Origin of the sequence: Actinoplanes nipponensis, assembly GCF_016862275.1 — a bacterium.
GTDB lineage: Bacteria > Actinomycetota > Actinomycetes > Mycobacteriales > Micromonosporaceae > Actinoplanes > Actinoplanes nipponensis.
This window is the reverse complement of the sequence record NZ_BOMQ01000074.1, coordinates 1-55,952: the sequence shown is the minus strand read 5'-3', so window position 1 is coordinate 55,952 and position 55,952 is coordinate 1. Positions and strand designations below refer to the sequence as shown.

The 55,952-nt window shown below is 72.2% G+C and carries 53 protein-coding genes; 33 read left to right on the top strand and 20 right to left on the bottom strand.

Going from position 1 to position 55,952, the window contains the following annotated elements; all coding sequences use genetic code 11:
• The first annotated feature begins 61 nt into the window (after positions 1-61).
• The 6 genes from Ani05nite_RS31185 (at position 62) to Ani05nite_RS31160 (ending at position 7,625) form a co-directional block, all read left to right on the top strand.
• On the top strand, positions 62-2,281 hold the full coding sequence (locus Ani05nite_RS31185) for a Daple (RefSeq protein WP_203774354.1): 2,220 nt from the start codon (positions 62-64) through the stop codon (positions 2,279-2,281).
• Positions 2,281-3,273 carry an alpha/beta fold hydrolase gene (locus Ani05nite_RS31180; RefSeq protein WP_203774352.1) on the top strand — a complete coding sequence of 331 codons (993 nt, stop codon included), beginning with the start codon at positions 2,281-2,283 and terminating at the stop codon, positions 3,271-3,273. The genes Ani05nite_RS31185 and Ani05nite_RS31180 overlap by 1 nt, the downstream gene beginning before the upstream one ends.
• 62 nt (positions 3,274-3,335) lie before the next feature.
• Positions 3,336-4,205, top strand: a complete 870-nt coding sequence (locus tag Ani05nite_RS31175; RefSeq protein ID WP_203774350.1) for a DUF3152 domain-containing protein — start codon at positions 3,336-3,338, stop codon at positions 4,203-4,205.
• A 423-nt stretch (positions 4,206-4,628) separates the two neighbouring features.
• Positions 4,629-5,240: a DUF3152 domain-containing protein gene (locus Ani05nite_RS31170; protein ID WP_239130819.1), complete on the top strand. Its 612-nt coding sequence runs from the start codon at positions 4,629-4,631 to the stop codon at positions 5,238-5,240.
• Positions 5,241-5,353: 113 nt separating this feature from the next.
• On the top strand, positions 5,354-6,535 hold the full coding sequence (gene moeZ, locus Ani05nite_RS31165) for an adenylyltransferase/sulfurtransferase MoeZ (protein ID WP_203774348.1): 1,182 nt from the start codon (positions 5,354-5,356) through the stop codon (positions 6,533-6,535).
• Positions 6,536-6,797: 262 nt separating this feature from the next.
• Positions 6,798-7,625, top strand: coding sequence for a prenyltransferase/squalene oxidase repeat-containing protein (locus Ani05nite_RS31160; RefSeq protein ID WP_203774347.1), 828 nt, complete (start codon positions 6,798-6,800; stop codon positions 7,623-7,625).
• 12 nt (positions 7,626-7,637) lie between these two features.
• Here the strand turns inward: Ani05nite_RS31160 and Ani05nite_RS31155 are convergent, their stop codons facing one another.
• Both Ani05nite_RS31155 and proB read right to left on the bottom strand, forming a co-directional pair.
• Positions 7,638-8,876, bottom strand: coding sequence for a glutamate-5-semialdehyde dehydrogenase (locus Ani05nite_RS31155; protein WP_203774346.1), 1,239 nt, complete (start codon positions 8,874-8,876; stop codon positions 7,638-7,640).
• A 91-nt stretch (positions 8,877-8,967) separates the two neighbouring features.
• Positions 8,968-10,080: a glutamate 5-kinase gene (gene proB, locus Ani05nite_RS31150; RefSeq protein ID WP_203774345.1), complete on the bottom strand. Its 1,113-nt coding sequence runs from the start codon at positions 10,078-10,080 to the stop codon at positions 8,968-8,970.
• A gap of 60 nt (positions 10,081-10,140) precedes the next feature.
• Here proB and Ani05nite_RS31145 point away from each other — a divergent pair, with 60 nt between their 5' ends.
• Together Ani05nite_RS31145 and Ani05nite_RS31140 are read left to right on the top strand one after the other, a co-directional pair.
• Entirely contained in the window at positions 10,141-10,443 is a 303-nt protein-coding gene (locus tag Ani05nite_RS31145; protein WP_203774344.1) for an MGMT family protein, read from the top strand.
• Positions 10,443-11,264 (top strand): class I SAM-dependent methyltransferase, encoded by an 822-nt coding sequence (locus Ani05nite_RS31140; RefSeq protein ID WP_203774343.1) that lies wholly within the window; start codon positions 10,443-10,445, stop codon positions 11,262-11,264. The genes Ani05nite_RS31145 and Ani05nite_RS31140 overlap by 1 nt, the downstream gene beginning before the upstream one ends.
• On the opposite strand, the gene Ani05nite_RS31135 is transcribed toward Ani05nite_RS31140, so the two are convergent.
• Positions 11,248-11,925 carry a TetR/AcrR family transcriptional regulator gene (locus tag Ani05nite_RS31135; RefSeq protein ID WP_203774342.1) on the bottom strand — a complete coding sequence of 226 codons (678 nt, stop codon included), beginning with the start codon at positions 11,923-11,925 and terminating at the stop codon, positions 11,248-11,250. The two genes, Ani05nite_RS31140 and Ani05nite_RS31135, sit on opposite strands and share 17 nt — an antisense overlap.
• A 101-nt stretch (positions 11,926-12,026) precedes the next feature.
• Between Ani05nite_RS31135 and Ani05nite_RS31130 the strand changes: the two genes are divergently transcribed.
• The gene (locus Ani05nite_RS31130; RefSeq protein WP_203774341.1) at positions 12,027-12,956 is read left to right on the top strand and encodes an NAD-dependent epimerase/dehydratase family protein; all 930 of its coding nucleotides are present in this window, start codon (positions 12,027-12,029) and stop codon (positions 12,954-12,956) included.
• Between the two features lie 5 nt (positions 12,957-12,961).
• Here the strand turns inward: Ani05nite_RS31130 and Ani05nite_RS31125 are convergent, their stop codons facing one another.
• Positions 12,962-14,380 (bottom strand): gamma-glutamyltransferase, encoded by a 1,419-nt coding sequence (locus Ani05nite_RS31125; RefSeq protein WP_203774339.1) that lies wholly within the window; start codon positions 14,378-14,380, stop codon positions 12,962-12,964.
• A 49-nt stretch (positions 14,381-14,429) separates the two neighbouring features.
• Here Ani05nite_RS31125 and Ani05nite_RS31120 point away from each other — a divergent pair, with 49 nt between their 5' ends.
• Entirely contained in the window at positions 14,430-15,737 is a 1,308-nt protein-coding gene (locus Ani05nite_RS31120) for an MFS transporter (RefSeq protein ID WP_203774337.1), read from the top strand.
• A 3-nt stretch (positions 15,738-15,740) separates the two neighbouring features.
• Here Ani05nite_RS31120 and Ani05nite_RS31115 read toward each other — a convergent pair whose 3' ends face one another.
• On the bottom strand, positions 15,741-17,150 hold the full coding sequence (locus Ani05nite_RS31115; RefSeq protein ID WP_203774335.1) for a S8 family serine peptidase: 1,410 nt from the start codon (positions 17,148-17,150) through the stop codon (positions 15,741-15,743).
• Between the two features lie 249 nt (positions 17,151-17,399).
• Between Ani05nite_RS31115 and Ani05nite_RS31110 the strand changes: the two genes are divergently transcribed.
• The 4 genes from Ani05nite_RS31110 (at position 17,400) to Ani05nite_RS31095 (ending at position 21,373) form a co-directional block, all read left to right on the top strand.
• Entirely contained in the window at positions 17,400-17,810 is a 411-nt protein-coding gene (locus Ani05nite_RS31110; RefSeq protein ID WP_203774333.1) for a hypothetical protein, read from the top strand.
• 193 nt (positions 17,811-18,003) lie between these two features.
• Positions 18,004-19,473 carry a pyridoxal phosphate-dependent decarboxylase family protein gene (locus Ani05nite_RS31105; protein WP_203774331.1) on the top strand — a complete coding sequence of 490 codons (1,470 nt, stop codon included), beginning with the start codon at positions 18,004-18,006 and terminating at the stop codon, positions 19,471-19,473.
• A gap of 5 nt (positions 19,474-19,478) precedes the next feature.
• Positions 19,479-20,042: an NADH-quinone oxidoreductase subunit B gene (locus tag Ani05nite_RS31100; RefSeq protein ID WP_203774329.1), complete on the top strand. Its 564-nt coding sequence runs from the start codon at positions 19,479-19,481 to the stop codon at positions 20,040-20,042.
• A 29-nt stretch (positions 20,043-20,071) separates the two neighbouring features.
• Positions 20,072-21,373, top strand: coding sequence for a DUF2252 domain-containing protein (locus Ani05nite_RS31095; RefSeq protein WP_203774327.1), 1,302 nt, complete (start codon positions 20,072-20,074; stop codon positions 21,371-21,373).
• Position 21,374: 1 nt separating this feature from the next.
• On the opposite strand, the gene Ani05nite_RS31090 is transcribed toward Ani05nite_RS31095, so the two are convergent.
• Together Ani05nite_RS31090 and Ani05nite_RS31085 are read right to left on the bottom strand one after the other, a co-directional pair.
• The gene (locus Ani05nite_RS31090; protein WP_203774325.1) at positions 21,375-22,364 is read right to left on the bottom strand and encodes a hypothetical protein; all 990 of its coding nucleotides are present in this window, start codon (positions 22,362-22,364) and stop codon (positions 21,375-21,377) included.
• On the bottom strand, positions 22,357-22,902 hold the full coding sequence (locus Ani05nite_RS31085; RefSeq protein ID WP_203774474.1) for an RNA polymerase sigma factor: 546 nt from the start codon (positions 22,900-22,902) through the stop codon (positions 22,357-22,359). Before Ani05nite_RS31085 ends, Ani05nite_RS31090 begins: the two co-directional genes overlap by 8 nt.
• 173 nt (positions 22,903-23,075) lie before the next feature.
• Between Ani05nite_RS31085 and Ani05nite_RS31080 the strand changes: the two genes are divergently transcribed.
• From Ani05nite_RS31080 to Ani05nite_RS31005, 15 genes are all read left to right on the top strand, one after another.
• Positions 23,076-24,098: an NADH-quinone oxidoreductase subunit C gene (locus Ani05nite_RS31080; RefSeq protein ID WP_239130817.1), complete on the top strand. Its 1,023-nt coding sequence runs from the start codon at positions 23,076-23,078 to the stop codon at positions 24,096-24,098.
• Positions 24,098-25,057: a complex I subunit 1/NuoH family protein gene (locus tag Ani05nite_RS31070; RefSeq protein ID WP_203774321.1), complete on the top strand. Its 960-nt coding sequence runs from the start codon at positions 24,098-24,100 to the stop codon at positions 25,055-25,057. The genes Ani05nite_RS31080 and Ani05nite_RS31070 overlap by 1 nt, the downstream gene beginning before the upstream one ends.
• An 80-nt stretch (positions 25,058-25,137) precedes the next feature.
• Entirely contained in the window at positions 25,138-25,722 is a 585-nt protein-coding gene (locus Ani05nite_RS31065; protein ID WP_203774319.1) for a NuoI/complex I 23 kDa subunit family protein, read from the top strand.
• Positions 25,719-26,234 (top strand): NADH-quinone oxidoreductase subunit J family protein, encoded by a 516-nt coding sequence (locus Ani05nite_RS31060; RefSeq protein ID WP_203774317.1) that lies wholly within the window; start codon positions 25,719-25,721, stop codon positions 26,232-26,234. Before Ani05nite_RS31065 ends, Ani05nite_RS31060 begins: the two co-directional genes overlap by 4 nt.
• Positions 26,234-26,605: an NADH-quinone oxidoreductase subunit NuoK gene (gene nuoK, locus Ani05nite_RS31055; RefSeq protein WP_203774315.1), complete on the top strand. Its 372-nt coding sequence runs from the start codon at positions 26,234-26,236 to the stop codon at positions 26,603-26,605. Before Ani05nite_RS31060 ends, nuoK begins: the two co-directional genes overlap by 1 nt.
• Positions 26,602-28,518, top strand: a complete 1,917-nt coding sequence (locus Ani05nite_RS31050) for an NADH-quinone oxidoreductase subunit 5 family protein (protein ID WP_203774313.1) — start codon at positions 26,602-26,604, stop codon at positions 28,516-28,518. Before nuoK ends, Ani05nite_RS31050 begins: the two co-directional genes overlap by 4 nt.
• On the top strand, positions 28,515-29,993 hold the full coding sequence (locus Ani05nite_RS31045; protein WP_203774311.1) for a complex I subunit 4 family protein: 1,479 nt from the start codon (positions 28,515-28,517) through the stop codon (positions 29,991-29,993). Before Ani05nite_RS31050 ends, Ani05nite_RS31045 begins: the two co-directional genes overlap by 4 nt.
• Positions 29,990-31,618 (top strand): NADH-quinone oxidoreductase subunit N, encoded by a 1,629-nt coding sequence (locus tag Ani05nite_RS31040; RefSeq protein WP_203774309.1) that lies wholly within the window; start codon positions 29,990-29,992, stop codon positions 31,616-31,618. Before Ani05nite_RS31045 ends, Ani05nite_RS31040 begins: the two co-directional genes overlap by 4 nt.
• 1,440 nt (positions 31,619-33,058) lie before the next feature.
• Positions 33,059-33,946: a zinc metalloprotease HtpX gene (gene htpX / locus Ani05nite_RS31035; protein WP_203774307.1), complete on the top strand. Its 888-nt coding sequence runs from the start codon at positions 33,059-33,061 to the stop codon at positions 33,944-33,946.
• A 131-nt stretch (positions 33,947-34,077) separates the two neighbouring features.
• The gene (locus Ani05nite_RS31030) at positions 34,078-35,343 is read left to right on the top strand and encodes an MFS transporter (protein ID WP_203774305.1); all 1,266 of its coding nucleotides are present in this window, start codon (positions 34,078-34,080) and stop codon (positions 35,341-35,343) included.
• A 55-nt stretch (positions 35,344-35,398) separates the two neighbouring features.
• Positions 35,399-35,863, top strand: coding sequence for a DUF1707 SHOCT-like domain-containing protein (locus Ani05nite_RS31025; protein ID WP_203774303.1), 465 nt, complete (start codon positions 35,399-35,401; stop codon positions 35,861-35,863).
• 72 nt (positions 35,864-35,935) lie between these two features.
• Positions 35,936-36,529 (top strand): TetR family transcriptional regulator, encoded by a 594-nt coding sequence (locus Ani05nite_RS41490; protein WP_239130815.1) that lies wholly within the window; start codon positions 35,936-35,938, stop codon positions 36,527-36,529.
• On the top strand, positions 36,526-37,542 hold the full coding sequence (locus Ani05nite_RS31015; protein ID WP_203774301.1) for an LLM class flavin-dependent oxidoreductase: 1,017 nt from the start codon (positions 36,526-36,528) through the stop codon (positions 37,540-37,542). The genes Ani05nite_RS41490 and Ani05nite_RS31015 overlap by 4 nt, the downstream gene beginning before the upstream one ends.
• 36 nt (positions 37,543-37,578) lie before the next feature.
• Positions 37,579-38,403 carry a GNAT family N-acetyltransferase gene (locus Ani05nite_RS31010; protein WP_203774299.1) on the top strand — a complete coding sequence of 275 codons (825 nt, stop codon included), beginning with the start codon at positions 37,579-37,581 and terminating at the stop codon, positions 38,401-38,403.
• Entirely contained in the window at positions 38,400-39,062 is a 663-nt protein-coding gene (locus tag Ani05nite_RS31005) for an MOSC domain-containing protein (RefSeq protein WP_203774297.1), read from the top strand. Before Ani05nite_RS31010 ends, Ani05nite_RS31005 begins: the two co-directional genes overlap by 4 nt.
• A gap of 26 nt (positions 39,063-39,088) precedes the next feature.
• Here the strand turns inward: Ani05nite_RS31005 and Ani05nite_RS31000 are convergent, their stop codons facing one another.
• Positions 39,089-39,682 (bottom strand): STAS domain-containing protein, encoded by a 594-nt coding sequence (locus Ani05nite_RS31000; protein WP_203774295.1) that lies wholly within the window; start codon positions 39,680-39,682, stop codon positions 39,089-39,091.
• The gene (locus Ani05nite_RS30995) at positions 39,679-40,473 is read right to left on the bottom strand and encodes an ATP-binding protein (RefSeq protein ID WP_203774293.1); all 795 of its coding nucleotides are present in this window, start codon (positions 40,471-40,473) and stop codon (positions 39,679-39,681) included. Before Ani05nite_RS30995 ends, Ani05nite_RS31000 begins: the two co-directional genes overlap by 4 nt.
• Before the next feature lie 255 nt (positions 40,474-40,728).
• On the opposite strand from Ani05nite_RS30995, the gene Ani05nite_RS30990 reads away from it, so the two are divergent.
• Positions 40,729-41,457, top strand: coding sequence for an ATP-binding protein (locus Ani05nite_RS30990; protein WP_203774291.1), 729 nt, complete (start codon positions 40,729-40,731; stop codon positions 41,455-41,457).
• Positions 41,458-41,485: 28 nt separating this feature from the next.
• Here Ani05nite_RS30990 and Ani05nite_RS30985 read toward each other — a convergent pair whose 3' ends face one another.
• Positions 41,486-42,148, bottom strand: a complete 663-nt coding sequence (locus Ani05nite_RS30985) for a hypothetical protein (protein ID WP_239130813.1) — start codon at positions 42,146-42,148, stop codon at positions 41,486-41,488.
• Positions 42,149-42,229: 81 nt separating this feature from the next.
• Between Ani05nite_RS30985 and Ani05nite_RS30980 the strand changes: the two genes are divergently transcribed.
• A complete protein-coding gene (locus tag Ani05nite_RS30980; RefSeq protein ID WP_203774289.1) occupies positions 42,230-43,435 on the top strand; it encodes a helix-turn-helix domain-containing protein in 1,206 nt (401 codons plus the stop codon).
• Positions 43,436-43,603: 168 nt separating this feature from the next.
• Here the strand turns inward: Ani05nite_RS30980 and Ani05nite_RS30975 are convergent, their stop codons facing one another.
• A complete protein-coding gene (locus Ani05nite_RS30975) occupies positions 43,604-45,085 on the bottom strand; it encodes a GGDEF domain-containing protein (protein ID WP_203774288.1) in 1,482 nt (493 codons plus the stop codon).
• A 765-nt stretch (positions 45,086-45,850) separates the two neighbouring features.
• Between Ani05nite_RS30975 and Ani05nite_RS30970 the strand changes: the two genes are divergently transcribed.
• Entirely contained in the window at positions 45,851-47,341 is a 1,491-nt protein-coding gene (locus Ani05nite_RS30970; protein ID WP_203774287.1) for a deaminase, read from the top strand.
• A gap of 456 nt (positions 47,342-47,797) precedes the next feature.
• On the opposite strand, the gene Ani05nite_RS30965 is transcribed toward Ani05nite_RS30970, so the two are convergent.
• The 9 genes from Ani05nite_RS30965 to Ani05nite_RS30925 all read right to left on the bottom strand — a co-directional run bounded on the left by Ani05nite_RS30965 (position 47,798) and on the right by Ani05nite_RS30925 (position 55,491).
• Positions 47,798-49,231, bottom strand: coding sequence for a tyrosine-type recombinase/integrase (locus Ani05nite_RS30965; RefSeq protein WP_239130811.1), 1,434 nt, complete (start codon positions 49,229-49,231; stop codon positions 47,798-47,800).
• Positions 49,228-49,410 (bottom strand): helix-turn-helix transcriptional regulator, encoded by a 183-nt coding sequence (locus Ani05nite_RS30960; RefSeq protein WP_203774286.1) that lies wholly within the window; start codon positions 49,408-49,410, stop codon positions 49,228-49,230. The genes Ani05nite_RS30965 and Ani05nite_RS30960 overlap by 4 nt, the downstream gene beginning before the upstream one ends.
• Positions 49,407-51,203 carry a replication initiator gene (locus Ani05nite_RS30955; protein WP_239130808.1) on the bottom strand — a complete coding sequence of 599 codons (1,797 nt, stop codon included), beginning with the start codon at positions 51,201-51,203 and terminating at the stop codon, positions 49,407-49,409. The genes Ani05nite_RS30960 and Ani05nite_RS30955 overlap by 4 nt, the downstream gene beginning before the upstream one ends.
• Positions 51,200-51,754, bottom strand: coding sequence for a DUF2637 domain-containing protein (locus Ani05nite_RS30950; protein WP_203774285.1), 555 nt, complete (start codon positions 51,752-51,754; stop codon positions 51,200-51,202). The genes Ani05nite_RS30955 and Ani05nite_RS30950 overlap by 4 nt, the downstream gene beginning before the upstream one ends.
• Positions 51,751-53,088 (bottom strand): FtsK/SpoIIIE domain-containing protein, encoded by a 1,338-nt coding sequence (locus Ani05nite_RS30945; protein ID WP_239130806.1) that lies wholly within the window; start codon positions 53,086-53,088, stop codon positions 51,751-51,753. The genes Ani05nite_RS30950 and Ani05nite_RS30945 overlap by 4 nt, the downstream gene beginning before the upstream one ends.
• Before the next feature lie 505 nt (positions 53,089-53,593).
• The gene (locus Ani05nite_RS30940; protein WP_203774283.1) at positions 53,594-54,028 is read right to left on the bottom strand and encodes a hypothetical protein; all 435 of its coding nucleotides are present in this window, start codon (positions 54,026-54,028) and stop codon (positions 53,594-53,596) included.
• A gap of 101 nt (positions 54,029-54,129) precedes the next feature.
• Positions 54,130-54,870, bottom strand: coding sequence for a GntR family transcriptional regulator (locus Ani05nite_RS30935; RefSeq protein ID WP_203774281.1), 741 nt, complete (start codon positions 54,868-54,870; stop codon positions 54,130-54,132).
• Positions 54,867-55,181: a hypothetical protein gene (locus Ani05nite_RS30930; protein ID WP_203774279.1), complete on the bottom strand. Its 315-nt coding sequence runs from the start codon at positions 55,179-55,181 to the stop codon at positions 54,867-54,869. Before Ani05nite_RS30930 ends, Ani05nite_RS30935 begins: the two co-directional genes overlap by 4 nt.
• Before the next feature lie 37 nt (positions 55,182-55,218).
• Complete coding sequence (locus Ani05nite_RS30925; RefSeq protein ID WP_203774277.1) at positions 55,219-55,491, bottom strand: hypothetical protein; 273 nt, start codon at positions 55,489-55,491, stop codon at positions 55,219-55,221.
• 255 nt (positions 55,492-55,746) lie between these two features.
• On the opposite strand from Ani05nite_RS30925, the gene Ani05nite_RS30920 reads away from it, so the two are divergent.
• The coding region (locus tag Ani05nite_RS30920; RefSeq protein WP_203774275.1) for a winged helix-turn-helix domain-containing protein at positions 55,747-55,952 on the top strand (206 nt) is incomplete at its 3' end.

Here is a 55,952-nt window from a genome sequence, read left to right as displayed (position 1 = left end):
TGCAACTTATCGCCACTGCAACCACACGGTAGCCTCAGCGGGGGCAAGCGAGGAGCGCACGGTGGACGAATCAGGGCATTCCGGGGACGCCGGTGCAGCGGACGGCGGCACCGGCGCCGAGTCGCGCGACCGCACCCGGCTGAACGGCTGGGCAGCTCGCGAGAGCCCCTGGTCCAATGCGGGCTCCGCGCTGGACCCCGAGGCCGAGGTGCCCGCCTGGCGCCGGCCCGCCACCGAGGTCCGCCCGTTCACCCAGGAGCGCCCCCCGCCGGAGGACCCCCCTTCGGGGGAGATCCGGCCGTTCACCATGCCGCCGCCCCCGCCGTCCTTCTCCCCGGCCCCCGCGCCCGACGCTGCGGGGTCCCGCCTCGAGAACGCCGCGGCGCCGCGCTGGTCCGACAGCCGCGCCCGCTATCAGGACCTGCTCGCCCACCTCGCGCCCGGCGGCAACGAGCCCCGGCCGGACGACCCGCCGCGCGCCGGCGGCCCACCGCGGGGCGGCGCCGAGCGCCCGGACCCGCTCGGGCCCGAGCTGCTGGGCCCGGACGCGCAGGAGACCACCGAGCTGCGCGCGATCACCGGGCTGCCGGCGAGCGCGCCGCCGTACCCGTACGAGGGTGACCTGGACGACGCCGGCCCGGAGCCGCCGCGTCCGCAGGCGGGCCGGCAGCGTGCGGCCGTGCCGGCCGAGCGGCCCTTCCCGGCGGTACGCCCGGCCACTCCCGGCGGCCGCCGGGCCGACTGGATCACCACCGACTCCGCCCGGCACGCGCTGGACCCGCCGACGCCGATGGCCGGCCTGCCCCGGGTCGTCCCGCCGGCGGCTACCGACGAGTCACGTTCCGGCGATCAAGGCCCGGCGCGGCCGTCGTACGATCCCACCAGCTTCCCGCGCCGGCTGCCGTACGAGCCGGCCGCGACCCCGTCCGGATACGCCCCGCCCTCCGCGTTCTCCGGCCGTCCCGCCGGCGACCCCGGCCCGGGCACCGGGGAGCAGTCCTTCCCCGCGTTGCCGCAGCGCGTCCCGGCCCAGCCGGACGTGCCCACCGTCCCGGAGCCGCCGTCCGTGGAGCCACCCGCCGAGACCCCCGCGCTGGCCCGCATCGCGACCCACCTGCGCCGCGGTGACGTGCCGTCGGCGCAGGAACGTCAGGAGGGCTTCGACGTGAACGCCATCCTCGCCGCGGTCCGCGAGGTGGAGGGGGTGCGCGACGCCTCGCTGCGTTCCACGCCGGCCGGCGCGCACAGTCTCCGCCTGGACCTGTCCGAGGGCGCCGACCCGGCCGAGGTGAGCCGGCAGGTCGCCCGGCTGCTGCAGGACAGGATGGGTCTGGACGCCGCGATGAAGGGCGCGTCCCCGCTGGCCGGCCCGCAGCCGCCGGCCCCCGCGCCGCGCTCGGCCCTGCCCACGTCGGCCCCGCCGTCGCCCGCGCCGGTCCCGCGCTCGGCCCCGCCGTCGCCCGCGCCGCGCTCGGCCCCGCTTTCGTCTGCGCCGCGCTCGGCCCCGCTTTCGTCTGCGCCGCGCTCGGCTCCGCCTTCCTCCGCGCCGCGCTCGGCCTCGCCTTCCTCCGCGCCGCGCTCGGCCCCGCCTTCCTCCGCGCCGCGCTCGGGCCCGCCCTCGCCCACGCCACGCTCGGTCCCGCCGTCCGCGCCGGCCCCGGTGTCGTCGCTGCCGGCGGCGCCCGCCTCGGCGCCCCCGGCGGCGCAGGCCTCGGCTCCCGCGTCCGCGCCGTTCGTGCCCAGCCAGCCCAACCCGTCCGGCCGCCCGGTGACCACCTCGAGCAGCTACTCGTCCGGCCGGCTAGCCGGCCCGGGCGAGACGCCGGTCGGCATCGAGCCCGCCCCGCCGCGGCCGCTCGACATCGGCGAGCGCCCCGGCCCGCGGGTCATGATCGAGAACGTCCGGGTCAACACGTTCGGCACCGAGGCCACCGTCGAGGTGCGGCTCACCGTCAACGGCCAGGTCGCGGCCGGCGAGGCCACCGGGCCGGCGGTCGACGGCTACCTGCTGCGGCTGTGCGCGACGGCCACCGCCGGCGCCGTGGACGAGCTGCTCACCACCTCCGATCACGCGGACGGGCCGGCGCGGTGCTTCGTCGAGCACGCCGCGGCCGTGCAGTTCGGCTCGATGCAGGTCGCCGTGGTGGTCATGCTGCTGTCGGTCGGCGGCTGGGTGGAACAGCTCTCCGGCTCCGCCGTGATCACCGGTGACGACCGGCACGCCATGGTGCGCGCCACACTCAATGCGGTCAACCGTCGCCTCGAGGCACTGTTGTCCTGATGAAGGGTGCGATTCTCGCCGGCGACGACGTCCTGCCGCCGGACGGCGCCGTGCCACCGCCGTGGCCCGCCCGCCGGGTCATGATCGACGGCGCGATGCTGCACGTCCGCGACACCCCCGGCGCCACGCCGGCGGCCGAGCCGGCCGTCTACGTGCACGGCCTCGGCGGCTCCTCGCAGAACTGGACCGACTTCGCCGGGCTGCTGGCCGACCGGCTGGACGGCCAGGCCATGGACCTGCCCGGCTTCGGCTACAGCGACCCCAGCCCGCGCTACTCCATCGCGGCGTTCGCCGACAAGCTGACCGGCTACCTGGAGGCGGCCGGGCGCGGCCCGGTCCACCTGATCGGCAACTCCCTGGGCGGCTCCATCTGCGTCCGGGTCGCGGCGCTGCGTCCCGACCTGATCAGGACCCTGACGCTGATCTCGCCGGCCATGCCGTTCCTCGACCCCCGGCGCACCGCGCAGGGGCCGGTGCTGCCGCTGCTCGCGCTGCCCCGCGCCGACCGGCTGCTGGCCTGGGGGATGGCCCGCCTCACCCCGGAACAGATGGCGCAACAGGTTCTGCTGGCCTGCTTCGGCGACACCACCAAGGTGAGCCCGCAGCGCCGGGCCGAGGCTATCGAGGAGATCAAGCTCCGGTACACGGTCGAGCACTACGCGAAGGCGTACCTCGGCACCTTGCGCGGGCTGGTGTCGAGCTTCCTCCGGGCGTACCTGCCGGGGGTGAATTCGCAGTGGCGGCTGGCCGCTCGGATCACCGCGCCCACCCTGGTGATCGGCGGCCTGAAGGACGAACTGGTCGATCCGCGGGTGCCGGCGCAGGTGGCCCGGGCGATCCCGGACAGCCGGCTGCTGATCCTGCCGGGCGTCGGCCACGTCGCCCAGATGGAGGTTCCGCGCCTGGTCGCGCGGGCGGTCGTGGGCATGCTGGCCGAGGTCGGCGCGCCGGCCGGCCGGGGCGCCGAACGCCCGCTGTCGCCACCGGGGTGAGCGAGCTCGCAGGGTTGACCGGAGGGCGGACAGCGTGCGTGCCGTATGGCACGCTGATGGCGATGATCGAGTCGCGTACCCCCGTCACGGTCGCCGACTTGACCGCCGAACGGAACGGCGGCCGGCGCCGCCGGCGTCGCTGGTGGCTCGTGGCTCTGGTGGTTGCGGCGCTGCTGACGGCGGCCGGGTTGCTGCTGCCGGCCCGGCGGGTGCCGGTCTCCGCGCCGGTCGCCGGCGCGCCCTCGGCTCCTCCTGGCTCCACGCCGCCGTCGGCCGCGCCCGCGCCGATGATCTCGGCGACCTCGGTGGCCGTGCCCCAGGATCTGCTGGCCCTGTCGGGCAGCGTGCCGACCCGCGGCACGGGCCGATTCACGTACGCGCCGGGCCGCGGCCGGGTGCTCGGCGCGAAGGGCGGGCTGCGGCGCTTCCGGGTCGCCGTCGAGCGCGGCGGCAACGAGGACGTGGCGGCCTTCGCGGCACAGGTCGAGGCGACCCTGGGGGACAGGCGGAGCTGGATCGGCGACGGGCGGCTGCGGCTGCAACGGGTGTCCGGCGGCGAGCGGGCCGACTTCACGGTGTACCTGGCCACCCGCGACACCGCGGGACGGATGTGCCGGGTCGGCGGGGTCAACATCACGGTGAACGGGCGGCCGTACACGTCCTGCCGGGCGACCGGCAAGGTGATCATCAACCTGGACCGCTGGCGGTTGTCGGCCAAGCCGTACCGCGACGCGAAGGTGCCGATCACGGTCTACCGGCAGTACGTGATCAACCACGAGACCGGGCACGAGCTGGGCTACCACCACGAGGGCTGCCCCCGGCGCGGCGGTCCGGCGCCGGTGATGGTGCAACAGAGCCTGACGATGCGGGGGTGCGTGCCGTACGCGTGGCCCCGCCGCAACGGCCGGCGCTTCGCGGGTCCGTCCCTCTGAGGAGTCGCGCCCAAACGCCGGTGACCGGCGGCCGACTCTGGCACTCTTGCTGATGTCATGCCAAAAGCGACAAGAAGCTCATCCCGGGCCCGGATGTACGCCCGGCGCCGTCGGGCCGTCGTCCTGCTGTTGCTGCTTCTCGCGCTCCTGGCCGTCGGGCTGGGCCGGCTCCTGCGGGACGACGCCGATGCGGCCGGTGCCGGTGCTGGTGCCGGTATGGGGTCCGGGGCGCGGGCCGGCGATGGCGCGGAGCCCGGCCCGGCCGGGCCGGTGTCCGCAGCGCCGCCGTCCACCGTTTCAGCCGGCCCCGCAGGCGCCACGCCAGGAGGCGCTCCGCCCTCCGAAACGGTGCCGGGGAGCTCGGGCGGGCCCGGTGGTGCCGGCAGCTCGCCGGCTGCCCCGGCGGCCGACCCCGCGCGTGCCGTGCCGCCCGACGCCGCCGACCGCGCGCTGCGCGAGGCCGCGGCTCCGGCGGTGCCCGGAAGATTCACCCTCGCGGGCGGCTACGGCCCCGTGCTCGGCTCCACGGGCACGCTGCGGCGGTTCAAGGTCGCCGTCGAGGAGCGGCTCGCGCCGGGCGACGGCGGCGACTTCGCCCGGGCGGTCGACCGGATCCTGGGCGACCCGCGCAGCTGGACCGCCGGCCGGCAGGCCCGGCTGCAGCGGGTGCCGGCCGGGACGGCCGCGGAGTTCACCGTCTACCTCGCCTCCGCCGCCACCTCGGAGCGGATGTGCGCCGGTGGCGGGCTGCGGACCGACGGCTTCACCTCGTGCCGGCTGCCCGGCCAGGTGATCATCAACGAGGACCGCTGGGGGTCGGCGGTGCCCGGCTACGGCGCGCCGCTGACGGTCTACCGGGCGTACGCCGTCAACCACGAGGTCGGCCATCAGCTCGGCTACGGCCACGAGTCGTGTCCGGGCGCGGGCCGGCCGGCCCCGGTGATGATGCAGCAGACCTACGGGCTGAACGGGTGCGTCGCCAACGCCTGGCCGTACCCGCGCGGCGAGCGGTACGCCGGCGATCCGGTGGCCTGAGCCCGCATTCCCGTGTCCCGCATGTCGGGCCGGTGTTCCACGTCATGTCCAGAACGGCGGCCGACGAGCAACAATGGGGGCCGCACCTTACCGCCGATCCCGGGGAGTTCACCGTGTCACTGCCCCCGCTCGTCGAGCCGGCCGCCGAGCTGAGCATCGACGAGATCCGCCGTTACTCCCGTCACCTGATCATCCCCGACGTCGGGATGGACGGACAGAAGCGGCTGAAGAACGCCAAGGTCCTGGCCGTCGGCGCGGGTGGTCTCGGCTCTCCCGCCCTGCTCTATCTGGCCGCGGCCGGCGTCGGCACCCTCGGCATCATCGACTTCGACACCGTCGACGAGTCCAACCTGCAGCGCCAGGTCATCCACGGCGTGTCCGACGTGGGCCGGCCCAAGGCCGAGTCCGCCGCCGACAGCATTCGCGAGATCAACCCGCTGGTGAACGTGATCATTCACAACACCGCGCTGGACCGCGACAACGTCAAGGAGATCTTCAGCCAGTACGACCTGATCGTCGACGGCACCGACAACTTCGCGACCCGTTACATGGTCAACGACGCGGCGGTCCTGCTCGGCAAGCCGTACGTCTGGGGCTCGATCTACCGCTTCGACGGCCAGGCGTCGGTGTTCTGGGAGGAGCACGGTCCGTGCTACCGCTGCCTCTACCCGGAGCCGCCCCCGCCCGGCATGGTCCCGTCCTGCGCCGAGGGCGGCGTCCTGGGCGTGCTCTGCGCGTCCATCGGCTCGATCCAGGTCAACGAGGCGATCAAGCTGATCACCGGCATCGGTGAGCCGCTGGTCGGCCGGCTGATGGTCTACGACGCCCTGGAGATGGAATACCGCAAGATCAAGGTCCGCAAGGACCCGAACTGCGCGCTCTGCGGCGAGAACCCGACGGTGACCGACCTGCTGGAGGACTACGAGGACTTCTGCGGCGCGGTCTCCGAGGAGGCGCAGGAGGCCACCCTGAACGCGACGATCACGGCCCGCGAGCTCAAGGAGTGGCAGGACTCCGGCAAGGACATGTTCCTGGTCGACGTCCGCGAGCCCGCCGAGTACGAGATCGTCAGCATCCCGGGGGCGACCCTGATCCCCAAGGGCGACATCCTGTCCGGTGAGGCGCTGGCGCGCTTCCCGCAGGACAGGCAGATCGTGCTGCACTGCAAGTCGGGCGTGCGGTCGGCCGAGGCGCTCGCCGCGCTCAAGGCGGCCGGCTTCAAGGACGCCGTGCACGTCCAGGGCGGCATCGTCTCCTGGGTCAACACGGTCGACCCGTCGCTGCCCTCCTACTGAGGTCCCCGTCGCGGCCACCGGCCGCCGACCCGTTCGGGTCGGCGGCCGGTGGTCTTTCTGTGCGGGATGGTGAGAACCGCCCAAACGCTGCGTGACGCAACGAGGTGGCGCATCGTGCCGACCGCCGCGCTGACCTGGGGGAGGCGGGGGCCTGCTGGTTACGGTGCGTTGGTCTACCGTTACGAAGAGGGCGGACCGGACCTATTAGACAGTTACCGAGACACCCCAGCGGAAAGCGGGCCTGCGCTGTAGCGTCACGACCGTGGTCGACATCGATGCCGCGATCGGATACGTCGTAGCGCACGGCGACCCGGTGGAGCGCGCGCGGCTCTCCTACCTGCGAGCGGGCACCCCGCCGCCGCCCGCCGCGCTCGAACGGATCGCGGCGGAGCAGACCCCGGCCGGCGGTTGGCCCGCGGCCGGCGACGGTTCCGTGCCGTCGGTCGACGCGACCTGCTTCCGGCTGGCCGAGCTGGACGACCTCGGCGGTCTGCACGGCCCCCAGGCGGACCGTGCGCTGGCCTGGCTGGCCTCGGTGCAGCGCCCGGACGGCACCTGGCAGGAGGACCAGTCGCTGGCCGCCGAGGCGCCGCCGTGGGCGCTGCCGGGCGACCCGGAGGCGACCCTCTACCTGACCGCGGTCGCCGGCTTCTGGCTCACCGTCGCGGAGGTCGAGGCCCACCCGCACCACGAGGAGCCCGCCCGGTACGCGACCACGCTGCAGGCGGCGGCCCGGTTCGTGGTGGCCCAGCTGCGCCCGGACGGCACCTGGCCCTCGTTCCTGGCGACCGGCTGGCACGCCGCCGGTCTGCTGCACGAGCAGCAGTTCTTCTACGAGTCGGCGCGGGTGCAGCTGGTGCTCGGCGACCGGCTGCCTGACATGTCCCCGTCGGACGCGGCGAACATGGCGGCAGCCCTGCGCCGGGTCAACCTCGGTGACGACTGGCTGCTGCAGAGCGCCCGCAAGCGCCTGAGCGAGACGCAGCGCACGGACGGCGGCTGGGACAGCGACGAGGGGCCGCTGTTCGACGTGAACACGACCCTGATCGCGATCCGCGCCTGCCGCACGTCCTTCGGCGCCCGCCGCTGACCCGCGGCGCCGTCAGCGGGTGTGGCCGTTGCCCGTGACGATGTACTTCGTCGAGGTCAGCTCGGGCAGGCCCATCGGACCGCGGGCGTGCAGCTTCTGCGTGCTGATGCCGATCTCCGCCCCGAAGCCGAACTCCCCGCCGTCGGTGAACCGCGTCGAGGCGTTGATCATGATGGCCGCCGCGTCCACCCGGGCCGCGAAGCGGCGGGCCGACACCAGGCTCTCGGTCACGATCGCCTCGGTGTGGCCGGTGCCGTAGCGGCGGATGTGGTCGAGCGCGTCGTCCATGGAGTCGACCACCGCCACCGCGATGTCGGCCGACAGGTATTCCCGGCCCCAGTCCTCCTCGGTGGCCGGCACCACGCCGTCGAAGCCGGCCACCCGGGGGTCGCCGTGCACGGTCACGCCCGCCGCCACCAGCTCCTCGACCACCAGCGGCAGGAACGACTCGGCCAGCGAGGAGTGCACCAGCAGCGACTCCGCCGTGTTGCAGGTGGACAGCCGCTGGGTCTTCGAGTTGAGCACCACGCCGAGGGCCTTCTCCAGGTCGGCGCCCTCGTCGACGTACACGTGGCAGTTGCCCACGCCGGTCTCGATCACCGGGACCGTCGACTCCTCGACCACCGTCTTGATCAGCGACGCGCCGCCGCGCGGGATCAGCACGTCGACCAGGCCGCGGGCGCGCATCAGCTCCTTGACCGAGTCGCGGGTGGTGGCGTCGAGCAGCTGGATCGCGTTGGCCGGGAGGTGCGCGTCGGCGACGGCCTTGCGCAGCACCGAGACGATCGCCGCGTTCGAGCTCTGCGCCGAGCCGGAGCCGCGCAGCAGCACCGCGTTGCCGGACTTCAGGCAGATGCCGGCCGCGTCCGCCGTCACGTTGGGCCGGCCCTCGTAGATGATGCCCACCACGCCGAACGGCACCCGGATCTGGCGCAGCTCCAGGCCGTTGGCCAGGGTCGAACCGCGGACCACGTCGCCGACCGGGTCGGGCAGGGCGGCCAGCTGGCGCAGGCCGTCGGCCATCGCGGCGACCCGCTCGGCGGTCAGCGTCAGCCGGTCGATCATGGCCTCCGGCGAGCCGGCGGTGCGCGCGTTCTGCACGTCCACGGCGTTCGCGGCGACGATGTCGTCGGCCCGCTCGATCAGCCGGTCGGCCATCAGCAGCAGCGCGGCGTCCTTCTCGGCGCGGGTGGCGGCGGCCAGTTCGATACTCGCGACCCGGGCCTCGGCGGCCTGCTGAAGCACAGTCATGACGACTCCTCGTTCCCCTGCGCCGTGACGGACGGCGACGGCTCAATCCTTGCACCGTGGAGGCGGCGAGGGCAGCCCCGTCGCCGGGGTGTCACAGCAGCACCAGGTCGTCGCGGTGCACGACCTCGCGTTCGTAGCCGGGTCCCAGCGCCGCCGCCAGTTCCGGGGTCGAGCGGCCGAGCAGCGCCGGCAGCTCGACCGCGTCGTAGTTGACCAGGCCGCGGGCGACCGACAGGCCCGAGCCCGCGTCCACCAGGTCCACCGGGTCGCCCGAGACGAACGAGCCGTCCACCGAGGTGATCCCGGCCGGCAGCAGCGACTTGCGCCGGGCCACGACCGCCGCGACCGCGCCGGCGTCCAGATGCAGGCGGCCGCGCGGTGACGTGGCGTGGGCCAGCCAGAACAGCCGGGCCGCCGGGCGGTGGTCGACCGCGTGGAACAGGGTGCCCACGTCGTCGCCGGCGAGGGCCCGGGCGGCCAGCGGCGCCGCGGTCAGCACCACCGGGATGCCGAAGCCGGTGGCGATCCGGGCCGCCTCGACCTTGGTGACCATGCCGCCGGTGCCGACGCCGGACTTGCCGGCGGCGCCGACCGAGACGTCGGCCAGGTCGTTCTCGTCGCGGACCACGGTGATGCGGCGGGCGGACGGGGTCGCGGGGTCGCCGGTGTAGAGCGCGTCCACGTCGGACAGCAGCACCAGCAGGTCGGCCTGGACCAGCGCGGCCACCAGGGCGGCGAGCCGGTCGTTGTCGCCGAACCGGATCTCCTCGGTGGCGACCGTGTCGTTCTCGTTGACGATCGGCAGGGCCCCGAGGTCGAGCAGCTTGCGCAGCGTCCGGTACGCGTTGCGGTAGTGCGCGCGCCGGGTGACGTCGTCGACGGTGAGCAGGATCTGTCCCACGGTGAGCCCGTGCCGGGCGAAGCCGGCCGCGTACCGCCCGATCAGCAGGCCCTGTCCCACCGAGGCGGCGGCCTGCTGGGTGGCCAGGTCGCGCGGGCGCCGGGGCAGCTTCAGCGGGGCGAGGCCGGCGGCGATGGCGCCGCTGGAGACCAGCACCACCTCCCGGCCCCCCGTGGCCAGCCGGCCGAGCGCGTCGACGAGCGCGTCCACCCGCTGCTCGTCGATCCCGCCGGCCGCGGTGGTCAGCGAGGACGAGCCCACCTTCACCACGATCCGTCGCGCACCCGTCACCTGTTCCCGCACCCGCCCATTCTGCGCGCCGGGGCCTGCGGCGTCCGGGTGAGATCCCATATCGTGGCGTCGGTGACACCGCAGGAGTACGTCGAGGAGGTCCTCCGGCTCGTCGAGAGCATCCCGGAGGGCCACGTCATGTCCTACGGGGCGGTGGCCGACGCGCTCGCGGAGCAGTCGGGTCGCAACTCGGCGCGGCAGGTCGGCACGATCATGGCCCGGCACGGCGGCGGCGTGCCGTGGCACCGGGTCGTCACCAGCTCCGGGCGGATGCCGCCGGGGCACGAGCAGGAGGCCCGGCAGCGGCTGCTCAGCGAGGGCGTGCCGTTGCGGGGGGAGCACGTGGACATGGCCCGAGCGAGGTGGACGCCCTGATGGAGACCGGACAGCCCAGCCGGACGGCGTTCAGCGCGGCCCGCTACCGGGCCGCCCACCAGCTCATCGAGGGCGGCTCGATCTTCAGCGACCCGCTGGCCGTACCGATCCTCGGTGTGCCGCCGGACGCCGAGCAGGCGCCGCACCGCCGAGGCCTGCGCCTGTTCATCGCCGCCCGGACCAGGTTCGCCGAGGACGCCCTGGCCGCGGCGGTCCGGAACGGCACCCGTCAGCTGGTCGTGCTGGGCGCGGGGCTGGACACGTTCGCCTACCGCAATCCGTGGCCGGAGCTGCGCGTCTTCGAGGTGGACCATCCGGACACCCAGGCGTTCAAGCGGGCGCGGCTGGCCGCGGCGGGCATCGCGGTGCCGGGGTCGCTGACGTACGTGCCGGTGGACTTCGAACGGGAGTCGCTGGCCGACCGGCTGGTCGCGGAGGAGTCGGCGTTCTTCCTGTGGCTGGGCGTCGTGCCGTACCTGAGCCGGGCCGGCTACGACGAGACGCTGTCGCTGATCGCGGCCACGCCGCGGTCGGAGGTCGTCTTCGACTACGCGATGCCGCCGTCGTCGATGGCGCCCGAGCGGCGGGCGGCGCTCGAGGCCCGCGCGGCGCGGGTGGCGAGCATCGGGGAGCCGTGGCGGACGTACTTCCTGCCCGGCGAGCTGGCCGCCGAGCTGCGCGCCCGCGGCTTCGACGAGCTGACGGACCTGGGCCCGGCGGAGCTGGCGGCCCGCTGGTTCGGCCGGCCCGACGTGCCGAGGGACACCCCCGGCGGCCATGTGATCCACGCCCGCCGCAGCGGCGTCAGGCCGGGCGGCTGATCATCGCGGCCGCGCCGCGCATCTGCAGCTCGAAGAACTCGCGGCGGGCCTCGATCGTGTTGTTGAGCTGGCCGAACAGTTCCGCGCTGACCGCGCCGCAGAGGTGGATCCAGGCGGCGATGGCCCGGGCGACCAGTTGCGGCGGCGTGCCCGGGGCGGCCCGCTCCGCGACGTACCGGAGGTCGTCGCCGAGCCGGCCGCCGATCGGCTCGCCGGCCGGCACCTCGCCGGCCGCCGACGCCTCGCCCACGATCCGGCCGATCACCAGGATCACCCGGATGGCCGGGCCGACCGTGTCGGTCGGGGCCTGGTAGCCGGGGACCGGGCTGCCGTAGATCAGCGCCCACTCGTGCGGGTTGGCCAGCGCCCAGTCACGGACGGCGTGGCACACGCCGAGGAACCGGTCCGGGAAGCCGGTGCCGCTCACCGCCGCCTCGACGGTGCCGCCCAGCGCGTCGTAGGCGTCGATGATCATGGCCGTGAGCAGCTCGTCCCGGCTGGCGAAGTAGCGGTAGACGGCCGACGAGGCCATGCCCAGATCGCGGGCGACCGCGCGCAGCGACAGGTTGGCCCCGTCGGTGGCGAGGTGGCGCCGGGCGACGGTCTTGATCTCGTCGGTCATCTCGGCGCGTACCCGGGCCCGGATCGATGCGGCTGTCATGCGAGGAGTCTGCCACAAAAGAGAGCACTGCTCTTGCGGCGGCCGGGGAAAAGTGAGATTGTCGTTCTCAAGAGAGAGCAGTGCTCACAAAGGAGAACGTCATGTCGAAGCACGTGGTGGTCGGTTCGGGTCCCGTCGGCTCCGCGGTGGCCCGCCTGCTCGCCGAGCGGGGCGAGTCCGTCCGCGTCGTGACCCGCAGCGGCTCCGGCCCCGCCCACCCGCTGATCGAGCGGATCGCCGCCGACGCCGCCGACGCGGACCGGCTCACCGAGCTCACCCGCGACGCCGCCGTGCTCTACAACTGCGCGAACCCGCCGTACACCCAGTGGGAGACGCTGTGGCCGCCGCTGGCCGGGGCCATGCTGACCGCCGCGCAGCGCACCGGCGCCGTCCTGGCCATCACCGGCAACCTCTACGTCTACGGCCCGGTGCCGGGCGGCCGGATGACCGAGGACAGCCCGCTCGCCGCGACCGGCCGCAAGGGCCGGGTCCGGATCAAGATGTGGCAGGACGCCCTGGCCGGCGGCGTGCGCACGGTCGAGGTCCGCGGCTCGGACTACGTCGGCGCGGGCGCGGCCTCGATCTTCTCCGCGGTGCTGCTGCCGGCCGTCCACAAGGGCCGGACGGCCTGGGCGCCCGCCGACATCGACGCCCCACACACCTTCACCTACACCGGCGACGTGGCCCGGACCCTGGTCGAGCTGGCCGGCGACGACCGCGCCTGGGGACGGGCCTGGCACGTGCCGTCGGCCCCGGCGATCAGCATCCGCGACCTGGCCGCCCGCTACTTCGCGGTGAGCGGCGCGAAGCCGGTGCGGGTCCGGCCGCTGCCGCGGTTCGTGATGCGCACGGCCGGCCTCGCGGTGCCGATGGCCCGGGAGCTGGCCGAGATGGACTACCAGTTCTACGCGCCGTTCATCCTGGACAGCTCGCTGACCGAGCGCACCTTCGGGCTCACCGCCACCGACCTGGACGTGGCGCTGCGCGAGATCGCCACCGACGCGAAGGCCACCATGACCCGCGCGATGTGAGCGCCCTACAGCAGCAGTCCGACGCCGTCGCGGCGAGGGTCGCCGGCCGCCCCGCCGACACCCACCGCCGTGACGCCGCCGAAGTAGTGGTTCAGCTCCGGCCACCCGTTGATCCGCCAGCCGGCGTCGGCCAGCGCGGCCAGCTCGTCGCGCGGGTAGCCCGGCTCGGCGTGGACGGTGTCGTCCACCACGTGAAAGCGGGGCCGGGCGATCGCGGTGGGCATGTCGACGCCGTCGACCAGCACCCCGATCAGCGTGTCGACCAGCGCGGTCCGGATCCGGGAGGCCCCCGCCGACCCGGCGGCGACGGCGAGCGCCCCCTCGTCGTCGATGACCACCAGCGGGCACATGTTGGACGACATCCGCACCCCGGGGGCGAGGCCGTCGGTGATCAGCTCACCCTCGCCGAGCATGGAGTTCAGGTTGACGCCCAGGCCGGGCAGCCACACCGCGGCGCCGAGACCCATCGTCGTGGTGATCACGCAGGCGTTGCCGTCGGTGTCGACCACCGAGACGTTGGTGGTGTCGCCGATCTTCTGCCGGCCGCGGTCGCGGAGCGCGGCGGCCACGGCGACGGCCCGCGCCGGGCGCGGCAGCACGGGCAGGTCGCCGGGCAGGGCGGCGATCGTGTCCACCGTCCGGCTCAGGTCGTGCCGGGCCCGGACCTGGTGGCCGGCGAGCGTGGCCCGGTCGACCGGGGTCTCCAGCACGCGGTAGTCGGCCAGGTCGCGCGGGCCGAGCGCGCCACCGGCCGCGCGGACCGCCTCGACCAGCAGCGGGGCGTAGGAGCCGGTGTGGAACAGCGCCGGCCCCTCGGCGGCGAGCGCCGCCATGGCCGTCGCCAGACCGGGATGGAAGAGCAGGTCACCGCCCTGCAGCAGCTTTCCGCGGTGGGAGTAGACGGCGGCGCCCTCGCCATGGGCGAGGGCCGGGGCGCAGGCGTCGAGGGTCCGGGCGTGCGCGGGCGGCAGCGCTACGCCGGTACGGGCCAGCTCCAGCGCCGGCGCGACCAGGTCGGCCCAGGGCAGCCGGCCCCAGCGCCGGTGCACCTCGCCGCACCCGACCGGTACGCCGGGCACCGCCACGCTCGCCCCGCCGATCGAGTACACCTGGGGCACCCCGCCGAAGAACACGTCCACGGCGAGCATCGGCCCGGCCACCCGGTCGCCGTCCGTGCCGGGCACCGCGACGAAGAAGTCCAGGCAGGTCACCGCGCCGGTGGCGGCGTCGAAGTAGGTGGCGAACCCGCCGCCGCCCAGCCCGGTGTAGACGGTCTCGGCGACGCAGGTGGCGAGCACGGCGGCGACCGCGGCGTCGGCCGCCGTACCCCCGGCCCGCAGCACCCGCAGCCCGGCCGCGGCCGTCGCCGGATGGCTCGCGGCGACCCCGGCGGCGACCCCGGACGACCGTGCGGAACTCTCCATTCGGCGAAGCGTAGGCGTAGCGGCCCACCCATGGTTACCATCCGCGTCCATGACGGTCGCCGGTCCCTCGCACGACGTACAGCTGTCCCGCCGTGTCGTCACCGGATACTCCCTGGGCTCGCTGGTGACCGGACCTTTCGGGACAGTACCGGGTCTGCTCCTTTTGCCGTATCTGACGGACACGCTGGGGGTCGCCGCCGGCGTGGCGGGGCTGCTCGTGCTGCTGCCGAAAGCGTGGGACGTGCTGGTCAACCCGGTCGCGGGCCGGATCTCCGACCGCAGCGGCGACCGGCGCGGCTTCCTGCTCGGCGCGGGCCTGGCGCTGGGCGTGCTCTTCGCGGCCATCTTCGCCGGGCCGTTCGCCGCCGGCGCCGCGGCGGGCGCCTACGTCGCGGTGGCGTTCCTGGCCGCGGCCACCGCCTTCGCGTTCTTCCAGGTGCCCTACGTGGCCATGCCGGCCGAGCTGACCCGCGGCCGCGCCGAGCGCACCCGCCTGATGACCTGGCGGGTCGCCGTCCTGGCCCTGGCCATCCTGGTCTCCGGCGCGCTCGCCCCGCTGGTCGTCGACCTGGGCGGCGGCGGCCGGACCGGCCACCGGTGGTCCGGCGCCTTCGTCGGCGCGCTCATCGTCGTGGGCACGCTCGGCGTCTTCTTCGGTACGCGCACAGCGCCGTCCCGCACCGCGCCCGGCCAGGAGCCCAGCCTGCGCGCCCAGCTCCGGATCGCGGCGGCCAACGCGTCGTTCCGCCGCCTGCTGCTGTGCTACGTGGTCCAGGCGGCCGGCATCGGCACCATGCTCGCCGGCGTGCAGTACTTCGCCGACCACGTCATCGGCGCCGACTCCGGCGCGACGTTCCTGTTCGCCGCGTTCGTCGCCCCCGCGCTGCTGGTGATGCCGCTGTGGAGCCGGGTCGGCGCCCGCCACGGCAAGCGCCGGGGCCTGATCGCCGCGTCCCTGCTGTTCGCCGCCGGCGCCCTGGCCCTGCTGGCGGCGCCGGCGCTGCCCGGGCCGCCGATCTACCTGATCGTCGCCCTGGTCGGCTGCGGCTACGCCGGCCAGCAGGTCTTCGCCCTGGCCATGCTGCCCGACCTGATCGAGGGCGACACCGAGCGCACCGGACGCCGCCAGGCCGGGGTGTTCACCGGCCTGTGGACCGCCGGGGAGACCCTCGGCCTGGCCCTGGGCCCGGGCATCTACGCGCTGGTCCTGCAGCTCTTCGGCTACGTCTCGTCGTCCACCGGCGAGGCGGCGGCCCAGGACGCGACGGCCCGCCTCGGTGTCCTGCTCGGCTTCTCGCTCGTCCCGGCGGTGCTGGTCGGGCCGGCGGTCGGCCTGCTGCGCCGCTATCGCGACTAGACCTCAGTAGCCGCGGTCGTGGGCCAGCCCGATCGCCCGCAGCGCGTTGATCCGGCCGAACCCGTACCGGTCGTCCTGGCCGGCTTCCCCCAGCTCGTCCACCGCGCCGACCAGCAGGTCCGCGATGACGAAGCCGCGCTCCCGGGCCGCCACGGCGGTCCGGATCCGGGTCGCGCCGAGCAGCAGCGCCGCGGCGCCGGCCACGTGCGGCGCCGCCATGGACGTGCCGTTGAGCGCCGCCCACCCGCCGCCCGGCACGGCCGAGACGACGGCCACGCCCGGCGCGGTGACCTCCGGTTTCAGGTACGGCATGGGCAGCGCGGAACGGTCGATGAACTCCGACTCCGTCAGCACCTGGGTGCGCCCGCCGCTGAAGCCGGCCGGCCGGTCCAGGTGGTCGACCGCGCCGACCGACAGGGCGTAGAGATCGTTGCCGGGCAGGCCGGTGGTCTGCGCGCCCTGGTTGCCGATCGCGGCGATGACCGGAATGCCGTGCCGGAGCGCGGTGAGGATCGCCCGGGTGTAGACCGGCGGCGCCTGGGCCTCCACCACCAGGCCGCTCACGGACATGCTGATCACGTCGACGCCCTGGCCGATCAGCCAGGTCAGGCCGGCCAGCACCTGGGCGTCGGTGCCGCCGCGCTCGTCGAGCACCTTGCCGACGACGAGCCGGGCCTCCGGGGCCACGCCGATCCACTGGCCGCTGCTGTTTCCGCCGGCCAGGGTCCCGCAGCAGTGGGTGCCGTGGCCGACCGGGTCGTTCGCGGTGGCCGCCATGCGCTGACCGGCCGGCCCGAACTCGGCGAAGGCGGCTATCCGGCCGGCGAGATCGGGATGGCCGGCATCCACGCCGGTGTCGAGCACGCCGACGGTGACCCCGGCGCCGCGGGCCCCGTACGCGCCCCAGGCCGCCAGCGCGCCGATCCGCTCCACGCCCCACGAGCTGGCCCTGTTCTCCAGCACCTGCTCGGGGAGGTGGCCGGCCGTCACCATCGGCGGGGCGGGCAGCCGCCGATTCGGGTAGACGCCGGCGATGCCGTCGACCTCGTCGGCCAGGCCGCGCAGCTCCGCCACCGGGAGATCGAGCGCCACCGCGTCCGCCGCCCAGAGCCGCCCGCCCGCGTCCTCGTCGGCGCCCAGGGCCCGCTGGACGGCCGCATTCCCCAGCAGCGGGCCCAGCCACTTGCGGCCGTCGGCGCCGGCGGCGGGTTCGCGCGCGGCCGGAACGCCGGCGGTGAGGCTGCCGACGGCCGCGTCCGGACCGGGCCGGGCGGCAGCTTCCGGGGCTCCGGACCGGCGCGGGGGCAGGCAGTCGCGCGCGGTGGCGCCCAGCGCGCGCCGGGAGAGCACCGTTGCGGCCGCGCGGGCCAGCTCGGCCCGCTCGTCGCCGGGCGCCGCCATCTGCACGAGCACCGGGCGGGTCCGGCCGGAACCGTCCGCGATAATGCGATCTATCTGCCGGCGAATGGTTGCGGAATCCATCGATGCACCCCGTTCTTCGCATGATCGGATAATCGGGGAACTGCGCGAGATGTTATCACCGGGACGGCCCGCGTCACGACGGCGAAAGAACCGGAATCGTCGGCTCGTCGGCCGATCGCCATTGTCGGCGGTGCGCGATAAACCGGTATCGGAGCCGATGAAGCCGAACCGGGGAGTCCGATGACCACCGAACAGCCCGAACTGCGCCCGCTCAACCCGCTCAACCTCACCGTCGTCTCGCTGGAGCGATTCTTCTACGCCATGCGGACGATCGCCGAGAACGATCTCTGGGACGACGCCCACCGCCACCTGAAGTCGCGCGGTTGCGACACCATCGCGATCAGCGTCGAGCCGATCCTGGCGCTGCAGGGCATGCTGCGGAAGCGCCGCACGTCGTCCGGGGTCTCGCCGGCCGCCACGGCCGGCGCGACGGCCGGCATCACCGCCGGCGCGCCGCCGGAACGCACCCCGCAGGAGGAACGCGTCGACCGGTTCATCGCCAGCGCCTGCGCGCCGCCGCCGCACTACCCGCCGCGACCGCCGGACGACTGGCCGAAAGGACCTTGGGACCCGCCGATGTTGGAGGAATAGGCGCGATCGGGCGGCTTGGCCGGAAAGGGCCCGACGGCCGGAGGAAAAGTCCGCCGAAATGGCGTTCCGTCTTTGTCCGCGGCCCGCGGCGAGCCGGCACAAATCGCGCACCGGCGACCGCCCGGGGAAGGGAAATGCGCCGGGCCGCGGGCCGCGCTCGCCGAGGGGTCGGCCCGGGACTAGCTTGGTGGTCATGATCGAGGCGTTGCCGGGCACCGGCGTTCCGGGCGAGCAGGTGCTCGCCGAGTTGCGCGAGCTGCGGGCGGCCGACCTGCCCACGCACGGCGGGCGGCTGTTCGCCTACGTCTACGATCCCGCCGTGGCCGGGCTCGACGAGCTGGCCCACGCCGCGTACGCCGTCTCCGCGCACGTCAACGGCCTGGACCCGACCGCCTTCCCGTCCCTGCTGGCTATGGAGAACGCGCTGGTCGCGGCGGCCGGGCGGCTGCTCGGCGGCGGTCCCGGCACGGCCGCGCCCGAGGTGGCCGGCAGCGTCACCAGCGGCGGCACCGAGTCGCTGATCCTGGCCGTGAAGGCGGCCCGCGACGCCCACCCGGGGATCGACCGGCCGCGGCTGGTCGTCCCGTCCACCGCGCACGCCGCGTTCGCCAAGGCGGCGCACTACCTGCGGGTCGCCCTCGACGTGGTGCCGGTCGGCGCCGACCTGCGGGCCGATCCGCTCGCGACGGCGGCGGCCATCGGGCCGGAGACCGTGCTCGTCGCGGCCTCGGCGCCGAGCTACGCGCACGGCGTGGTCGACCCGATCCCGCAGCTGGCGGCGCTCGCCGCCGAGCGGGGCGTGCGGTTCCACGTCGACGCCTGCTTCGGCGGCTGGGTGCTGCCGTACCTGCGGCGGCTCGGCGCCGACCTGCCGGACTTCGACTTCACCGTCCCCGGCGTCACCAGCATCTCGGTCGACCTGCACAAGTACGCGTACGCGCCCAAGGGCGTCTCCGTGCTGTTGCACCGGGACGCGGCGCTGCGGATGCCGCAGTTCTTCGCGTACGCGGACTGGCCCGGCTACACGATGGTGAACCCGGTGATCTCGTCCACCCGCTCCGGCGGGCCCATCGCGGCCGCCCTGGCCACCCTGCGCCACCTGGGCGACGACGGCTACCTGCGGCTGGCCGGGCACACCCGGGACGCGGTCGCCGTGCTCGCCGGCGCGGTCGAGGCCACCGCCGGCGTACGCCTGTTCGCCCCACCCGAGACCACCGTGGTGTGCCTGGCCACCGAACCGGACGTCGACCTGTTCGTGCTCGCCGACGAGCTGGCGGCGCGCGGCTGGCACACCCAGCCCCAGCTCGCGTACGGGGGCCTGCCCGCGACCATCCACCTCACGGTGACCGCCGCGGTCGGCGCGACCGCCGCCGACTTCGGCCCGGACCTCGCCGCCGCGATCGCCGCGACTCGCGCCCGCGGCCCGGTGGCGCTGCCGCCCGCCCTGCTCGAGGCGGCCGGCGCGCTGACCCCGCAGATGGTGACGCCCGACCTGGTCGAAGGGCTGGCCGCCGGGCTCGGGCTCGGGCTCGGCGAGGACGTCGGCGGCCGGATGGCCGCGGTCAACTCGCTGCTGGACGTGGCGCCGCCCGCGCTGCGCGAGGCCCTGCTGGCCGGCTTCCTGAGCCTGCTCCAGCGGCCCTCGTGGCACGGGGTAGGTTGACGAGCGTGTCCGGTCTGCCAGGAGTGCTCGGAGATCCCATCAAGTTCGTGCTGAACTGGGGTCGCCGCTACTCGCTGTGGGTCTTCAACTTCGGCCTGGCCTGCTGCGCGATCGAGTTCATCGCGACCAGCATGGGCCGGCACGACTTCATGCGGCTCGGCGTGATCCCGTTCGCCCACGGCCCGCGCCAGGCCGACCTGATGGTGGTCTCCGGCACGGTCACCGACAAGATGGCCCCCGCGATCCGCCGGCTCTACGACCAGATGCCCGAGCCCAAGTACGTCATCTCGTTCGGCTCCTGCTCCAACTGCGGCGGGCCGTACTGGGACTCGTACTCGGTGACCAAGGGCGTCGACCAGCTCATTCCGGTCGACGTCTACGTGCCCGGCTGCCCGCCCCGGCCGGAGGCGCTGCTGCACGGCATCCTCCAGCTGCAGGAGAAGATCGCGGCCGAGCAGTCCGGCCCGGGCGGGGTGCACCGGCCCGACCCGCTCGTCCCCGGCCCGCCCGCGACGCGGCCCCGCGACGCAGCCTCGCTGACGGCCCCGGCGGTCAAACGGCCCGTCTGACAGTGTGCGGTACGGCTACTCTGCCCCTCATGAGCGACCAGTACCGCGCGGACTTCATCATCGACGTACTGACCAGGGAGTTCGGCGCCCTCATGGCGCTGGACCCGGCGGCCTTCCGGCGCAAGTTCCGGAAGATGGCCGCGTCGCCGTTCGCGTTCTACCGCGGTAGCGCGTCGCTGTTCTACGCCGACCTGACCGGGGCCTACCGCGACGACACCTTCCTCGACGAGCGGACCAGCCGGGTGTGGATCCACGGCGACCTGCACGCCGAGAACTTCGGCACCTACATGAACTCCTCCGGCCAGCTCGTCTTCAACGTCAACGACTTCGACGAGGCCTACGTCGGCCCGTTCGTCTGGGACCTCAAGCGGTTCTGCGCCAGCGTGGCCCTGATCGGCTACAGCAAGGCGCTCTCCGACGACGTGATCACCGAGCTGGTCGGCACGTTCGCGCGGGCCTACCTGACCGAGCTGCGCGCGCTGGCGGCCGGCGGCGACGACGCGATCGGCTCGATCACCCTGGACAACGCCGACGGCGTGCTGCGCCGGGTGCTCCAGGAGGCCCGGCTCAACACCCGGGTCGACCTGCTGGCCGGGCAGACCACGATCGACGACTACGAGCGCCGGTTCTCCCTGGGCGACGGCGTGTACGACGTCGACGAGCCCACCGCCGCCACGGTCCGCGCCGCCTTCCAGGACTACCTGCACACGCTGCCCTCGCAGGGCGACTCGGTGTCCACCAACATCAAGGACATCAAGCTGCGCAAGGGGGTCGGCATCGGGTCGGCCGGGCTGCCGTCGTACAACCTGCTGCTGGAGGGGCACACCCAGGCGCTGGAGAACGACGTCATCATCTACATGAAGCAGGCGCAGGTGCCGGCCGTGGCGCGGTGGATCGACGACGAGCGGGTCCGGTCCTACTTCCGGCACCAGGGCCACCGCACCGCCGAGTCGCAGCGGGCCCTGCAGGCGCACGCCGACCCGTGGCTGGGCTACACCGAGCTGGGCGGCATCGGCCAGCTCGTCGCCGAGGTCTCGCCGTACGCGGCCGACCTGGACTGGGCCGACGTGAACGAGTCGGAGGAGCTCAGCGGCGTCGTGGCCGACCTGGGCCGTGCGGTGGCCCGGATGCACTCGGTGGCCGACGACGAGTCCAGTCACGACCTGGTCGACTTCTCCACCGAGGAGGCCATCGTGGCCGCCGTCGACAAGGACGAGGCCGGCTTCCTCGCGCTGCTGGTGGACTTCGCCCACCGGTACGGCGACCAGGCCCGCGAGGACCACCAGGACTTCGTCGACGTGTTCCGCAACGGCCGCCTCCCCGGCCTGTGACTCAGCGGGGCAGGAACTGGAACGCGGCTTCCCCGGGCGCCGGTGACGCGCTGCCGTAGGTCAGCGTCAGGTTGACCGGCCGGTTGCGGATCTTCCCGACCACGAGGTCCTGCCGCTTCGGCGGGTACTGGCAGGCCACCGCGTAGGTCCGGGTCGCGGCCACGGTGCCCTCCGGGTCGGCGGCGCTGCGGGCCTGCCGCAGCGTGACCCGCAGGGTGCCGGTGCCGGCGCACGCCACGGCCAGCCGGAAGTCGCCGTTCAACGGCGTCCAGCCGCTGTCCAGGCGCCGGCCCGACACCTCGCCGCCGCCACCCCAGCCCGAGCCCGGCGGCAGGTCCTGGGGCACGACGCCGCCCGGGTCGTTGGTCTCCGTCCGGGCGGCGGGCCGGCCCGTGTCGCTGGTCGCGCGGTACGCGAAGCCCGCCCGCCCGCGCGCGCTGTCGACGTCGACGAGCTCCACGGTGATGTCGACGAACCGGCCCAGCACGAAGGTGGCCTCGGCCGGCAGCGGCTCGGCCGTGCACTGCGCGGTCAGCCGGGCCACCTCGACCCGTTCCGTCGAGCCGCTCTCGCTGCCCGGCGTGCCCCGGACCAGCAGCGTCACCGATCCGGCGCCCGCGCAGGCGATCTGCAGGTCGATCTCGCCGAGGTAGATCTGCTCGGTGGCGCTGACGAAGCCGGTGACCGGGCCGCGGCGCGAGAACACGGCCGGCCCGGGATTGCCGGCCGTCACCGCCCGGTCGGCCACCCCGGTCAGGCGGTCCAGTTCGGTCTGCGGTAGGGAGTCCGCGGCGGGGACGCGAGGCCGGGACGGGAAGCCGAGCAGGGCCACGGTGCCGCTCAGCGCGAGCAGCAGCACGCCGGCGAAGGCGGCGGTCGCGGTGCGGCGGCGGCGCACGGTACGGCGTACCCGGTCCACGCCGGGCGGCCGGATCCGCGGCATCGTGTCGGCCCGCAGGCCGGCGAAGAGGTCCTCGAGGTCGTCAGCCACGGCGCACCTCCATGGTGTCGGCGCCGAGCTGGGTCGCGAGCGCGGCCCGGGCGCGGTGCAGCCACGACTTGACCGTGCCCTCGGCGACACCCTCCCGCTCGGCGATCTCGGCGATGCTGAGGTCGGCGAGGTAGCGCAGCACCATCGCCCGGCGCTGGGCGGCCGGCAGCGTGGCCAGGGCGGCGACCAGCGCCACCCGGTCCGGCCCCGGGCCGTCGAGCCGGGCCTCGTCGCGGCGCTGCCGGCGCAGGAAGTTCAGCGCCGTCCGGGTACGCCGCCAGCGGCTGACGGCCAGATTCCAGGCCACCCGGCGGATCCACGCCACCGGGTCGTCGTACCGGCTCACCGTCTTCCACCGCCCGTACGCGCGGCAGAAGGCCTCCTGGACCACGTCCTGCGCCTCCTGGTGGTCCCCGAAGTAGGCGTAGAGCTGCACCGTCAGGTCGCCGAAGTGCCCGGCGTACACCTCGTCGAAGGTCGGCGGGTCGTCGTGCACGGCTGCTGGCGTCTCCGGTTCGGCTCTGGCGCCCAGGGTCATGGCCTGCGCTGTCACGGGCACTACACGTGCCACCGGCGCGATCGGTTGCGGCGGACCCTGCCACAGATCCGCGCGTCCCGCTGTCCCGGCGGCGACGCCCCGGAAGGGGGTCGGCCGGCGCGGTCCTCGCGGTGGCCCGGAGCCGGTCCGCGCCGGATCATAGGATGTGCGGCATGACCCCCGAAGAGGCCGGCGAGCGGATGGTCGCCCTGCTGACGGCAGACGCGACCGACGCACCCGCCGAGGGCCCGATCACCACCGGCGTGTCCGGCGGTGGCCCCGGCCACGAACGGGCCGTCGTCGACGTGCCGGGCGCGCTGTGGTGGGCGGCGGTCGACGCCGCCCGTGACCCCGGCGGCCTGGGCTGCGACTTCTTCGACTGGCTGTCGGCGGTCGACGAGCTGGACGAGGGCTTCACCGTCGTGGCCCACCTGTGGTCCACCCGGCGCCGGCACGGGGTGCTGCTGCGGGCCCGGGTCGCCCGCGACAACCCGGTCGTCGAGTCGGTGATCGACCTGTTCCCGGGCGCGGCCTGGCACGAGCGCGAGACCCACGAGATGTTCGGCATCGGGTTCTCCCGCCACCCCGACCTGCGGCCGCTGCTGCTGCCGCCGGGCTTCGAGGGCAACCCGCTGCGCAAGGAGTTCGTGCTGGCCTCGCGGGTCGCCAAGGCCTGGCCCGGGGCCAAGGAGCCGGGCGAGTCCGAGGCGGGCACGGCCAAGCGGGCCCCGATGCGCCCGCCGGGCGTGCCGGACCCGAACGAGTGGGGCCCGATGAAGGGCAAGATCCCGCCGCCGGAGACCCCGGCCCGCCGCGCGCCGGGCGAGCGTCCCACCCGGGCCGGCGGCGCCGTCCCGGGCGGGGACCGTCCGGCCCGCCCCGCGGGGGAGCGCCCGGCCCGTCCGGCCGGGGAGCGCCCGGCCCGTCCGGCGGGTGACCGCCCGGCCCGTCCGGTCCGCCCGGCGGGCGACCGTCCGGCGCCGGACGGGGCGGCGACGGACCAGGCGGGGACGGTGGCCGCCGGGCAGGCCGAGGCCGCCGAGGCCGGTGACCGCGCCGGTGCGGAGCAGACCGCCGCCGACCAGGCGCCACCGCCCGCCGCGCCCCCGGCCACCCCGCCGGAGGTCGGCACCCCGCCGGAGACCAGCACGCCGCCGGAGACCGGCCCCGCGCAGACCGACGGGAAGGACGCCTGATGCCGCTCTGGCTCGATCTGCTCGTGCGGGTCGTCGCGGTCGTCGCCGCCTTCCTGGTGGTGCCGCTGGTCGTCGGCCAGATGGAACACAAGGTCATGGCCCACATGCAGAGCCGCCTCGGCCCGATGTACGCGGGCGGCTTCCACGGCTGGGCGCAACTGGTCGCCGACGGCGTCAAGTTCGTCCAGAAGGAGGACATCACCCCGCGCGACGCGGACCGCCCGGTGTTCCGGCTCGCGCCGCTGGTGGCGCTCTTCCCGTACCTCGTCGTGCTGCTGGCCATCCCGCTCGGGCCCGGCGGCCTGGTCGCCCAGCCGATGGACGTGGGGTTGTTCTTCGTGCTCGCCGTGCTCGGCGTGGGCGTGGTCGCGGTGCTGATGTCGGCCTGGGCCTCGGCGAACAAGTACAGCCTGCTGGGCGGCCTGCGCGGCGCGGCGCAGCTGCTCGGCTACGAGCTGCCGCTGGTGCTGTCGGCCGCGAGCGTGGCGATGGCCGCGGGCACGCTCAGCCTGCCCGGCATCGTCGCGGCGTGGTCGCCGTGGTGGCTGCTCTGGCAGGCGCCCGCCGCGCTGGTGTTCTTCGTCTCCGGGCTCGCCGAGATCCGCCGGCCGCCGTTCGACATGCCGATCGCCGACTCGGAGCTGGTCTTCGGCTACATGACCGAGTACACCGGGCTGCGCTTCGCCTTCTTCCTGCTCGCCGAGTACGTGGGCATCGTGGTGATCGCCGCGCTGACCACGGTGCTGTTCCTCGGCGGCTGGCACGGCCCGGACCCGGCGCACCTGGGCTGGCTCTGGACGCTGGCCAAGGTCTTCGCCGTGTCCTTCGTGGTCATCTGGCTGCGGGTCAGCTATCCGCGGCTGCGCGAGGACCAGCTCCAGCGGCTGTGCTGGCTGGTGCTGGTGCCGGTGGCGCTGGCGCAACTGGTGCTCACCGCCGTCGTGAAGCTCGCGCTGTAGGAGGGGTCACGCCGCCCTCGGCGAGGAAGAAGCGGGGGTGTGCTCGCCTCGGCCGGGGGGACCGGGCAGGATATGCCCTTATGAGCGAGCAGGGAGATCGGCACACGCCGGGCCGGGGCCTGATCAACGGCCTCGCCGTCACGCTCAAGACGATGACCAGGCGCAGCGGCACCCAGCAGTATCCGGACGTGGAGCCGGAGCTGCCACCGCGCTCGCGCGGGGTGATCGCCCTGCTCGAGGAGAACTGCACGGTCTGCATGCTGTGCGCCCGCGAGTGCCCCGACTGGTGCATCTACATCGACTCGCACAAGGAGGAGGTCGTCGTCCCCGGGGCCGCCCGGGCCCGGCAGCGCAACGTCCTCGACAAGTTCGACATCGACTTCTCCCTGTGCATGTACTGCGGCATCTGCATCGAGGTCTGCCCGTTCGACGCGCTGCACTGGACGCCCGAGTTCGAGTACGCCGAGACCGACGTCCTCAACCTGCTGCACGACAAGAACCGCCTCGGCGACTGGATGCGGACCGTTCCGCCGCCGCCCGCCCACGACGTGCTGGGCGAGCCCTCGAAGGAGGAGGCCACCGCCGCGCGCAAGGCCGCCGGTCCCGGCGCGCCGACCCCGGCCCAGACCGCCCGCCCCGCCGTACGCCCGGAGCCGAAACCGTGACGGTCGCCGACGTGCTGCTGCTCGCGCTGGGGGCGGTGGCGGTGGGCTCGGGCGCGGCGGTGGTCACCAGCGACCATCTGGTCCGTTCCGGGCTCTACCTGGTGGTCAGCCTGGGCGCGATGGCCGGCCTGTACCTGGTCCTGGGGGCCGAGCTGGTCGCCTGGGTGCAGGTCCTGGTCTACGTCGGCGCGGTGGTCGTGCTGCTGCTCTTCGCGGTGATGCTGACCCGCGCCCCGATCGGGCCGTCGCCGGACCTGGACCGCCCGGCCTGGCCGGCGCTGATCGTCGGCGGCGGGGTCGGGCTGGGCCTGGCCGCGTTGCTCGCCGACGCGTTCCGCTGGACGCTCTACGACCGCCCCGAGCCGGGCACCACCGAGCGGATGGGCACGCAGATCTTCGGCCAGTGGGTGCTGCCGTTCGAGGTGCTGTCCATCCTGCTGCTGTCCGCCCTGGTCGGCGCGATCGTGCTGTCGCGCCCGGACATCGGCGCCCGCACGGGGGAGGAGGCCTGATGCACGCGGTCATCCCGTACGTGACCGGCGCGCTGCTCTTCGGGCTCGGCGTCTACGGCGTGCTGCGCCGGCGCAACGCGATCCTGGTGCTGATGGCCGTGGAGCTCATGCTCAACGCGGTCAATCTGATCTTCGTCACCGCCGACGCCGCGGTCCGGGCCACCCTGGTCGGCGTGCAGGTCGAGGCGTGGGCCTATCCGAACGGCCGGCCGGCGCACTCCGGCGGCGTGTTCGCGCTCTTCGTGATCGTGCTGGCGGCCGCCGAGGTAGGCGTGGGCCTGGCCATCGTGCTGCAGTATTACCGGATGCGGCGGGCGGTGCACGTCGACGAGGTCGCCCTGCACCACGAGGACGAGCAGGTCGGCCGGTGATCACCCAGATCCTCGGGACGGCGCTGTTCGGCGTACCGGTGCTGCTCGGTCTGGCCGGGCTGCTGCTGCCCGCCGGCGACGCGGGCCGCTCCGGTCGCCGCCCGGCCGCGGCCCTCGGCATCCTCGGCGCGGCGCTCGCGCTCGCCGACGTGGTCTTCCTGCTGGCCGCCACCGACAAACCGATCGACCACAGCGTCGAGGTGGCCCGCTTCGGCGACCTGGCGGTGACCTTCGGCGTCTCGCTCGGCCCGGCGGCGCTCTACGTCGCGCTGGCCGTCACGGTCGTCGCGCTCGCCGTGCAGGTCTACTCGGTCGGCTACCTGCACGACGACCCCCGGTACGCGCCCTACGCCGCCCAGGTCGGCATCTTCACCGGGGCGATGCTGCTGGTGGTCTCGGCCAACGACCTGATCATGCTGCTGGTCGGCTGGGAGGTGATGGGCCTCTGCTCGTACCTGCTGATCGGCCACGACCGGCGGCTGCCCGAGGCGCCCCGGGCCGCGGTGAAGGCGTTCCTGGTGACCCGGGTCGGCGACGTCGGCTTCCTGCTCGGCATCGCCCTGCTCGGCGTCTCGGCCGGCAGTTTCCGGATCGCCGACGTGCTGGCGAACGCGCCCAGCCACCTGACCATCGCCGGCCTGACCGTCGCGCTGCTGCTCATCCTGGCCGGGGTGGCCGGCAAGAGCGCCCAGTTCCCGCTGCACACCTGGCTGCCGGACGCGATGGCCGGTCCGACCCCGATCTCCGCCCTCATCCACGCCGCCACCATGGTCGCCGCGGGCGTCTACGTCGTCTTCCGGCTCTTCCCGCTGTTCGCCCGCTCGCCCGGCGCGCTGGCCGTGCTCGGCGTCATGGCGGCGATCACCCTGCTGCTCGGCGCGCTCGCGGCCACCGCGCAGGACGATCTCAAACGGGTCCTGGCCTGGTCCACCGTCTCGCAGATCGGCTACATGACCGGCGCCCTGGCCGTCGGCGCCCCCGCCGCCGCCCTGTTCCACCTGCTCACCCACGCCGCCTTCAAGGCGCTGCTGTTCCTGGCCGCGGGCGGCGTGATCCACGCCGTCGGCACCAACCTGATGTCCCGGATGGGCGGCCTGCGCACCCACCTGCCCGCGACCTTCTGGGCGTTCGTGGTCGGGCTGGGCGCCCTGGCCGGGCTGCCGCCGCTGGCCGGCTTCTGGTCCAAGGAGAACGTGCTGGTCGCCGCCGCGCACGCCACCGAGGGCGAGGGCCCGGCGCCGGCCTGGGTCGGCTGGGTGGTCTGGCTGGCCGGCCTGCTCGGCGTCGCGATCACCGCCTGGTACGCGACCCGCCTGTTGCTGCGGACGTTCTTCGGCCCCGAGCGGTCACGCACCGAGCAGTGGCACGTCGGTTTCGACGACGCCCGCTACGAGCGGGAACACGGCGCCCCGCACGACCCGCCCCGGCTGATGCGCTGGCCGGTGCAGGTGCTCGCGGTCCCGGCCGCGTTGCTCGGCCTGGTGGCCTTCCTGCCCGGCTTCCGCAGCGCGCTGGAGCTCGAACCGCCGCACCTGGAGATCAGCATCGTGCTGCCCCTGCTTCTGCTCGCCCTCGGCGCGGGCAGCGCGTGGTGGCTGTGGCACACCGCCCCGGGCGTGGACCCGGCGCGGGCCCTGGGCCGGTGGCGGCCGTTGTTCGCCGCCGGCTTCCGGCTCGACGACGTGCAGGACCGCCTGGTGGTACGCCCGGTACGCGCGCTCGCCGCCGCCCTGCGCCTGGTCGACGAGCGGGTGGTCGACGCGGCCGTCGAGGGCGCCGGGACATCCACCAGCCGCCTCGGCCAGACACTGGCGAACGCCCACCGCGCGGCCCTGCCCCGGGCGGCGGTCGCGGTCTTCGCCGGCGCCCTGGTGCTGGGCGTCGTCGCGGCGATCTACGGAGCCGCCTCATGACCGACCTGCTGCTCGTGTCGGTGCTCGCCGTGCCGGCCCTCGGCGCCCTGGTCGTGGCCCTGCTGCCGGCCGCCCGCGATCGGGCCGCCCGCATCGTGGCGACGGTCTTCGCGGCGGTCACCTTCGTGCTGACCGCCCTGCTCGCGGTGCCGCGTCCGGCCCGCGCCGGGATGCCGTGGAGCGACGTGGACGTGGCCTGGGTGCCGGCCCTCGCCGTCCGCTTCCACCTGGGCGTCGACGGCATCTCGTACCCGCTGGTGGTGCTCACCGGCCTGCTGACGCTGCTCTGCTGCGCGTACACGGTGTGGCGGGTGCCCGGCGGCGGCCGCGGCCGGATCCTGGCGGCGCTGCTGCTGGTGCTCGAGGTGGGCATCCTGGGCACGTTCCTCGCCCTGGACCTGGTGCTGTTCTTCCTCTTCTTCGAGGTCGTCCTGCTGCCGATGTACGCGGTCATCGCCGGCTGGGGCGGCCCGGAGCGCCGCCGCGCCGCGCGCAAGTTCGTGCTCTACACCCTGTTCGGCTCGGTGCTGCTGCTGCTCGGCGTCTTCACCGTGGTCGTCGCGGCCGGCACCGGCGACCTGGTGACCCTGGCCGGCGGCGCGGGCCTGTCCCGCACGGTGCAGTACACGGCGTTCGCCCTGTTCGCGGTGGCCTTCGCGGTGAAGGCGCCGCTGTGGCCGCTGCACACCTGGCTGCCGGACGCGCACACCGAGGCGCCGACGGTGGGCAGCGTGATCCTCGCCGGCGTCCTGCTGAAGATGGGCACGTACGGCCTGATCCGGGTCGGCGTGGGGGTGGCCCCGCTGGGCGCCGCCCGGGCGGCGCCGGCGCTGGGCATCCTCGCCGTGGCCGCGATCCTCGTGGGGTCGCTGGTGTGCCTGCGGCAGACCGAGCTCAAGCGGCTCATCGCCTATTCCAGCGTCGGGCACATGGGCTTCGTGCTGCTGGGCATCGCGACGCTCACGGTGACCGGCCTGCAGGCCGCCCTGATCGGCAACGTGGCCCACGGCATCATCACCGGCCTGCTGTTCTTCCTGGCCGGGGCGGTCAAGGACCGGGCCCACACCGGCTCGCTGGCCGACCTCGGCGGGCTGCGCGAGACCGCGCCGCGGCTGGCCGGCCTGCTCGGCTTCGCCGCGATCGCGTCGCTGGGCCTGCCCGGCCTGGCGGGCTTCTGGGGCGAGGCGTTCGCCGTGGTGGCCGCGGTCGAGCGCGGAGGCCCACTGTGGCTCACGTGCGCGGTGCTCGCGGCGGCCGGGGGCGCCCTGACCGCGGCGTACTTCCTGCGCCTGCTCCGCCGCGTGACACACGGCCCGGCTACCCCCGCGGTCACCGGCCTGCCGGGCATCAGCCGCCCGGAGTGGCTGGCGTGGTCGCCGCTGGTGCTGCTCGCCCTGGCCGTGGGGCTGGTGCCGGCCCTGGTGCTCGCCGCGGCCGCCGACCCGGTGGCCGCCCTGACCGGAGCCGTGCCATGACCCAGACCGTGAACCACTTCGCCCTGCTGCCGCTCTACGCCGCGGGCGGGGCCGCGCTGCTCGTGCTGGTGATGGAGCTCGCCTTCGGCCGGTTCGTGCTGCCCGCGGGCATCGCCGGCGGCCTGGCCACGATCGGCGCGGCGGTCGCGCTGGGCCTGCGCCCGGCCTCGACCTTCTGCGGCCCCGAGCACTGCTCCTGGGTCGGCGGCCCGCAGGCGGCGGTGGTCACGGTGCTGTTCGCGGCGCTGACGGTCGGCGTGCTGATGCTGTCGGCCCCGGCGCTGCGCGCGGGCATCGCCCCGCCCGGCGAGTTCTGCTTCCTGCTGATCTGCTCGATGGCCGGGGGAGTGGTCATCGCGTACGCGGGCGACCTGATCACCCTGATCGTCGGCCTGGAGACGCTGACCCTGCCGCTGTACGTGCTGGTGGGCCTGCGCCGCTTCGCCCCCCGCGAGCGCGTGACCACCACGGGCGCCTCCGCCGCGGTGACGTTCTTCCTGGTCAGCGTCATCTCCACGGCGATCGCCCTGCTCGGTGCGGCGCTGCTGTTCGCCTCCACCGGCGTGCTGTACCTCGCGGTGCTGACCGGTGGCACGGGCCCGCGTGCGCCGCTCGCGGCGGTCGGCGGCACGCTGCTGGTGGTCGGCTTCGCGTTCAAGGTGGCGGCGGTGCCGCTGCACGCGTGGGCGCCGGCCACGTACGACGGCGCCCCGGTGCCGGTGGCGGCGTACCTGTCGACGGCGTCGAAGCTGGGCGGCGTGGTCGCGCTGGCCGCGATCGTGCAACGGCTGGACACCGGGCCGCTGGTGGCGGTGCTGGCCGTGCTGACCATGACGGTGGGCAACCTGGTGGCGCTGCGCCAGACCCGGACCGTACGGCTGCTGGCCTGGTCGTCGGTGGCGCAGGCGGGCTACATCCTGGCGCCGCTGGCGGTGGGCTCGGCGGGCGTGCCGGCGGCCATCGCGTACGCGGTCTTCTTCGTGGTGCTGGAATTCCTGGCGTTCGCGGTGGTGGTGGCGGTCCGCGGCCGCTCCCGTGACGGCGGTGAGCTGACGGACCTGCGCGGCGTGGGCCTGCGCAACCCGTGGCTGGGCGCGACCCTGGTGCTGGCCCTGGCGGGACTGGCGGGCCTGCCGCCGGGCCTGTCCGGCCTGTTCGCCAAGGTGACGATCGTGGCGGCCCTGATCAACGCGGGCTGGGGCTGGCTGGCCGGCGTGGTGGTCCTGAACGCGGTCATAGCCCTGGCCTACTACGTACGGGTGAGCGCCCTGCTCTACACCCGCCCGACCACACCCGGCATCGCCTTCGCCGCACTGCCCGACCAGCACCCGGTGCCGGCGGAGGAACCGACTGCACCCGCACCCACGCTGTCGTCCCCCGCGGCTCCCCCGCCCGGCCCAGCGTCGCCGGCGCCGCCGCTCGCTGGCGACACTCCGGAGGCCACCCCGGCTCCTGCCGCGACCGGCACCGTGACCGGCGTGCTGGACCCCAACCTGCTCGAAAAGGCGACCCACCCCCGGGTCCAGGTGCCCCGCCCGGTGGCCGCGGCGATCGCGGTGGCCGCCACGGCGACCATCATCCTGGGCTTCGCCCCACAATGGATCTTCGACGCCCTCCTCGGCTGACCGGCACTCGTCCCTCCCGTTCCTGGCCCCTCGCCCAACGCCCTGTGTCGACTGATGGGTGACTGCCGGCCCAGCGGTCGATGCGCAGCGGCGTCAGCCTGACCAGCGGTATGCCGTCATCCGACCGCCCACCGCCCACCGCGCCCCCTGGCTGCCTCCCAGGTGCGGATCTTGATGCGTTCGGGTGAGTTTCGGGGTGCCGCTGCTTCAAGATTCAGTGCCGAGCCGAGTGCCAAGCGACGTCAGCGCTGGTCGTCGGATGCCGACTACCGGGAGTGGCCCCTTGTCGGCCTGCAGGTGCGGATCTTGATGCATCCGGGTGGGCTTTGGGGTGCCGCTGCTTCAAGATTCAGTGCCGAGCCGAGTGCCAAGCGACGATCGTCGGATGCCGAACACCTACAGCACTCCTTGTCTGCCTCCCTCGCGGATCTTGATGCGCTCGGGTGCGTTTCGGGGCGCCGCTGCTTCAAGATTCAGTGCCGAGCCGAATGTCGAGCGACGTCAAGCGCCGGTCGTCGAATGGCGACCACCGGGAGCGGCCCATTGTTTGCCCGCGGGTACGGATCTTGATGCGCTCGGGTGGGCTTTAGGGCGCCGCCGCTTCAAGATTCAGCGCCGAGCCGAATGCCAAGCGACGCTAAGCACTGGTCGTCGAATGGCGACTACCGAGAGCGACCCCTTGTCTGCCCCTGGGTGCAAATCTTGATGAGTTCGGGCGGGTTTAGGGGTGCTGGCGATTCAAGATTCAGCGCTGAGAGGGACATCGAGAGGAGGAGTGGCTGGCGGCGAGCGGCGGCCGGAGCTGGTGCGCAAGATCGGATAGCTGAGCGGGACAAAAGCTAGCCGGGAGAGCGGAAGTCAGCTCAACTGAGCGGCACGCGGAGGTGGGCGGCACGGGCTGGGCGTCATGCAGAGGTTGGGCGGCACGCGGGGTTGTGGACGGCACTGGCTGGGCGTTAGGCCGGGGGCGGGGCGTTAAGCAGGGGCGGGGCGTCAGGCAGGGGCTGGGCGTTAGGCAAGGCTGGGCGGCACGCGGAGCTGGGTGGCATGCAGGGCGACGCGTCAGGCAGGGGCTGAGCGTCAGGCCAAGGGCTAAGCGTCATGCAGGGCAAGGCGGCACGCGAGCGGGGCGACACGCAGCAGCGGCTGGGCGACACGCAGGGACTGAGCGGCACTTAGGAAGAGGCGCAAAGCAACCAAGCAGCCAACCCCAAGCCCCACCGAGCACCCACCTCAACCCGAATAAAACAAAGCACGAACCCCGCAATCGGCGGGAGCGACGGTCAGCACCATGCACCCAGCCACGACATCCAGAACTTGATCTTGATCCTGAAACCCCCACTACCTACAGCGAACTCACAGCCACTCCCGGATGAATCCCCACCTCGCCGATGTTCTATCGGATGCGGGCCCACCGGCCCCATCCTGAAGGAGAACACCGTGCACAGCCACCACAACGGCCTCAAAACGGCCGCTCTGCTGGGCTTGCTCACCGCCATGATCCTCGCCGCCGGCTACTGGCTCGGCGGCAGCGGCGGCCTGGTCCTCGCCGTCGTCCTCTCGCTGGCGCTGAACGCCGGCAGCTACTTCTTCTCCGACAAGCTCGCCCTGCGGTCCATGCGGGCCCGCCCGGTCTCCGAGGCCGAGTTCCCCGCGCTGTACCAGATCGTCCGCGAGCTCGCGACGGAGGCGGGTCAGCCGATGCCGCGCCTGTACGTGAGCCCCACGTTGCAGCCCAACGCCTTCGCGACCGGTCGCAGCCCGCGGCACGCTGCCGTGGCGGTCACCGTCGGGATCACCCGGCTGCTGGATCGGCGGGAGTTGCGCGGCGTCATCGGGCACGAGTTGTCCCATGTCTACAACCGGGACATTTTGATCTCCAGTGTCGCCGCGGCGCTGGCCGGCATCATCACGATGGTGGCCCAGCTGGCCATCTTCCTGCCGCTCGGTGGCGGGGATGACGACGACGGCCCGAACCCGGCCTCGCTGCTGCTCATGCTGATTCTCGGCCCGCTCGCCGCGTCGGTGATCCAGCTCGCGATCAGCCGCAACCGGGAGTATCAGGCCGACGCCTCCGGCGCGACCCTGACCCGGGACCCGCTGGCCCTGGCCGCCGCGCTGGAGAAGATCCAGTACGGGGCGCAGCGGCTGCCGCTGCCGGCCGACGGTCAGCTCGCCACCTCGGCGCACCTGATGATCGCCAACCCGTTGCGGGGCGGCGGCATCGCGTCGCTGTTCTCGACGCATCCGCCGATGGCCGAGCGGATCAAGCGGCTGCATCAGCTCGCCGCCGTCACCGGTACGGGGCCCGTGCAGTTCCAGCGCTGACCCGGTCCGCCCGTCACCCCCGTCTCGCTGAAGAGGCGGGGGTGACGTCTGTGACACGGGCTGTATTTCGCGTGTGTTACGGGCCTGCCGCCGGTTAGGTTCGACGCTCACCACGAGGGGAGACAGGACCGATGACCGCACTGCGTCAGTACCTTGGCGTGTGGCAGATGCCGGGCGGCCGGGTCCTGTTGATCGTCGGCATTCTCGCCCGCCTGGGCATCGGCATGACCCCGCTGGCCCTGCTGCTGCTGGTCCAGGACGCCACCGGCCGGTACGCCGCCGCGGGCCTGGCCGGCGGCATGTACGCGCTGGCCGGCGCCGCGATCAGCCCGGTCGCCGGGCGGCTGGCCGACCGGATCGGCCCGTCGCCGGTGCTGTGGGCGACCGCGGTGCTGCATCCGCTCGCCCTGGTCGGGCTGTTGCTGGTGAGCCGGGGCGGCGAAGCGGCGCTGCCGGCCATCTTCGTGGCTTCGGCGCTGGCCGGTGCGACGTACCCGCCGCTGACCGCGGCGATCCGCCGGGCCTGGACCGACGCGACCGCGGTGGGCAGCGGCCGGCACGGGCTGCGGGAGGCGGCCATGGCCGCCGAGACCTCGCTGTTCGAGCTGGTCTTCGTGCTCGGTCCGATGCTGGTCGCGGGGTTGCTGGTGGTCGCCCACGATCCGGCGGCGGCGCTGGTGACCGCCGCCGTCGCGACCTTCGGCGGCACGCTGTGGATCGCCTCGTTGCCGATCATGCGGCACTGGGTCCGGCACGAGGGCGCCGCCACCACGCGTGGGCTGGGCCCGCTGCGGGTGGGCGGCTTCCCGGCCATGCTGGTCTGTGTCGCCGCCCTGGGCATAGCGTTCGGCGCCGCGGGTGTCACCGTCCCGGCGTACGCGGGACAGCATGACGGCGGCGACAGTCTGGGCGGTGTGCTGCTCGGGGTGTGGGGCGTGGGCAGCGCGATCGGCGGCATCTGGTTCGGCACCCGGCGGCCCGCGATGGCGCTGCACCGGCAGTTCGCCTGGCTGCTCGGCGGTGTCGCGACGAGCTTCCTGGTGCTGGCGGCGATGCCGAATCCGCTGGCCCTCGGCGTGGCCCTGGTCGTCGGGGGCGCCACGATCGCCCCGGCGCTGACCGTGGAGACCAATCTCGTCGGCCGGATCGCGCCGGCGGGGATGCTGAACGAGGCGTACACCTGGGTGGTGACCGTGTCGGTCGCCGGCAGCGCCGCCGGTGGGGCCGTGGCGGGGGTCATCGTGGACCAGCCGGGCGGGCTGCCGTGGGCGTTCGTCTTCGCCGCGGTGGTGCTGGCCGTGGCCGCGTCCGTGGCGGCCGTGCCGGCGGGCCCGATGGCCCGGGCCGACCACCGGGCGGCGGAGCTGCTGCGGCAGGCGATGGCCGCGACGCACTGACGCCGGCCCGGTTCGGGTCTGGAGGGCCGTGCACGGCTCCATTAGCCTGGCTGACATGGCCAAGGAAGTGGCGCCGCGGACCGATGCCGAGACGTTGCGCGCGGCCGACGCCGACCGGCACAAGATCGCCGACCAGCTGAAGTCGGCCCTGGACGAGGGCCGGCTCACGCTGCACGAGTACGACGACCGGGTGCGCCAGGCGTACGCCGCCCGCACCTACGCCGAGCTGTTGATCCTGGTGGCCGACCTGCCCCGGCCGGGGGTGAGCGCGGCCGAGGTGAGCGCCCGCAAGGCGGCCGAGGTGCGCCGCGTCGAGCGCAGGCTGCCGATGGCGTTGCTGATCCTGTGGACGATCTGGGGCGCGGTCGCGGCGGTCAACCTGACCGTCTGGTTCCTGGTGGCCCTGACGGTCGAGGACGACATCTACCCGTGGCCGATCTGGCTGCTGGTGCCGGGGGCCGCGCTGGGCGCCACCACCGTCGGCGTGCAGATGATCCGGCGGCGGCACTACCGGCGCTGACCGGCCGGGCTGTGGCGCAGTTCATGCACGCGGTGCAAGTTGCACCGGGTGCAACCGGCGTACGGTCGAGAAGTGGTCGTCCCGTCCAGCCCCGTACGCGCCCGCAAGAAACGTGACACCTGGCGACTCGTGCACGCCGCCGCGCTGCGGCTGATGACCGAGCGGGGGTTCGACGCCGTCTCGGTCGACGACATCGTGGCCGCCGCCGGCATCTCCCGGCGCACGTTCTTCAATTACTTCGCGGGCAAGGAATCGGTCGTCTTCGACCCCGACCCCGACGACCCGGCGCTGTGGGCCGCCCTGCTGGCCGAGCGGCCGGCCGGGGAGCCGCTCTGGTCGTCGCTGCGCGAGGTGCTGCTCGGCTACACCGCGGCCACGGCCGACCGGATGCTGCTGCAGCGGCGGGTCCGGCTGGCGTCGCCCGAGCTCGCGGGCTGCTCCCGCGAGGTGGCCGACCAGTTCTGGGATGCGGTACGCCACTGGGCCGCCGATCGCGCCGGCCTCGACGCGTGGCGGCTCGACCTCACCGTCAACGCCGCCCGCACGGTGCTGAACACGGCCTGCCCGCATTGGGACGCCGGCACCGGCATCACGGGCCTGCACGCCCTGATCCGCGCCGGCTTCGGCTTCGTCACACCCACTCTTCCGGAACGGATCACCTCATGAGTCGCGTACCCCTGTCCGTGCTCGACCTCGCCACCGTCCGCGAGGGGCACGACAGCACCGACGCCCTGCGCGGGACGACCGAGATCGCGCAGGCCGCCGACGACCTCGGCTACTCCCGGTTCTGGGTCGCCGAGCACCACAACATGCCGGCCGTGGCGTCCACCTCGCCGCCGGTGCTGATCGCCCACCTGGCGGCGAACACCCGGCGGATCCGGGTCGGCTCCGGCGGCGTCATGCTCCCCAACCACATGCCGTTCGTGGTGGCCGAACAGTTCGCGCTGCTCGAGGCCCTGCACCCGAACCGGATCGACCTCGGCATCGGCCGCGCGCCCGGCACCGACCAGGCCACCGCGGCCGCGCTGCGCGGGGGGTCGCCGCATCTGACCGTCGAGCAGTTCCCCGACCACCTCGGCATGGTGCTGGCCCTGCTGGGCGACGGCCGGGTCGCGCCCGAGCGGATCGACCGGCTGCGGGCGACGCCGGCGCCGCAGACCTACCCCGAGGTCTGGATGCTCGGCTCGTCGACGTACGGCGCGCAGGTGGCGGCGGCGCTCGGCCTGCCGTTCTGTTACGCGTACCACTTCGCTATGAGCTCCGATGTGGACACCGCGGCCCGGCTCTACCGGGACGGGTTCCAGCCGTCGCCGCGCTTCCCCGAGCCGCACCTGATGGTCAGCGCCTCGGTGATCGCCGCCGAGACGTCCGAGGAGGCGCAGTTCCTGGCCGGCCCGAGCCGGATCATGGCGCTGAGCCTGCGTACCGGGCGGCTCGGCCCGATGGTCTCCCCGGAGCAGGCCGCCACCCGCGAACTGTCCGATCTGGACCGCAGCCTGCTCGACCAGCTCCCCGGCACCCAGTACGCGGGCACCGCCGAGCAGGTCGTGGCCGGCCTCGACGAGCTGGTCGAGCGCACCGGCGCCGGCGAGCTGATCCTGGCCGGCGCGGTGTACGACCCGGCCACCCGGCGCGACTCGCTGGCCCGCGTGGCCAAGGCGTGGGGCCTGCCGAATTAGGATGCGCCGCCCGCCGCCGCACCTCAGGATGGCTGCATGGCCTGGCACATCACCGATGACATCGACGAGTTCCTGGCCGGCGCGGGCGACCAGCTGCGGGCCCGGCCGGTGGAGAACACGATCCTGCTGACGATCACGGACACGCTGCGGCACCGGGGCCCGCACGCGTTCGGCGCCGGCACGCCGGTGTTCGGCTGGTGCGGCGACGGGGCCTTCCTGCGGACGCCGCCCCGCGGCGCGCTGCTGACCGAGATGCCGCCGGAGGCCGCCGCGGCGCTGGCCCTGAGTCTCGCCGGCACGGACCTGCCGGCCGTGGCCGCGCCGGACAAGGTGGCGGAGGCGTTCGCGGCCGAGTGGCGACGCCTCACCGGGGCCGTCCCGCGGCTCGCCGGCCGACAGCGGTTGTACCGCCTCGACACGCTCATCCCGCCCGACCCGCCGGCGCCCGGAGCCGGCCGGGTCGCCGAGGAACGCGACCGCGCCCTGCTCCTCGACTGGATGGCCGCCTTCCACGAGGAGATCGGCGAGGACCCGCAGCGCTCGGCGGAGTTCGTCGACGACAAGCTGTCGCACGGCGGCCTGCTGCTGTGGGAGGACGGCGGCCGGCCGGTGTCGATCGCCGGCGCCACCCGGCCCGTGGCCGGCACGGTCCGCGTGATCGCGGTCTACACCCCGCGGGAGCACCGCGCCAAGGGGTACGCGGGGGCGGCGACGACCGCGGTCACCCGCGCGGCGCTGGACGCCGGCGCCACCGACGTGGTCCTCTTCACCGATCTCGACAATCCGACCAGCAACGCCCTCTATCAGCGCCTCGGCTTCACCCCGGTCGAGGATCGGCGCACCGTGGAGTTCCCCGCATGAGCAGAGCCACCGTCCTGCAGGTCAACCTGGCCGTCCCGGAGCAGAGCGACGCCAAGAACGTCGGCATCACGGGCATCAACAAGCAGCCGGTCGACCACCCGGTCGCGGTCCGCGCCCCGGGCCCGAAGCGGACCGGCCTGCACAGCGGCCTGGTCGGCGACCAGATCTTCGACATCGACCATCACGGCGGCGACGACCAGGCGGTCTACGCGTACGCGCGGGAGGACTACGACTGGTGGGAGGGCCGGCTCGGGCGCAGCCTGCCGGGTGGCCTCTTCGGCGAGAACCTGACGACCGAGGGCCTGGACGTCAACGGCGCCGTCCTCGGCGAGACCTGGGGGATCGGCGACGAGCTGGTGCTGCAGACGACGTTCGGGCGCATCCCGTGTGCCACGTTCCAGTGGAAGATGGGCGAGCCGCACTGGGTGAAGACGTTCGGCGCCGAGCGGCGGCCGGGCGCGTACCTGCGGGTGGTGCGGCCGGGCCAGGTCCGGGCCGGTGACGAGGTACGGGTGCTGGAGCGCCCGGCGCACGGGGTGACCATCGGCGACAGCTATCACGCCTGGATGCACGATTCCGCCCAGCTCCGCGCGTACCTGGAACTGGACGGCCTGCCGGACGGCCTGCGGGCCGAGATCCGCCGCAAGCTCCGGCTCTGACGGCCTGCCCGGGGTCCCGCCCGGTCTCAGGTGCCGCGTTCCCGCCGTTCCAGATCGCGTTCCCGCTGATCGGCGAGGCTTTCCCGGATGTCCTCCCACTGCTGGTGGTCGACGAGCCGGCGTTGCCGTTCGTTGAGCAGTTTCTCCCGTTCATCGGCGAGCCGGTCCCGGTCGTCGGCGCGGACGCCCTGCTCCTGCAACAGCCGGACATAGGCCGTGTCGTCGGGCTCCGCATACCGATTGACCCACGACAATGCCGGCTCGGCGGGCGCCGGCTGGCGGGCGTCCAGCAACACCTCGGCGGCCCCGGTGACGTCCAGCAGCCAGCGGACGTAGTGCCGCGGGTTGCAGACGGTGAGCATGATGCCGTCCCGGGAACTGCGGTGCTGGACGCACAGCAGGGCCCGTAGGCCGCCCAGGTCGAGAAACTCGACACCGGCGAGGTCGAGGTCGATCCGCCGGACCGGACGCTCCCTGCTCTCCTCGACGACGTCGATGAGGGTGGGCCCGGTCAGCCTGTCCAGATCACCGGTCAGCACGACGGTTACCCGTTCCGCGGTGCGATGCACCCGGGCGCGGAGATGCTCGCCGCCCGGTGCCGGCTCGGCCGGGCTGTTCATAGCGGTGACCTGCCGTCGATGGCGAGGGTGGCCCAGACCACCTTGCCGCTGTGCCAGGGCAGCGCGCCCCACGCTGTGGCGGCGGCGTCGACCAGCCACAGCCCGGCGCCGCGGCGGTCGCGGAGCCGGTCGGGATGCCACGGTTCCTCCTCGGCGACCCTGGGCAGGGCGGGATCCCGGTCGAAGACGCCCAGGTGCAGCACGTCCCCGCGCACCGAGACGACCACGTCGAGTTCGGTCCCGGCGTGGTCGACGGCGTTGGTGATCAGCTCGGAGGCGATCAGCCGGGCGGAGGTGGCCAGCCCGGGCAGGCCGAAGTTCCGGCAGAGGTCGTGCACGGTCCGGCTGCCCAGGAACACCGCGACAGGGTCCGGCGGCAGCGGCATCCGGTGGTGCTGCGGCCACTGCAGATATCCCGCGAGGGCGTCCCGGGCCGCCCGCACCGTCTCGGCGGTCGACACGACGTATCCGGTGGAGCTGTTCCGGAGCCGCTCGGCGACCCGGGGTGGACAGGCGCACACGACCACGCCGATCGGCGCGCGCCGCTGAGCGGCGAACCGCGAGAGCGTCTGCCACGTCATGGTGGAATCGCCGGCCTCGTCGGACAGCTCGGACAGGTCCACAATGATCATCCGGGGGGTTTCGGCGACACAGGCGCGCAGCACCCGCGACATCCGCGAGCGAAGATCGTCGTCCCATCGTCCCCGGATGATCACGGTGGTCACGCATTCGTCCCGATCGTTGAGGCAGCTGACCTGGGCGGTGTTCCTGATGAGATAAGACGTATTCATGATCAGAATTCCGGTTGACGGGCGGTGGGCCGGACTGACACCGAACACAGTATTCCGGGCCCCCGCGCGTGCACATCCCCTGACCGCACAGCGACCCGTTCGATGGTTCGAGCCGGCGCTCAAAGTCTGACGTTTCAAATGACGCCGGACGGTAATGCGTCGTCCGGACTACGTGAGGAAAATATGATCAGTAATGGCCCGCTCTTGTTCGACCAGGATGAGCATGCGGATGCGCCGGTAACGGTGTGCGCCGACATGGAGCGGGCGCTGGTGGAGGTGGCGGCGCACGGGCGGTGGAGCCGCCGCGTACAGGTGGAGACCACCCGGGCGATCAGCAAGTGCTTCGCCGAGGGCCCCCGGGCGGTCCTGATCGACCTGCACGACCTCGGCGATCCGGCGGGGGCGAGCGCGGCCACCTGGTGGGCCGCGGCCACGCGCGGCGCCGAACTGCAGCCAGCGGTACGCGTCGTGCTGAGCGTGCCCGAGACGGCGCCCCTGGCCGCCCGCCTCCGCCGACTGGACTCGAAACGTCACCTGCCGGTGTACGCGACCCTGAACGAGGCCCGCGCGGCGGTGCACATCCGGCTACCGCCGGTCGAACGGCACCAGCTGCGGCTGCAACCGTGTGACGAGGCAGCCGCCGCGGCCCGCCAGGCAGTGGACGCCGTCTGCGAGGCATGGTCCCTGCCCGCCCTGCAGTATCCCGGCCGGCTGGCGATCTCGGAGCTGCTGGACAACGCCGTGGTCCACGCCGGCACCGAGATGACGGTGATGCTGACGCGCCGCGGCAACGGCCTGCACCTGGCGGTCAGCGACGGCAGCCGCCGGCTGCCCCGGCTGCTGGCGGCGCTGCCCACCAGCCGGGAAGGAGTATGGGAGGAACGGGGTCTGGGGCTGCGGGCGGTGGACCGGATCGCGACGGTGTGGGGCGCCATGCCGACTGCCACGGGGAAGGTGGTGTGGGCGCTCATCGGCCCCCGGTGAGCAACCCGGCGTGATCCTGCAGCCCGCGCTACAGCCACTGCATATCGAAATTACCGGAGTGCACATAGGCGGTGCGGTGAGCCGGGCGGCTGAACAGCTCGGCTTCTCCGCCGTAGATCGCGACGAGGGCCCCGGCCCCTATCCACCAGGTGTTGGCGATGCCGGCCGTCTCCGGCACCGCTCGCATTCCGGTCAGATCGAGCTCGGCGACAGCGCGGCCGGAGATCCGGGTGACTGTGTCGGCCATCTGCCGAGCTGCGTAGGCGAGCGCGAGGGACTCGATCCAACCCTGCACGGTGGCGTGGAGCGGCACCCAGGTGTCGCCCGCAAGGCCGAAGCTGTCGTCCGGCCCGATCAGGTACGCGTACGGGACCGCCGTGCGCTGCGGGCCGGCGCCGAACCACCAACCCGGTGCGGCGAAGTCTTCCTCCCGCTCAGGGGTGTCGGCGCACAGCACGCGCGGCCCTCCGTCGCCCTCCTCGCCGCCTGGCGACGGTGGCAGCGCGAGGCCACCCCAGCTCCTCTGGTAGCTGTCGGCGCGTTCGATGACGGCTGACGGGATGTCGTCCCGGCCCCAGCCCTGTCGCAGGTCCTGAACCGACGGCACGTCGAGCCAGACGCCGTGGACGTCGACGAATCGGCGAGCCCGGGGGCTCAGCATGGCGGGAGCGTGACGGAAGCGGTGCTGCACGGGGCGCAATGTATCGGCCCGAACGCAGCAGTGGTACAAGGATGAACCACCCGCCGGAGCGCCGGCGCTACCGTCGCTCGCATGACCCCACGAAGGAGCGCCGACCCCGCGGTCGGCGAGCAAATGCGCCTGCGCCGCCTGCTCCGGGGTTGGAGCGTCCGGTACGCCGCCAGCCGGGCCGGTGTCTCGCACGCCACCTGGAGCCGGATCGAACGGGGGCTGCAGGCGGCCGACAACCGGTTCATGCTGGCGGACATCGCCGGCGCGCTGGAGTGTGCCCCGGCCGACCTGGCCGGGGCCGGGGTGCCGGCCCCCGACCGGGCCATCGCGGCGGCCCGGGCCGGGGTGCTCGGGCTCCGCCGGGCCCTGATCGACATCGACCTGACCGAACCCTCGGCCGGGTCGGCGCCGCCGGTGGCCGAGCTGGCCCGCCGCGTGGCCCTCGCCGACTCCCTGCACCAGGCGTGCGACTACGCCGGCGCGGCCCGCCTGCTCCCGGACCTGCTGCGTGACCTCCACACCGAGACGGCCGGTCCGGACCACCGCGAGGCGCTGCGACTGCTGTGCGACGCGACCTCCATCGCCTCCTCCGTGTTGCGCAGCCTCGGCCACCCCGCCGACGCCTGGCTGGCCGCGCAGCGATGCCGCGACGCAGCGGACGCCTCCGGTGACCCGGTCCTGCGCGGGCTCGCGGCGTACGCGCTGGCCAGGGCGGCCACCGCGTGCGGTTCCCACCAGCGCGGGCAGACGATCGCCGAGCGGGCAGTGGAGGACCTGGGCCGGCTCCTCGGCCGGGGCGGCGGACCGGAGATCCTCGGCTCGTTGCACCTGGTCGCCGCGCTGGCCAGCCGATGCCGCCGGCAACTCGACGACAGCCGGGGCTGGCTGACCGAGGCGGCCGGATTGGCCCACCACACCGGCGAGGCGAACACGATGGGCATGTTCTTCGGCCCCACCAACGTGGACATCTGGCGAATGAGCATCGAGGTCGACGACGGCGACCCGGCCCGGGTGGTGGAGATCGCCCGACGCACCGACCCGGCGGCGATCCCGGCCGGCGTCCGGCAGGTATTCTACTACGCCGACACGGCCCGGGCCCTGACCCGCATCGGCGGCCGCGACCGCGAAGCGATCCGCTTCCTGCTCACCGCGGAACGGATCGCGCCCCAGCACGTGCGGACGTCGGGGGAGGTGGCGGAAACCATCCGGGTACTTCTCGACCGGTCCCGCCGGCAGGCCGGGGGAACGGAACTGCGCGGACTGTCCGAACGCATGCAGGCCGGCTGAACGGGGGCGCCGAGCGAACGACACGCCGCGCCAGCGTGACCGTCGGGAGGTCGGGCGGCGGAGGGCTCCAAAGCGCAGCCTGCTCCCCACCAAGGGGCACCGCACAGGCTGGGCCGACCGCAGATGGGATGGCCGCCGAGCAGGGGTGTCGGTTGGTCGTTGCCAAGATCAGTCGATCAGGTTGGAGAAGCTCCGCCAAGCCGGCGGCAGCTCAGTCGGCAACGCGGCCGGGTCTGTCGTGATCGGCCTGAGCGGAGCGGACTTGCGAGCACGCTTGCGTTCGTACATGGCGGCGTCGGCGGCGGCGATCAACTCATCCGGCGCGAGGTTGCCGTCCTGGACGCTGGTTGCGGTTCCGACCGTCACGCCGATGCTCAGCGTCGTACCGTTCCAAAGGATCGGCTTCGTGAGCGCGTCTTCGACGCTCTGCCGCAGCGATTCGGCGACGGTGCGGTCGACGCCGGGACAGTACGCCAGGAACTCGTCACCACCGACGCGCGCAACGATGTCGCTCTTGCGTAATGCGGCCGCGAGACGCCGGGCGACGCATCGGAGCACTTCGTCCCCGGCTTCGTGGCCGTAACGGTCGTTGATCGGTTTGAAATCGTCGAGATCGCAGTACAGCACGGTGGCTGTCGAGGGCGGGTCGTGTGCGGTTCTCGTAAGGGCGTGCTTGACGTCGGTGAAGAGCTTTCGCCGATTGACCAAGCCGGTGAGGTCATCATGGTTGGCCTGGTACTCCAACTCGTCTCGGTCCTGCGATCGTTGAGCCAGGAGCTGACGAGCGCGGATGAGGACCATCGGCACCATGGCCAGGGGCCCGAGGGTCAGCAGCAATCCGTCGGGAGCCTCTCCGAACAGTTGCGGAATCCCACCCACGACAGGAATGGCGATGAGCGCGCCGCCGAACAGGCTGAATCGGATGTTCGTGGGCACCGCGTAGTGACTCGCGGCGGGTTTCGTCAGGGTGCCGCCTGTTGGATGCAGGGCCGCCGCGCCCATTAGCAGGTAGCCGGCCATGTAGCACAAGCCGGTGACCGCCGAAGCGATGCCAGGGGTGTTGCCGGTCGTAGTGAAAGACACGTCGCCCATGACGGCGCAGACCAGCGCGCCGAAAAACAGCCACACGCTGACCTGCTCGCGGCCGGCCGCCTGGGCGATACGCAGCATCGACCCGAGAATGCCCATCAACGCCAGAATCTGCACCAGAACGCCGATATGGCGGTGAGTCGGCGTCTCAGCGGCCATCAATGCGGGGTGCAGCGCATATTCCCAGACCGGTGATGCGGCTGCAATGCCGAGAACTGCCGCATCGATGACGTCGCCGCTGTCATCGGAGGCACGTCGCCTCACCACCAGCAGACTGGCCGCCAGAAGAGCCAGGTAGCCGGCGATCTGGAACGGCGCGATCGGCCAGACGGAGACACCCCCGTGCAGGGCGTCTCCCACCAAGGACAGGGCGTTCACCACCGTCAGCAGCGACAGGCCAACAGCCACCAGGTTCCACGGCAACCGGTACGCATGGCGATGAATGCGCCGAGCTGCCACGACCGCGACCAGGGCGGCCATGCTTGCCAAGAGGAGCGCCATCTGATGCCAGGTCGCACCACCCACGGTGAAGACCGTCACGAGCACAGCAGACACGACCATGAAGTACACGGTCGCCGTGCGGCCGACCTGGCGTACCGGAGCATCCTCTCGAAGTGCCACACTCGTGTATCGGCGCTGCGGGTCGAATTCTGACGATCGCAGCGAACCACGTTCTACGGCGATGTATGCCTGCTATCAGGCGCCGGCCAAGCTGCTCTGCGACGACGGCTGACCATGACGATGCCTCCCGCGGGGATGTCGGGCGCCCACAACCACTCGCGACGAGCCGGATTCGGCTGGATCAAGCGGGACCTGACGAGAACGGCCCCGGAGCGCGTTTCCGCAGCTTCCGGGGCCGTTCTGTGTGCCTGTGGCGGGTAGAGGATTCGAACCTCTGTAGCTTTCGCGACGGATTTACAGGGAGCTCCTTGTTCCGGCATGTGCGACGGCGTTGCGCTGGTGTTTCTGCCCTCTTCGCCCTACCGGATCGGGTGGGCGCCCACGATCCGCCCATAGTGCGCGCGCTGGCCGCATGCGCTGCGGAACCTTGTACTTGGCTCCCGGCCGTTACTCGGTCAGGTGTCCGGGCGTGGGCCGCTGAACCGGGCGTCCGCCGGAAACGTGGTCGCGGCTCAGCGTGGAGGTGAGGTGAATCGTCCCTTAAAGCTCTTTATTGGGTGCTCGTGCTGGTTTGCGATCGGATTACTTTATGGGACCCGGGTTCCGGTCTTATTCAGTCAGAGCCACCCAGGCTGACCTGCTCTCGGCGAGTGATTTGCATCTATGTTTGCATGTGAGGTGAGGTCTGGCGTCTTGAATGACGTAATGAACGAGTCAAGCACCCACCCCGAATCTCATGCCCTTCCCCTTGGTCACGAGCTGTTTTTTGCACTAGTACGACCCGTTGGGGTGGCGGGGGACGACTTTTGTCGAAAGCTCGCGGGTGTCTTGCTTTCTTATAACTACGATACGCAGTTTGTTAAGCTAAGTGATATTCTGGTCGATCTTCTCCTTTCCGAGGACAAAGTAGACCTGACGTCTGATTCCTATGATGTGCGGCTTGGCAAGCTGATGGACTTTGGTAACGGACTCTGTGAAAAAGAAGGGTCTGCCGCGGCGGTTGCGCTACATGGAGTCGCAGATATAAGGCGTCGAAGGGAGGAGGTGCGCAAGCCAAGCGTTGGCGGGGGCGGTCTCGCCGAGACTTCGCCCGCTAGAACCTGTTATGTAATTGACGCGCTGAAGCGACCCTCCGAAGTTACCACACTGAGGGCGATATACGGAGACGGCCTATTCATTGTTGGCCTTCAGGCATCGATTGAAACGAGGCGGCGTACACTCACCACCGAAATGACCCCTGCATCACTGGGGAAAAGTGCTGAGGATGTTTTAGAAACGGCATGCCGGCTGATTGAGCGTGACTTGCAGGAGTCCGGCTCGTATGGGCAGAACATGTTGAAGACCTTCCCGATGTGTGACATCTTCATTGACATCGACTCTCACGTGGGTGATCAGACCGAGCGTGTCGTGGATTTGATTTTTGGTAGTCCGTCCTTTCATCCCCCAACATCCAGTGAGTATGGAATGCAATTGGCCGACGACGCGCGGACGCGATCAGCCGAGCTTGGACGCAAGGTGGGTGCAGTGATGATGCGAGACGGACGTTCGGTCATCGGTATGGGTGCAAATTCTCATCCGATAATCGAGGCGTCTCCTAGCTTTGACGCCAGCATGGTTGCGGTGAAGGAGCTAGTCTTGGATACATTGCGAAAACTGGGAGACAGCCATCTCCGTGAAGAGACTGTAAGCTGCCTGACTAAGGATCCGAACCAGTTGGTAGAGGATTTGCTCAACGGCGCCCTCAAGGACGCTGATATTCGGGATCTGACCGAGTTTCAGAATACCGTCCATGCCGAGATGTCGGCGCTGCTGGACGCGCTAAGATCCGGCCATCGAATTGATGATTCAGTTATCTATGTGACTGCCTATCCCTGCCATGGTTGCGCCAAACATATCATTTCGCTTGGTGTGAACGTAGAATACCTTGAGCCTTATCCGAAAAGTCGCGCATCCGCCATGTACGGCGATGCTGTAATTGGTTCATTCAAGCCATTTACTGGCGTCTCGCCTCGGAGATATCGGCATCTATTTGTAGTAGCTGAAGATCGCAAGAGTGCGACCGGTCGAATGAAGCCTTGGGGTCGATATGAGAGAAGTACGGCGATTCCGCTAACGGCATCGATGGATGGGGAAGCAGTCTTGGCTAGGGAGAGTGACGCCTTGAGCGCTCTGCAAGGTCACAACTCCGGAGAGTAGTGTAAGTAATTGGGGTGATCGTGGAGTTCTGACGAGTTACGACTTGTTCGAGTCGTGGTCGATGAGGTTTCGGTCACGCGGACGTAGACACCGCTACTAGACATGCGGCATCCTTCGTCGGATGCGTGGCGTGAAGGTCGAGGATGAAGCTATGAAGTTTGCCAGGATTGAGCAGGCGACGGATCGGGTGCGGCGCCGCTCGCAGGTAATTCGCGACGCACAACAGCTTTTTGCGAGCCGATCTCCGATAGATCAGAGCTCTCGGCTTTATGTCTTTGAAGCCGCTGAGGCTGAGGCGCAGGCAATCCTCTGTCAAACCAGCAGGGATTCATTGAGGTAGGTCGACTCCGGTTTATCCGGCTGGAGCAGTGCACGGCGCCGACTGCTCGGCGTCTCTCGCCGGAGACCGCATCTGTGCAATTCGAGCATGATAATCCACGAGTAAAGCCTGCCAGGTCACCCGAGCGCCCCGCCGATCCGGTCATTCATCCCGGCGTCACCCCCGTCGATGCAGTTGGCATATACCCGGAGCAGGACGGCGACGCTGTGTCCGAGGCGGCGGGCCACCTCGGTCGCAGGCACATCAGCGTTGAGCCATAAGGACGCAGCGGCATGGCGCAGGTCGTATGGCCGGCGGGCCAGAGGTGAGGCGACCTGTGGAGGAGTGAATGCCTGTTTACGGGCGAGCTTCCACCACCGGTCGTAGACCGACTCGGAGAGCGGCCCGCCGTGTAGACCTCGGAACAGCCGGCCATCCGGCGCCGTGTCGTAGTCCTTGATGTGCTTGTGGAGCAACGCCACGAGCTGCGGCGGGATCGGAACCGGCCGGGTGTCCTTGCGTGCCCGGTGCTTGAGACCGCGCCGCTCGTGTGCCTGGCCGTCGTCGGTCCACGCCGTTCCGGACCGAGGTGCGGTTTCGGCGAGAGTGATGCGTCCCCACCCGTACTTGATCTTCTCGTGTTGGCACGTTCCGGCCGGCGTAGCCGTGACGTCGGACAGCTCGGTTTCGCAGCTCACGCAGCTTCCGGGCAGCACGCAGTCCGGCCGGCGCAAGTCGGCCGCCTCGGACGGTCGCGTTCCCGCGTAGTACAGGCACCCGAAGAAGGCGGTGACCCGATCGGCCCGTTTGCCGAGCGATTGGAGAGCGTCGAGCAGCGCGGTGACCTGGGCCGGATTAGCGACGACGCGGCGATCCACGCCCGAGGCGACCTCAGGCGCCGTCCACTGGAGCCGATCGATTGGGTTGCCGTCGAGGCGGCCCAGCTCGACGGCATACCCCACCGCGTTGTAGAAGATCGCGCGTTTGCGCCGGATGGTGCTGGCGGCGGCCGGCTTGCCGTCGATCCTGGTGCAGAGGCCGTCCAAGACCCGGCGGACGGCTGCCAGCGTGTCCAGATCCGTGACCGGCAGCGACGCCCGCTCCAGCCAAGCCAGCGCCGCAGCGTGTGTCTCGGACGGTTCCTCGGACCAGCGGCGAGGGTTGAGGGCGTAGACGTACAGCGCCTCCCGCAGAACGGCATCGGCGGGGCGCCCGCGTCGACTGCCCGACGTCATCAGAAGGGTCACGTGCGTCAGCGCTTCCACGGTGCCCCGCCGAGACTTGGCGGCGAGCCGAGGCCACTTCCCCTTCATGTACTCCCGAACGTGGACGTACCAGGTGACGGCCTGCTGTGCCCGCGCCTCAGCCCACGGCCGACCGGATTCGGTGTCAAACGGTTGACCGTCGTTCGCGGCCTTGACCAGCTCCGAGCGGAACGAGTTCGCGAGAGCCTTGGTACGGAACGTGTCCTCGAATCGCTTGCCGGCCACCGCCCACCGAACGCGATACGGCTTGGCCTTGCGATCGACCCGTTTGGTGATCTCCCAGACCTGAAACTCGAAGCTCTTCACGCCGCCTGCCCGTCGAGTTCGCCCAGCCACTCGTGCAGCGCCGTCCGGCGAATACGCAGTTCGCCGTTTGGCAGCTTGATCGTTCGCGGCCCCTTGCCGATCTGCCGCCAGTAGAACCACGTCGAGCGGGATACGCGCAGCTCAGCAAGGACTTCCGGAACCGTCAGCAGCTCGTTCATCTGTCCCCCTCGTGGCCGCACGCCGGTTCGTTGTCGGTTGCCGAAACATCTGGCTCTTCCTGTCTTCTCGCTGCGGCGAGCTGGGCGCGACGTTGGATGCGTTGGGAGACGGCGCGTAGAAGCCGGTGCTCCAGCGGAGGCAGGTCTGGGTCGCCTGGCCGTGCCATCTCCCACGCGAACGGCGACGGGCTGGCCACGTGGTGATCGGCCGGGGGCGAGTCGTCGACGGCAGCCGTGACGCCAAGCAGTGCCTTGACCCAGGCGTGTGCGTCGGCGCGGTGGTCGCGCAGGGTCTTGCCGGACCAGTTGCGCGAGACGAGCACGCGGCGTCCGCCAATGCCGAGGGTGTTCTTCTGGTGGACGCGGCCCTTGCAGTTGCCGGGCCGCAGCTTGCCGGTGGCGTTCTTCGGTTGGACGCCGTAGAGCAGCCAGTTCGCGCATCGGTCCGAGCAGGGCGTGACGCGCAGCTCGCGCCAGAGCCGGTCGGCGTGGTCGCGTTGCGGGTCGCTGGTGTGGTCGTGGCATTCCGCGGCGGCTTTGGTGACGTACTTGGTGATGTAGCCGATCGTTCGTTCGACGTCCTTGCTGCCGGGGTCGACGCCTTTGGCCTTGACCTGCGGGCCGAACCGTACGACGTGTGCCGGCTCGGCGTCCGGGTCGTCATCGATGGCGTCGAGTGCGTCCGCCCAGCCGGGCAGCGGAGCCATGGTGTCCGGGTCGACCCACGCTTCAGCGTCGGTGTCGAAGATCGGGGGCCGGTCGGGTGCGTACCTGAGTCGGTCGGCGGCCGGCCACCACACTTGGTGGTAGGTGGCGGTGGAGACCTGTTCGAGCAGGGCGCGGGAGATGGTGCCTCGGATGGCGAAGTGCGCGTGCGGTGCGAGTCGGCGTTGCGGCTCGACGCAGCCGGCGTATTGGACGTTCCAGCCCGCCGCGCGGCGCAGGTTCTGCCACATGCGGTCGAGCAGTCGGGGGAAGTGCACGGCGTCCCAGGCCGCCCGCCGGTAGTCGTAGGTGTTCGGGTTGACCGGGGTGCCGATCAGCGGGTCGTTGTCGGTGTGCCGTCGTCGGCACGGGCACGGCCGGCCCGAGGGGATGGAGTGGACCGGGCCGTAGGTGTCGAGGGTCAGGGTCAGCCACATCGAGGGTTGGTGCGTGCTGCCGTCGCGACCGATGTAGGTGCGGCCGACGGTGCGCGGTTCGACCTTCTGCCGGGGCAGGTCGGGTACGTCCTGGCGTCGCCGGGTGGACCGGACCCGGCGTGTCCGGTCAGCGTCGCCCGGGTCGTCATCGTCGCCGGTGTCGTGCGGAGGTGCGATGCGCCCGCGCAGTCCCTCAGCTGCGATGGCTGCTTCCACTTCGGTGATGGCGTCGTTCAGCTCGGTGACTTGGTCCCATTCGGCGGCCTGTTCGGCCTGGGCGCGGTAGAACTCAAGATGTGCCCGCAGCGAGATCAGCGCGATCTGGTCGTCGGTGGCGGCGGCCGGCGGGGGCAGCGGTTCATCGGTACGGTGCCAGCCTTCCCGGATCTGCACCTGCCGGTAGTGCCGCGCCCGCTTGGCACACGGCGGGCACTTCACGTCTAGGGTCGCGCCGCAGGGCAGATCGATCAGCTCGGTGGCGCCGGTGGTCAGGTCCGTCCGGCGCAGGGACACGGGCCGGATGCAGACGCCGTGGTCGATGGCGAGGTTCTTAAGGGCGTCGACGGCCCGGGGTAGTGCCAGCCGAGCGGCCCGCGATCCCGGCCGGGGCGCGTTCTCCCGGTTCGGGAGGGGCAGGGTGGGTGTGGTCAACGGTGGTTCACCTCCGAGGTCTGCAAGCGGGTGAAGGCGCCGGCCGGAACGGGCACGACGGCAGCAGTGGTCCGCGCCCGGGGCGCCGGCGGTTCCGGTTCGACAGGCGGCTCGGTGTCGACCGGCAGGGGAGTGGGCTCGTCAACCCCTGGTGTGCTGTCGGCCGGGGTGGCGAAGACGAGCTTGACCAGGGCCATGAACGCCAGCGCCGGGACGGCGGACAGCAGCCAGCCGGACGGGCTGGGTGAGGCGACCGCGAGTTGCGCGGCCAGCGACAGCGCCGCAGATGCCAGCAGCAGCACCACCGGGTAGCCGATCGACGCCCCGATGCGCTGGCGCCGGCGGATGGTGAGGAACGCCGCGACCGGCACGAGTTCGGAGATGACCGCGTTGACCCAGCCGAACGCGCTCGGCGTACCGGCCGGGACGTGCCGCATGGTCCAGTCGTGCACGTGGGTGAACGACGCCCACCCGGCCGCGATGGCGACGACCGCGAGGATCAGCACCAACAGGGCGGATTCGATCCGTTCGCTGCGCGCGGTGCTGGTCATGCCGCACCGCCTTCGACGGTTTCGCCGTCGATGACCTGGAGCCGGCTGTAGGTGGCGGCCATGTCTCGGATGGCGTCGTCGGTCAGGAAGGAGAAGCGGACCCGCATCGGGGTGGGGTCGCCGTCGAGGACGACGTAGCCGACGCCGGGTGTGGTCTGCGGGATGCGGTCGCCCAGGGCGCCCCGGTCGCGCATCCCGTCACCGAGGACCATGTCAACCTCGCCCGGCTCCGACAGCCGCAGCGCGATTCGCGTCGGGAACAGCCCACGAGCCGGGAGCACCTCCTTGCGCGGGTCCTGGATCGCGGCCACGACGTGCACGCCGACCGCGCGGCCCTGCGACAGCACGATCCCGAGCGACGCCTTGATCCGGTCCTTGAGCTGCCGGTCGGTCAGGTACGCGGTGAGGTTCGCCAGCTCGTCGATGATCAGCACGATCAGTGGCTCGGCTGGTGTCGGAATGTGCTGGCGGGTGACGCCCTTGAGACGCGCGGCCCTGCTTTGTGCCTCGCGGGCGGCTTCTTCAAGCATGGTTGCCATCGCGGCGAAGTCCTTGCTGGCGAAGCGGTCGAACAGTGGCAGTCCGATGCCGAGTTCCATGCCGCCCTTGGGGTCGAGGCCCCAGAGCTTGACCAGTCCGGTTCCGACGCCGCCGGCCAACGAGCGGACGATCGACCAGATCACCGAGCCCTTGCCCGAGCCGGTCGCTCCGACGACGAGGACCTGAGTTCCGAACAGGCGCAGGTCGAAGACCTCGCCGTCTTCCTGCCGGGCCACCGTCAGCGCGGTGAAGTCCGGTACGGCCGTGGTCGGGAACGGCGCGACGGTCTTGGTCAGCGGGTCGCCGCGGAGCAGGACGAGCACCACTGTGCCGAACGATGGGCCGGGCATGGCCTTGACCTGCCGGACGCCGAAGGTGTGCGCGAGGCGTTCGGCGACCTTGCCGAAGTCGTCCGGGATCTGCCCGGTGACCATCCGCACGAGTACGACGTCAGCGCCGGGACGGCACCGGACCCGCTTGAGGATCGGCAGCACCGTATGCCGGTCGAAGGACACGGCAAGTTTCGCGGTGACCATCGCGGCCTGCCAGCGCCGCCGGTAGGTCCAGCGCCGGAACCGGGCAAGGATCGGGTACCAGCCGAAAGGCAGGAACGACGGGCGGTGCCCGAAGCCCCAACCGGTCGCCGCAGCAGCGATCCCGCCGGCCGTTGAGGCCGGACCGACCCAGCCGTACTCGGCGTAGAGCCACAGCAGACCCGTGGCGGGACCGGTCGCCCACCAGTACCGCACGTAGGTCACGACCAGCCAGGCCACGGCCTTGATTGCCTGCCACATCACGAGAAGCCAGATGGGCAGCCGTAGGACCGGCGTGCGAACGGTGAACGGGGCAGTCGGGATCGACTCGCCATGGATCACATTGATCAGCGGCATTCCCCTGCCCCCTTCCGGCGGGCGGCGTGGAAGCGGTCGAGGTCAGCAAGGAACTGGCGAATGTTGTCGAGACGCTCTGCGTCGCTCCGGTGGGCCATGTCGACCCATGCCTGAATCCGGCCCACGGTCTCGGCGTACCGATGAGCGATCTCCCAGACGTCCGGTGCAGGCCGCGCGTCCGTTGCAGTGGGCCGGTCGCAGCCCGGGCACTGGTCGGCAGCGGGCGGCAGCGCAGCGAGCAGGCCGCAACCTCCGCAGGTGCGCCAGCCAGCGCCGTCTCGCGTCGTGATTCGGGCAGCGTCATTTACTGTGGGCATCACAGCCCGTCCCTTCGCAGGTGGTGGGTTGAGCGCCGGGGCGGGGAGAACTTCTTGGCGGTTGTTGGCCCCGCCCCCGACGCGTCAAAAGGTCAGGCAGCCTTGGCCGGCTTGGCGGCGGACTGCGGGGCGGTCATCTCACTCGCGCGGATGGACCACGCCTGCCGCGCCCGGCACTTCGCGCCGTTGCCCTTGCACTTCTGCGAGTCCACGTACGGCGTCAGCGTCACGCCGGTGAACTCCACCATCGGCGGGTAGCCCGGCACCATCGAGGCCGGTGGCACCGGCTGCTGCGGCGCGACAACCTTGACCTTGAACTCCTTCGTACCGCCGAACTTGCCCGCCTCCGGGTCCAGGTCGAGGACCTTGACCAGCCAGATCCGCTCGCCGGTCTCCTTGTCGCGCAGCTGGTCGTCGCCCTGGCCACGCTTGTCGAAGTCGGTGGCCGGCTCGACGCCGAGGCAGAGCGCACCATGCGGCGCGACGTACTCCCACGGCACCGGAACCTTGATCGAGTTGGGAATCACTGAAGTGGACTCCTCCGCCAGCACTTGGTTACTTGACTAACCAAGTTGGCCCAAAGCTAGCACATGACTCACTTGGCTAGCCATGTCGAGTGATGCCGTAATTAGCGGAGTGTGAAAGCCTCTTCGAGGCCCTGCGCTGGGACCGGAAACGCCGCGTCGATCACGAGCAGCGGGTGGCCGGCGACGCTACGGACCACAAGCAGGCTCGTCAGCAGCGAGGATCTGCGTTCAAGGGTGAGCAGCACCGACTCCCGCGCCGACGCCGATCGCACGGACAGCCGTTCCGCGACGTCCATCGCTACGAGCCGCCGGCGCCGTTCCAGATGATCCAGTGCTCCTTCGCGGAGCAGGTTCGGCAGGTGGAATGCCGTTCCGCTGGAGGCGACCGCCGGTAGATATACGGTGCTGAGCATCAGCCAACCGGTCGCGGCCGCGGTGAACAGGCGTTGCCGGGCGACGACCGGCTCACCGACCGGGATGGACAGCGTCGCGGCGATACGCGCCGAGGCCGGCGCCCGGCCAGCACCGATCAGCGTGGCGTCCGGTGCCTCCGCGGCGTGCAGCGCGGTGCGGACCCGGCCCGGAGGCTGCGACGCGAGCGCCGATGGTCGGCCGAGGACGACGCGGCCCTTGCCCTGGACGCCTTCGATGTAGCCGAGCTGGCGCAGGTACTCCAGCGCCCGTACCACAGTGGACCGCGATGCGTCGAACTCGCGGACGAGCTGGGCCTCGCTCGGCAGCATGGCCCCGACCGAATAAGCGCCACTGTCGATCCGGTGTTGCAGGGCGTCGGCGATACTCGCGTACTTCGCGGCCGTAGGTTCGATCGGCACGGTCGTCATCCCAGGTTCGGCGGTGCGGCAGGCCGGCGCTGGACGGGAAGCCCGGCAGCCGGCGCGTCGGTGACGCAGACGGACACGTGCACCAGAGCTTGAGTCCAGCCGAGCGAGTAGCCGGTGTCGGCGATCTCGTCGCCCTCCAGCCAGACCCAGGCGCCGCCGTACCACTGCGAGATGTCGAGCCGGACCCGCCGCACCAGCAGTGCAGGACCGGAGTCGCGGTACCGGCACCGACCGGCGGGTATCCGCACCAGGTGCCCGACAAGCTGCCCGGCGGGGACCGGCAGCCGAGGCGCGACCGCGATCGGGCTCATCCCGCCCACCCTGCGAGGAGCAGCGCGAACATGCCGCTCACCATCGGTGGCCCCGATTGCCGCGGTGCGAGCTGCGATCGGTGACGGGATCGCGGCCGGTCATGGCGAAGGTGAGACCGCGATCGGCGAGCTGTCGGGCGACGCACGGGTACGTGATGGCCGGCCGACAGAGCAGGCACCACCCGTCCGGGCCGGGCATGTGGTCAGCGAACAGCCGGCGGGAAAGCCGCCACACGAGCGGGTTGATGCATTCGGCCGGCGGATCGATCGGCGGATGCCGGCCGTCGAACGCGGGTAGCGGTTCGCTCATGTGTGCTGACCTCCGCAAGCGGCATGGACGACACCGAGGCGGGCGGGGTCGCGGGGGACGTTGCCCAGCACCCACCCCGGTGCCAACTTCATCGCGAGCGGCAATATCGAATGAAAGATCAGCATTCGGCATCCGAGCGCGAGCAAATATGACTAGCTTGGCTAGTCATATTGACCGTACGGATGTCGGCGTGCCTACGCAAGCAGGACCGCGCGAGATTTCCTAGCCTGGCTAGCCAGGCTTTACCCTGCTGGAGTGAACGTGGATGCCCGCAGCCTCGATGACCTGGAGCCGGACGACGCCCGCCCGGCCTCCCAGCAGATCGCCAACGTGCTCCGCGCGGCGATTCTCACCCGCAAGTTCGCGCCAGGCGAGCGGCTGCCCTCGCAGAACGACTTGGCCGAGCGCTACGGCGTAGCCCGCGAGACCATCAAATCGGCGCTGCGCATCCTGCGCGACGA

What these genes read in the sequence shown, in the direction of transcription:
- Ani05nite_RS31180 (WP_203774352.1), top strand. Translation starts at nt 2,281, where the DNA reads ATGAAGGGTGCGATTCTCGCCGGCGACGACGTCCTGCCGCCGGACGGC.
- Ani05nite_RS31175 (WP_203774350.1), top strand. Translation starts at nt 3,336, where the DNA reads ATGATCGAGTCGCGTACCCCCGTCACGGTCGCCGACTTGACCGCCGAA.
- Ani05nite_RS31155 (WP_203774346.1), bottom strand. Translation starts at nt 8,876, where the DNA reads ATGACTGTGCTTCAGCAGGCCGCCGAGGCCCGGGTCGCGAGTATCGAA.
- Ani05nite_RS31140 (WP_203774343.1), top strand. Translation starts at nt 10,443, where the DNA reads ATGGAGACCGGACAGCCCAGCCGGACGGCGTTCAGCGCGGCCCGCTAC.
- Ani05nite_RS31135 (WP_203774342.1), bottom strand. Translation starts at nt 11,925, where the DNA reads ATGACAGCCGCATCGATCCGGGCCCGGGTACGCGCCGAGATGACCGAC.
- Ani05nite_RS31130 (WP_203774341.1), top strand. Translation starts at nt 12,027, where the DNA reads ATGTCGAAGCACGTGGTGGTCGGTTCGGGTCCCGTCGGCTCCGCGGTG.
- Ani05nite_RS31125 (WP_203774339.1), bottom strand. Translation starts at nt 14,380, where the DNA reads ATGGAGAGTTCCGCACGGTCGTCCGGGGTCGCCGCCGGGGTCGCCGCG.
- Ani05nite_RS31120 (WP_203774337.1), top strand. Translation starts at nt 14,430, where the DNA reads ATGACGGTCGCCGGTCCCTCGCACGACGTACAGCTGTCCCGCCGTGTC.
- Ani05nite_RS31110 (WP_203774333.1), top strand. Translation starts at nt 17,400, where the DNA reads ATGACCACCGAACAGCCCGAACTGCGCCCGCTCAACCCGCTCAACCTC.
- Ani05nite_RS31105 (WP_203774331.1), top strand. Translation starts at nt 18,004, where the DNA reads ATGATCGAGGCGTTGCCGGGCACCGGCGTTCCGGGCGAGCAGGTGCTC.
- Ani05nite_RS31095 (WP_203774327.1), top strand. Translation starts at nt 20,072, where the DNA reads ATGAGCGACCAGTACCGCGCGGACTTCATCATCGACGTACTGACCAGG.
- Ani05nite_RS31085 (WP_203774474.1), bottom strand. Translation starts at nt 22,902, where the DNA reads ATGACCCTGGGCGCCAGAGCCGAACCGGAGACGCCAGCAGCCGTGCAC.
- Ani05nite_RS31080 (WP_239130817.1), top strand. Translation starts at nt 23,076, where the DNA reads ATGACCCCCGAAGAGGCCGGCGAGCGGATGGTCGCCCTGCTGACGGCA.
- Ani05nite_RS31070 (WP_203774321.1), top strand. Translation starts at nt 24,098, where the DNA reads ATGCCGCTCTGGCTCGATCTGCTCGTGCGGGTCGTCGCGGTCGTCGCC.
- Ani05nite_RS31065 (WP_203774319.1), top strand. Translation starts at nt 25,138, where the DNA reads ATGAGCGAGCAGGGAGATCGGCACACGCCGGGCCGGGGCCTGATCAAC.
- nuoK (WP_203774315.1), top strand. Translation starts at nt 26,234, where the DNA reads ATGCACGCGGTCATCCCGTACGTGACCGGCGCGCTGCTCTTCGGGCTC.
- Ani05nite_RS31045 (WP_203774311.1), top strand. Translation starts at nt 28,515, where the DNA reads ATGACCGACCTGCTGCTCGTGTCGGTGCTCGCCGTGCCGGCCCTCGGC.
- Ani05nite_RS31040 (WP_203774309.1), top strand. Translation starts at nt 29,990, where the DNA reads ATGACCCAGACCGTGAACCACTTCGCCCTGCTGCCGCTCTACGCCGCG.
- Ani05nite_RS31030 (WP_203774305.1), top strand. Translation starts at nt 34,078, where the DNA reads ATGACCGCACTGCGTCAGTACCTTGGCGTGTGGCAGATGCCGGGCGGC.
- Ani05nite_RS31025 (WP_203774303.1), top strand. Translation starts at nt 35,399, where the DNA reads ATGGCCAAGGAAGTGGCGCCGCGGACCGATGCCGAGACGTTGCGCGCG.
- Ani05nite_RS31015 (WP_203774301.1), top strand. Translation starts at nt 36,526, where the DNA reads ATGAGTCGCGTACCCCTGTCCGTGCTCGACCTCGCCACCGTCCGCGAG.
- Ani05nite_RS31010 (WP_203774299.1), top strand. Translation starts at nt 37,579, where the DNA reads ATGGCCTGGCACATCACCGATGACATCGACGAGTTCCTGGCCGGCGCG.
- Ani05nite_RS31005 (WP_203774297.1), top strand. Translation starts at nt 38,400, where the DNA reads ATGAGCAGAGCCACCGTCCTGCAGGTCAACCTGGCCGTCCCGGAGCAG.
- Ani05nite_RS31000 (WP_203774295.1), bottom strand. Translation starts at nt 39,682, where the DNA reads ATGAACAGCCCGGCCGAGCCGGCACCGGGCGGCGAGCATCTCCGCGCC.
- Ani05nite_RS30995 (WP_203774293.1), bottom strand. Translation starts at nt 40,473, where the DNA reads ATGAATACGTCTTATCTCATCAGGAACACCGCCCAGGTCAGCTGCCTC.
- Ani05nite_RS30990 (WP_203774291.1), top strand. Translation starts at nt 40,729, where the DNA reads ATGGAGCGGGCGCTGGTGGAGGTGGCGGCGCACGGGCGGTGGAGCCGC.
- Ani05nite_RS30980 (WP_203774289.1), top strand. Translation starts at nt 42,230, where the DNA reads ATGACCCCACGAAGGAGCGCCGACCCCGCGGTCGGCGAGCAAATGCGC.
- Ani05nite_RS30975 (WP_203774288.1), bottom strand. Translation starts at nt 45,085, where the DNA reads ATGGTCGTGTCTGCTGTGCTCGTGACGGTCTTCACCGTGGGTGGTGCG.
- Ani05nite_RS30970 (WP_203774287.1), top strand. Translation starts at nt 45,851, where the DNA reads ATGAACGAGTCAAGCACCCACCCCGAATCTCATGCCCTTCCCCTTGGT.
- Ani05nite_RS30960 (WP_203774286.1), bottom strand. Translation starts at nt 49,410, where the DNA reads ATGAACGAGCTGCTGACGGTTCCGGAAGTCCTTGCTGAGCTGCGCGTA.
- Ani05nite_RS30950 (WP_203774285.1), bottom strand. Translation starts at nt 51,754, where the DNA reads ATGACCAGCACCGCGCGCAGCGAACGGATCGAATCCGCCCTGTTGGTG.
- Ani05nite_RS30945 (WP_239130806.1), bottom strand. Translation starts at nt 53,088, where the DNA reads ATGTGGCAGGCAATCAAGGCCGTGGCCTGGCTGGTCGTGACCTACGTG.
- Ani05nite_RS30935 (WP_203774281.1), bottom strand. Translation starts at nt 54,870, where the DNA reads ATGACGACCGTGCCGATCGAACCTACGGCCGCGAAGTACGCGAGTATC.
- Ani05nite_RS30930 (WP_203774279.1), bottom strand. Translation starts at nt 55,181, where the DNA reads ATGAGCCCGATCGCGGTCGCGCCTCGGCTGCCGGTCCCCGCCGGGCAG.
- Ani05nite_RS30925 (WP_203774277.1), bottom strand. Translation starts at nt 55,491, where the DNA reads ATGAGCGAACCGCTACCCGCGTTCGACGGCCGGCATCCGCCGATCGAT.